Origin of the sequence: Exiguobacterium sp. s80, assembly GCF_018618725.1 — a bacterium.
GTDB classification, from domain to species: domain Bacteria; phylum Bacillota; class Bacilli; order Exiguobacteriales; family Exiguobacteriaceae; genus Exiguobacterium_A; species Exiguobacterium_A oxidotolerans.
In genome coordinates this window covers 115,344-173,014 of the sequence record NZ_JACSMP010000004.1, presented here as the reverse complement: position 1 = coordinate 173,014, position 57,671 = coordinate 115,344, and the positions used below count along the sequence as shown (strand labels likewise).

Sequence of the window (57,671 nt, the reverse complement as noted above, 5' to 3'; positions counted from 1 at the left end):
GAAGACCGCTGAGAAGAACAGTGTTGTTCCCATGATGACTGTATAGTCATTTAGCGTGATTGATGATACGAACAACTCACCAAGACCCGGTACAGCAAAGATTCTTTCAATGACGAGTGTTCCTGTGATTAAGGCAGCAGTCATCGGTCCAAGAATCGTAATTGCTGGAATCAAGGCATTACGCACCATGTGTTTCCACGTGATCGATTGTCCATCTAGTCCTTTTGCCTTAGCAAGCGTGACATAATCCTGTCCTGTTACCTCGAGCATCTCCGTTCGAACAAAACGAGCGATGGAGGCAGTAACTCCTAAGGACAAGGAAATTGTAGGCAAAATCGTATGTGCTGGGCTTTCCCAGAAGGCGACCGGCAAAATGCCCCATTTCACTCCTACGTAGTATTGAAGAAGCGAAGCAAATACGAACGACGGTATTGAAATACCGAGTACTGATGCAAACATCGCACCGTAATCAATCGCTGTGTTATGACGTAGTGCCGCAACGACACCAAGTAAAAGACCTGCAAAGACACCGAGTATAAGTGCTTGTGCTCCTAATTGAGCTGACGGTCCGATCCGTTCCATGATTAAATCTGTAACAGGACGGCTATCATATTTAAATGATACTCCTAAGTCACCTTGGAACAAGTTAACCATGTACGCTGCGTAGCGTTGTGGAAGTGGATCATTCAAGTTGTACTTATCCCGAAGGATATTCAATTGCTCAGGAGAAAGCTTTTCCTGGTTTTGGAACGGTGAACCTGGTAACAGATCCATCAAGAAGAACGTGAATGAAGCGATGAGTAAAAACGTCAGTACGCCGTAAGTAAGGCGTTGAGCTAAATAACGGCCCATAGATGGCACCCCCTATAAAGATTTTTCTGTTTTTTTCGAAAACATCAATAAAACCAGTATGACGTAAAATTGTCGGAACATTCAAGAATTTTGTTGTAAAATTTTAAATTCTTTTTTGTCCCAACCTGATATGATGCCCCCCCATGATCACTGTTTTTTCACAGTTAACCAATATTTCAGAATTTTTCGTTTGATTCCATTATACTTTGCTAACAAAGTAATTAGAACATCTTTTTTACAAATAGTTCACATTTCGTTTAGAAATGATTACACATTCAGAAAAAGTAGTATAAAACAGGAGCGTTCCCTGAACCTAATTCGGGACGCTCCAGTTTTTTTACTTCATATCAACATATTTGTATTGGAAATCCGCACCAAACAATTGGCGTTTGAAGTTTTCAACTGTCGGACGGCTCAAGTAAGCTGCACCTGCTTGATACAATGGCGCAATTGCTTGATCTTTCTCGATCAATTGGGCTTCCGCTTGCTTGAACAAGTCGAGACGTTTCGTAACATCTGCTTCTTTATTGGCAGCATTCAACAACTTATCATATGCTGATGAGTCGTAATTAACATCGTTTTGACTATTTGTTGATTCAAAGATCGACAAATTCGACATTGGATCTTGGTAATCAGGACCCCAAAGTGAATACGACATTTGGTAGTCACCTTTAGACTCTAAATCGAGTTTGTTCTTGAATGGCTGTTGTTTGATTGAAACTGTCACGTTCGGCAAGTTTCTTTCAATTTGACCTTTCATGTACTCACTTGTCTTTTTAGAGTCTTCGCTGTCGAACGATAATAGTTCAATCGTTGTTTTCTTATCGCCATTTGCTTTTTTCCAAAGATCAGCTGCTTCGTTCCCATCACGATCGAACCAGTTAATGTCACTCGTATAGTCTTTTCCAGCTTCATCTTTAATGAAGTCTTTTGGAATGAAGCTTGTTGTTGGAATCGAACCATTCGCAAGTAACGTTTCCGTGATGCCTTTAGGATCAATTGCGCGAGCGATCGCTTTGCGGGCATTGACATCTTTCATCGTCGCATCTTCGTTATTGAACTTCAAATAAGCGATCGTAGAACGTAATGCCGTATTGAATTCAGGTTTCGATTCATAAACAGCAACTTGTTCAGATGTTAAGCCAGCATAATCGATGTCATTCGATTCATACAGGTTAGTGACCGTTGACGAATCTTTAACGACACGAATCGTTACTTCGTCAAGACTGACGGCATCTTTATCCCAGTAGTTTTCATTCTTAGTCAAGACACGTTTTGAATCTGTTTTCCAAGATGTCCAAACGAATGGTCCGTTGTATAACAATTTATCCGGTTGAAGTGAAAAGTCTTTTTCGTTCTTTTTATAAAAATCTTCACTAATCGGTGTATATGTTCCAAATGACGTCAGTGACAAGAAGTACGGCGATGGACGCTCAAGTGTTACTTCAAGCGTTTTATCATCAAGTGCTTTGACTCCTAATTCATCAACTGGTTTTTTCCCTTGTGAGACAGCTGCACCATTTTTGACAGTATCAAAGATATAGGCATATCCTGAACCTGTTTCTGGATCAACTGCACGTTTCCAAGCAAATTCAAAATCTTGTGCTTTGACTGGAGAACCATCAGACCATTTCGATTCACGAAGTGTAAACGTGTACGTGAGGTTATCACTCGAGATATCTGTTTTTTCGGCTAGTGCAGGAATCGCCTTACCTTCTTTGTCTAACCGGTAGAGTCCTTCCATCGTGTTCCCAATCATATCAAATGCGACTGAATCCGTTGCTTTAGCCGGGTCGACCGTCGTAATATCGGACGTACTCGTTAAGCGCAAGTTTTTCTTGTCTGAAGAACCTGAATCTTTATCTCCGCTCGTCGAACATCCTGCAAGGACTACACTCCCTGCTAGCATGACTGATAACGCGAGACCGACAGTTTTTTTCTTCATCGGTGAGTCATCTCCTTTTCAATTTTCAAGTTGCCATAAACAGTTATGACATCAATAACGTTGGATCGAATCCACATGCATTCCCCAAAATGCATTGACCTGGTTTCGAAAATTCAAACGAAGTGATAAGTTGATTTTATGTGAGAATAACAATAACGTCAAGTGAATAGTCACACTATTTGCTGTTTTAAGATATATAACCGTAATAAATTCGTAACTTTCGGGAGCATTGCGTATAATGAATTCATAATCCATATTAAGGGGGACTACTATGCGTTTTCACTTGTTTCGTCCGATTTTAATCGCTTTAATTTTATCGATTATTTACACCATTTGGGCGAGTTTCACGGATTCAACCCATTCTTTTTTTTATCACTTTTCGGGTGGGTTATTTATCTCAGGATTCATCTTAATGGCAATCGGATTATTTTCTAACATGTCTGCAAATGGATTTTTTAGAGGACTGACTGCCGGGTTCAAAAAACAACGTGAGGCAAGATTACGAGAAATCGATGGTGAGTATCACGAGGACGAGGATGAAGAGCACGAAGTGTATGAAGAAAAGCGGAAACGTTCTTTAAACCGGACAGGGCCATACTTGTCTAGCGGCTTATTGTGCATTGTTTTCTCATTGCTTTTATCATTCGTTTAAACGAATTTTTCGTGACGCTAGACAATGGTCTATGGTAAAATCTTGTTAAGTTACATGTATAATAACACGGTGAAGAAGAGTAGTACATCGAGTCGTCACTTTAAGAGAGTCCATGGTTGGTGTGAATGGATAGTGGATGCAGATGGAATGGACTTCGGAGTGGCTGACTTGAACAGTGAAGTAGAGTCAGACGGGATTGCCCGTTACAGCAGTTTAGAGCGGCTATTATCATAGCAACTTGGGTGGCAACGCGATGACTCGTCCCTTGATTATTCAAGGGACGAGTCATCTTTTTTTATTCTATTTTCGGAGGGAAACGATTATGAAAACGATTTTTTCAGGTATTAAACCAACCGGTACAGTCACGCTAGGAAACTACATTGGGGCGATGAAGCATTTTGTCAACTTACAAGATGAGCATGATGCCTATTATTGTATCGTCGATCTCCATTCGATCACAGTCGAGATTGACCGTGTCGAGTTGATGAACAATACACGTGCCCTCGCTGCACTGTATATTGCAAGTGGTCTCGACCCAGAAAAAGCGACGATTTTCGTCCAATCAGAAGTCAAAGCACACGCGCAGCTCGGATGGATGTTAACGTGCCTAGCAGGTATGGGTGAACTTGAACGCATGACGCAATATAAAGATAAATCACAAGGAAAAGAGCGGATTGGCGCAGGTCTCTTCGTCTATCCGACGTTAATGGCCTCTGACATCCTTTTATATGATGCGGAACTCGTCCCTGTCGGTGAAGATCAAAAACAACACATCGAGTTGACACGCGACTTAGCACAACGATTCAATAGCCGGTACTATGAGACCTTTAAAATGCCTGAGCCAGTCATCGCAGAAACAGGTGCTCGTATCATGAGTTTGACGACACCAGAGAAAAAAATGTCTAAAACAGATACGAATCCAAAAGGCTACATCACGATGCTCGATGAACCAGCTAGTATCCGTAAAAAAATTAAGTCGGCCGTGACGGATTCGGAAGGAATTGTTAAGTTCGATCGGGAAAACAAACCGGGTGTCTCAAACTTACTCGAAATCTATTCACTACTCGCTAATATCTCCATCGCCGAGCTCGAAGCGAAATACGAAGGTTCAAATTATGGCGTGTTCAAAGCAGATGTTGCTGAAGCAATCATTGCCGAGCTCGAGCCGATTCAAAAGCGCTATTATGAGTTAATCGATTCAGAAGAACTCGATGTCATTTTAGATCAAGGCCGTGAAAAAGCTGACCTCGTCGCTTCTCGTAAACTTGCTAAAGTAGAAAAAGCCATGGGGCTCCAACGCAAACGTGCTAAAGTCAAAAAATAATCAATTCTTTCATTAAAAAAGGTCCCGTGCTCTTTGTGTAAAGAGTATGGGACCTTTTGTCAAAAAAAGAGAGCATCTCTACACTAGAGACGCTCTCTTGACATTTTATTTACCTTCGATCGAAGCCCATTTGTAAGAGAAGTCTGCGCCGAAGTTATGCTCGACAACACCTTTTACGTATGGTTTAACGAGGAACGCACGTCCACGTTGATAAACAGGTGAGATTCCCGCAGAATCAAGAAGGATTTTCTCTGCTTCTTGAAGCTCAGACCAACGTTTTGCTGCATCCGTTTGTGTTTGTGCATCTTTGATGAGTTTGTCGTACTCTGGATCTGACCAGTCACCACGGTTATATGGTCCATCAGTCAAGAAGAGATCGAGGAACGTCATTGGATCTTGATAGTCAGGACCCCAGCCTGCGAATGAGAATTCGAAGTCGCCTTTGTTTTCAAGATCAAGTTTGTTTTTGAACGGTTGTTGCTTGATTGTGACTTTCATACCTGGAAGGTTCTTTTCAAGCTCGCCTTTCAAGAACTCACCGATTTTCTTCGCATCATCACTATCATAGTTAAGAAGCTCAAGTTCGACTGAATCTTTGCCGATTTCTTTTAAGCCCTCTTCCCAAAGTTTTTTCGCTTCATCCGCATTGAACTCGTTGAATGTTGGATACTTTTCACGGAAGTCTTTTCCGTCAGCATCTTTCGCGAAGTCTTTTGGTACAAGATAGTTTGCTGGAAGTGATCCGTTTGCAAGGATGACATCCGTGATTCCTTTTTTGTTATATCCCATGTCGATCGCACGGCGAATTTTTTCATTTTCGAGTGCTTCAACTTTCGTATTCAAGTAAAGGTAGAAGATTGTTGATTCACCTTTAGTTTCAAATTCTTTATTATCTTGATACTGAGCTACGAATTCAGATGAAAGACCTGTACGGTCGATCGTCCCTTTTTCGTAAAGGTTAACAGCAGTCGAAATTTCTTTTACGACCTTAACATTGATCGTGTCTAATTTGACGCTATCTTTATCCCAGTAGTTATCGTTTTTAACCATTTTCCAGCCTTGTTCACGTGTCCATTCTGTTAACTTGAATGGTCCATTGTAAAGTGATTTGTCAGCTGTCGTACCGAAGCCCTTACCGATTTCTTTCGAAAGTTCTTCCGATTTCGGCATGAATGGACCGAATCCAGTCAATCCGAGGAAGTAATCTGCAGGTGATTTTAATTTTACTTCGAACGTTTTATCATCAACTGCTTTAACGCCTACCGCGTCACGCTCGCCTTTTTTCGTGTTGTATTCTTCAGCACCTTCGATGTTGTAGAATACGTACGCATATTGCGATGCGTTTTCTGGGTTAAGCACTTCTTTCCAAGCGTACTCGAAGTCTTTTGCAGTGATTGGTGTACCATCAGACCAGTTAGCATCACGTAGCTTGAACGTGTACGTCAATTTGTCGTCAGAAACCGTATGGCTTTCTGCAATACCTGGTGTTGGCTGTTGCTTGTCATCCAAACGGTAAAGACCTTCCATCGTGTTGTTCAAGACGTTGAAAGAAACAGCGTCCGTAGAAGTTGTTGGGTTAAGCGTCGGGATATCCGCGCTTTCGATCAGGTTAAGCGTCTGCTCACTTGATTTTTTGTCCGAACCGTTATCGCCCGATGAATCATTTGAATCAGTCGTCGAACAAGCAGCAAGGAATGCGCTTGATACGAGCGCTACCGAGGTAGCGAGTGCAAAACTTTTCTTTTTCATGATACGATGACCCCCCTAAAATTTCCAAAGCTAGTAATCTAAAGTTTTTGTCCGAAAAAAAGTAGTACTTTTTGGCCGAACAAAACTCTCCGTTACAAATAGTTTACAATGTTCTGATAATTTTGCAAAGCTTTTATCCGATTTTTCTAAATATTTTTTCAAAAAAATAAGAAGGACATGGGTGCATCCCATGTCCTTCCTTAATTGATTAATTCGATTTCTTTACTGTTCGAAGCAAATATTCAGGTCCATAAATTGGCACCGTCAAGCCGTTTATCCCTTCTTTTACCAACATATTTTCCGTTGTCTGATAAAGTGGAATAATGACCGCATCTTTTTCAATCAATTTTTTTTCAGCAGTTCGATAACCTACAGTTTTTTCTTTTATTGTCTTTACATTTCTTGTTTCTTTAATCAATTTGTCATATTCTTTTGAATTGTAATTTACTTTATTCAAAGGATTATCGGATACGAATTGATTTAAATATGCGAGAGGACCTGGGTAGTCAGGCATCCAGCCTGTCAGCGTCATGGAAAAATCACCAGATTGTTCAAGGCGTATTTTATCTTCGATATCTACATTTTTAGTAACAATATCGATTCCAGGCAGCTGCTTTTCAAGAATTTTTTCAATTGTTTTCCCTAGCTCCAATGCTTTTTGATCATCAAAATTCAACAATTCAACCTTCACTTTTTTCTTAGTTGCCTGTTTCCACTTTGTCGTTGTTTGCTCTTGAGGTGGAGAAATCCAGTCACTCGCCGTTACTACAAAACGATTCGTCGGTTTCCCTGATAATCCGAGCGGCAAGTTCAGTGTTTGTTGATTCATCAGTGTAGAAGAGATGGCTTGACGGGCATTTCGACTTTTAAATAATGGGTCGTTCATATTAAAGGCCAGATAAAAGACTCCGCTCCGACTTTTTTGATAAGTAGGCTCGTCCCCCATCAAAAGATTTGTATCAAATCCTTCAATTAATGGCAACATGTCTGCCTGATCATTTCGATATGCTGTCACCTGATCTGACATACTTTTAGCGGTGATACTTTTGACGGTATCGAGCTGAACCACAGTCGCTTGATGATAATGATCATTTTTTTCAAGCATGTAGGATGCCTTTTTCATCTCACGCATTTTAAATGGACCATTTTCATTCAAATCCGACCATTCGCTTACTTCAGGTTGTGGATAAAAGACAGACATGGCCAGTAATTGTGATAAATCCGAAACCGGCTGATTTAATTCAATGATTAGCGTTGATTTTCCTTCTGCTCTAACACCAAGTTTATTCGGTGGGAGTTCGCCATCATTGACTTGTCGTCCATTTTTAAAAACTTCAAATAAAAAACCATATGGTGAATTTGTCTCATTTGAAGCAACACGTTGAAAACTATCAACAAAATCTTGCGCTTCGACTGGCGTACCGTCAACGAACTTTGTTTCTTTTAGTTCAATCGTGTACGTCAAGCCGTTATCCGAAACAGTCATCGTTCGGGCGAGACCTTTTCGGACAGATGGACCGCCAGTAAACACAAATAGTCCTTCATATAATTGTGCAAGCAACGTTTGTGAACAATTATCTGTTGCCTGTGCAATATCCGGTACTCGTGGCATCGATGACTCAATGATTGTCATATGCTGTTGTTGCTTTTTTGTAGAGGCTTCCTCTGTTGTGTTTTGTTGAAACACAACGAATCCACTAATGATTACTCCGATTACTAAAAACATTAAAACAAACAGTTTAAATTGCTTAGACATATTTTTCCCCTTTTATTTTTAAAGTGACTCTATTATTCAAACAGAATTCAACCAAAAAAGCGACCTTACTGTCTTATTGACAGTAGGTCGCTCCAGGCTGTAGACAAAGTGTTATCAAGAGATAAAGCATTTTTTTCGTTGCTTTCCTCGGGCGTTGCGCAAGCTGTTGCTCCTTGGATCCTAGCGGCCAACGAGCAGGGTCTTGCCTGCCCCTGAAAGTGCGTTAAACACGCACTTCTTCCCGTAGGAGTCAACGAAATATGACACTTTTTAGGTAATACTATGACGGAAAACCGGGCATGCAGGCGGTTTAGAGCGCAATCCTTCAAGAATTATGCTTGCTGGTACCGCTTAAAGACGAGTGATGCATTGTGCCCACCAAAACCGAGCGAATTGCTTACTGCATACTCGACGTCCCATGCTCTGCTACCTTCACGAACGTAATCTAAATTACAGCCTTCGCTTGGTTGTTCGAGATGAATCGTCGGGTGAACCGTTTGTTCTTGCAACGACTTGATTGTTGCAATCGCCTCGACGCCACCTGCACCACCGAGTAAATGACCGATCATTGATTTCGTCGAGTTCACAGCGAGTTTCGCTGCATGTTCTCCGAAGACCGTATGAATGGCTTTCGTTTCCAGAACATCATTCATCGGCGTACTCGTACCATGCGCATTGATATATTGAACAGCAGTTGGCTCGATGTTCGCATCTTGAATCGCCATCGCCATCGCACGTGCGCCTCCATCACCATCCGGATCTGGAGCAGTAATATGATACGCATCTGCAGTCAGACCGTATCCACTGACCTCTGCGTAGATTTTTGCTCCACGAGCAATCGCGTGATCGTATTCTTCAAGGACGAGAATGCCTGCCCCTTCTCCCATGACAAATCCATCGCGTCCCTCATCGAATGGACGGCTCGCTGTATTCGGGTCATGATTTGTCGACATCGCTTTGTTCGCACAAAAACCGGCGAACGCTAAGTTCGTGATTGGTGCTTCCGCCCCACCGGCAATCATGACATCCGCATCACCACGTTCGATTACGCGTAACGCTTCACCGATTGCATTCGTACCTGAAGCACAGGCAGTGACAGAACAGTTATTTGGACCTTTCGCTCCTGTATAAATCGAAACTTGACCACTAGCCATATTCGGAATCATCATTGGAATGAAGAACGGGCTGACACGACGATGTCCGCGCTCAAAGTAGATTTTCGCTTGTTTTTCAATCGTCTCCACGCCACCAATCCCTGAACCAATCCATACGCCTGTACGTTCAGCATTCGACTTGACATCAAGTCCTGCATCTTTGACAGCTTCCATGCTTGCGACCAGTGAATAGTGAACAAATCGATCCATCTTGCGTGCTTCTTTTGCTTCGATGAATTCTGTAATATCAAACCCTTGTAACTCACCCGTCACTTTTGTTGGATACTCATCGATATCAAGTCGCTCCATCGGACGAATCCCGTTTTCACCTGCTTTTAATGCATTCCAAAATGTATCCACATCATTTCCAATCGGTGTTAGTGCACCCATACCAGTAACTACTACTCGTTTTCTCGTCATCTTATATGTTCTCCCCTTTAGTCCAAGTAATGTAAGAAGCTCCCCAAGTCAATCCGGCACCAAAGCCTGCGAGAACGAGTGTCGTTCCCGGCTGTAGTCGCCCTTGACGCCGCGCTTCTTCTAAAGCCAACGGAATCGAAGCCGCTGATGTATTTGCATGTTCATCAATCGTGACGATGACTTTCTTTTCATCGATGCCTAATCGTTCGCGTGCCGCGTCGATAATCCGTAAGTTTGCTTGGTGCGGAATCAATAAGTCAAGTGATTCCAACGATCCGTTCGCTTTTTGAATGACTTTATCGACAATCTCTGGTAATTTTCGAACGGCAAATTTAAACACTTCTCGTCCGTTCATTTCAATTGGCCCATCCAACTCTTTAAACAACAGATGCGCTCCTCGCCCATCCGTTCCGAGTTCAAACGCATTCAACCCTTGCTGTTCTGTTGGTCCGAGGACGACTGCACCCGCACCATCTCCAAATAAAATTGCTGTCGACCGGTCTGACCAGTCGACGATGCTCGACATTTTTTCTGCCCCAATGACAAGCGCATATTTAGAGTTCGTCGTCTCCATCATACTTGATGCTGTTTGAAGAGCGAAAATGAAGCCGCTGCAGGCAGCACTAACATCAAATGCCGTCGCGCCTAGCGCCCCTAACCGTTCCTGAACGATACAGGCTGTTGAAGGAAAGGCACGTCCCGTCGCTGTTCCGACGACAATCAATCCGATATCGTCTGCTGTTAGGTCCGCATCGATCAATGCTTGTTTAGCGGCCTCTGTCGCTAAATCCGTTACATCGACTTCGTCTGTTGCAATCCGTCTTGCACCGATTCCCGTTCGTGTCCGAATCCATTCATCGCTCGTATCAAGCGTTTTCGCTAAATCATCATTTGTAATTCGACGTTCTGGTAATGACGTCCCTAGTCCTACAATCCCGATATTCATGTGGTCGCTCCTTTAGTATTAGTATCTGGTACTAATATAAAGCGTTAATCCTTTTTTGTCAAAGAAAAAAGAAGGGTCCCTTCAATCAAGGCCCTCCTCCGTCCACCTTACGCTTCTGAATCTGCTAGCGTTCGTACAACTTCCATGACCATCTTCGCAGAGTTAATCGACGCAATTTCTAAAAATTCATCAAATGAGAGTGAAGCTTCCTCATCTGCACTATCCGAGATCGAACGTGTTACGACGAAAGGAACATCGAATTGATGACAGACTTGTGCGATCGGTGCTGCTTCCATTTCAACTGCTGCGACGTCCGGGAAGTTCTTTTTAATAAGTGTCGAGCGCTCTGTATCATGAATGAAGGAATCTCCTGTCACGATTAGACCGTGAACGACATTAATCGACTCCATCCGTTCGATGACGGCTTCAGCTGTCGCGACAAGTTTTTCGTCTGCCACGTAAGCAGCTGGCATACCCGGTACTTGTCCATATTCATATCCGAATGCTGTCACGTCGACATCATGATGACGGACTTCTGTCGAGACGACGACGTCACCGACAGTCAGCCCTGCCTTAAATCCACCAGCAGAACCCGTATTGATGACGGCACTGGGTTTAAAATGATCCAGTAACAATGTCGTTCCAATCGCAGCATTCACTTTCCCGATGCCTGATTTCAAGATGACGACTGGCACACTGTTCAACAAACCTTCATAAAAATGATAGTTAGCAATCATCGTGTCTTTTCGTTCAGAAAGTTCATTCCGAAGTAAGTTGACCTCTTCTTCCATTGCTCCAATGATAGCGATTGGCATACTCATTCCTCCATCATACAGAAAGCCGGATTGCTCCGGCTTCATCGTTTTATTTATTTAATCGATGTAATTTTTACAGCGAAATCTCCACCTGGAGCCTGTACCGATACTTTCTCACCTACACTATGTCCGAGTAAGCTTTTAGCGATTGGTGATTCGTTCGAGATTTTACCTGTGAACGGATCCGCTTCTGCACTTCCGACAATCGTGTACGTTTCTTCTTCATCATCTTCAAGAATCAAGAATGTGACCGTCGTTCCGATACTAACGACCGAAATATCCTTTTCTTCTTCAGAAATAATTGCTACGTTACGTAGCATTTCCTCAAGTTGTGCAATTCGTCCTTCGACCATCGCTTGTTCTTCTTTCGCTGAATCATATTCTGCGTTCTCAGACAAGTCTCCGAAAGATCGTGCAATCTTAATATTTTCAACTACTTCTTTACGGCGGACTGACTTCAGTTCGTTTAACTCGTTCTCAATTTTCGCTTTACCGTCAAGCGTCATATAATACTGTTTTTCTGCCATTTTTGTCACGCTCCTTTTTATTCCACTAGTATAGTATATTCACATCTTTTTTGGAATCAATATCCTCTTTCATCAAGTGCTGTTCGATAATCGAGTATGGCACGAATCTTCGTTACGAGGAGATCAATCGCGACATGATTCTCTCCACCTTCCGGAACGATGATATCTGCATAGCGTTTTGTCGGCTCACAAAACTGAAGATGCATCGGACGGACGACATTCGTATACTGCTCGACGACCGAGTCGATTGATCGACCACGTTCGTTGATATCACGTTGCATCCGTCGTAAAATCCGTACGTCCGCATCTGTATCGACAAACACTTTAATATCCATCAATTCCCGTAAACGCTCATCTTCAAGCGCTAAGATTCCTTCGACGATGATAACATCACGTGGATCGAGTTTGATCGTCTCCTCCGCTCGCGTATGCGCAACGTAATCATAAACAGGTTTTTCGACCGCAATGTTTTCACGTAACGATTTGATGTGGTTAATCAGCAAATCATTATCGAATGCAAACGGATGGTCATAATTTGTTTGATATCTTTCTTCCATCGAGAGTGTACTTTGATCTTTATAGTAAGCATCTTGCTCGATCATGACGATCGATTCGATCGGGAAAGCTGCGACGAGTGAGCGTGCGACTGTCGTCTTTCCTGATCCCGTACCTCCAGCAACGCCAATTACAACCGGTTTTTGCATTGATTTTGTTCCTCCATCATTCCGACTTGATTTTTCGACTTACGGAAACACCGTCTCCGAGAGGAAAAATCGTCGTATCGTATTGTTCTTGTTCCATCATCCAGACTGTGAATTCCTTGACGAGACGGACGAGTCGTCGTCTTCTTCGATCAAACGTTTTTGGATCTGTTTCTAAAACATCACCATGTAAAAACAGATTATCCGTGTATAAAATCCCGCCTATTGGCACAAGCCGCCCATAACCGTTGAAGAATTTTTTATACTGCCCTTTCGCCGCATCGATGAAGATTGCATCGAACTCTTGGTCAAGGGTTTCGGCTAATTCTACTGCATCTGCAAAAACGATGTCAATTCGGTCCGCGACATCTGACCGGGCGATGAATGCTTTTGCCTCTTCATACCGTTTTGCATTTCGTTCGACTGTCGTGATGCGTGCGTTCGGCAATGCACGTGCCATTCGAATCGCGCTATATCCAATTGCCGTCCCGAGTTCGAGTATCCGCTTTGGTTGTTGTAGCGTCAGCAAGGATAATAACACTTCTGACCCCGTCAATTCAATGATTGGGATGTGATGTTCCTTAGCATATGCTTCCATCTCTTCGAGTAGCGAATCACGTGGCTTAATCATTGCTTCAACATACGCTGTAAACTCATTCATTCGAACTACTCCTTCTCCGCATAAACAGGTTGACCTAGAACGAAAATACTCGTCCCAAACCAACCCGATGCTCATTGCTCTTTACTTGCTTCGTATTCAACCCATTCCGGTTTATACTTTACGACATTACGTTGATGTTCTTCATACGTCTCTTCGTAAAGAATCTGTCCTTTTGGATTTTTTTCACTCGGTGGCCGAGCAAAGAAATAAACATACTTTGTTTTATTCGGATTGAGTACGGCGAGTACGGAATCTTTACTGACTGTTGAAATCGGACCGATTGGAATCCCCTCATATTTATACGTATTGTATTTCGAGTTATTCTCAAGATCTTTCAATGTCGTTAATGCCGTGTTTTCCCCCGTACCATACCAGACTGTTGGATCCGACTGAAGTTTCATACCATCATCAAGACGATTTTTGAAAACGCCAGCGATTTCACGGCGGTCTTTCGCTGTTGCCGCTTCACGTTCAACCATCGATCCAAGACTGAGGACTTCATGGAATGTCATTCCTGATTCTTTAATCGCATCTGCATTTGCATCATAAATTTTTTCCATCTCGTCAAGCATCGTCTCAGCAATTTGATTGATGTTTTTCCCTTTATCAAATTCATACGTCGCCGGGAACAAGTAACCTTCAAGGGAGTAGAGTACTCCTTTTTGTTTCACTTCATCCGTTAACATCGGATACTTTTCAATCAAACTGTTGATGTACGTTTGATCCGTCAGTGCTTTACGAACAGCCTCTTGCTTAAAGCCCGTTGCTTTTGCAATCACGGCGATTTGCCGATCCATCGTAATCCCTTCAGGAATCGTCATCTTGACATCTGCTGCTTTCATGACTTTACCGGTTTTCAACTTATTGATGATTTCGTCCGGTGTCATCGCTTGCGTCAGCGTGTACGTTCCCGCTTGGAATGACGATTCATTCTTATAGCGAACGTAATAGCGAAAAATCGTTTCATTTGCAATCAATTCTTTGTCCTTTAGGATATTTGAAATCGTACTTGTTCCAGCACCTAACGGAATTTCGACTTTCACGGATTTTGTTGCGTCCGCGTTGACGGGTTCGAGTGAATTTTTTAAAAAGATATAGATTGCCGCACCTGCTACTAAGAAAATCGTGAATAACACTGAAAGGATGATGAGCGTAATCCGGCGTGATGTCCGGCGGCGCTTGTTTTCGATTTCAGCATTGTGCTTCCATTCGTTCTCCATCGGTTCCTCCTTTTTCTCTTAAAACAAGGTGACCTCGAAAGAGCATTGCTCCTTCGACATCACCTTATACACGAGTCGGTTATTCAAGCTCGTCTTCTAATGTATTGAAGACTTCTTCGATTTCATCCCACGTTTCCGTGTCATCTTCTTCGATCGGAACAAGATTGAAGTCATTGTCTCCGTCGCCATACTCGTCTAGTTCGTAAACGAAGATGTCGACTTCTTCCGCGTTGTCGTAGTCAGCACCGACTGGCTCGAGGAAGATATACGTTTTGTTTGAGCGTGGGCTCTCATAACGTAACCGCTCCATAAATTCGAAATCATTACCTTCACCATCTGGAATTACGTAACGTGTTGGTTCATTCTGTTGCATCATTCATCCGCTCCTTTAATGCAGTCTCGAGTTCATCCCAAGTCTGCTCATCATTTTCATCGATCAGGCTCAGTTCAAAATCATCGTCGCCTTCTCCATACTCATCAATCTCACAGATGATTAAATCATCTGCGCCATCTTCTGGATTCCCTATCATTTCGAGGAACAGATACGTTTTCCCTGTTCGCTCGCTGACATAACGGTACCATTCTTCGAAAAGATGTTCGCCACCGTCTTCATCCGGAAAGAGATACTGGCGCTTTTCTTCAGACATCTCATTTCCTCCTTTACCGGTTCGCCCGATCCAAATACGATTGTAGGATCATGACTGCCGCCATCTTATCGATGACTTGTTTTCGTTTTTTTCGACTGACATCTGCGTCGATCAACATACGCTCTGCCTGCATCGTCGTGAGACGCTCATCGACGAGAACTGTTGAAAGTCCTGTCGCTGATTCGATTTCACGCGCGAACGCTTCACTTGCTTCTGCTCGCGGACCAATCGAACCGTTCATGTTTTTCGGATGTCCGATGACGATGATTTCGACACCGTACTCTTTAATGATTGCCTCTAGTCGCTTGAAGGCGACAGGATAATCGGGTTCTGTCCATTTGACGGTCTCGACGCCTTGCGCCGTCCAGCCCATCAAATCACTCACCGCGACTCCAATCGTCTTCGAACCGACATCGAGTCCGATCGCACGCTTCATTTTTTGTCTCCACTCTCCGACAGATAGGATTTGACGAGTTCTTCAAGCAATTCATCTCGTTCAATCTTACGGATTAGATTACGTGCATCATTATGACGAGGAATGTAAGCAGGATCCCCAGATAGAAGGTATCCGACGATCTGATTAATTGGATGATATCCTTTCTCTTCCAAAGCGTGATAGACCGTCAACAACACTTCCCGTGTCGCTGCTTTACTATCGTCTTCCGGAAAATTAAATTTCATCGTTTGATCCATCTGACTCACGTTAATCACCTCTTTCATTTACACTACTTTTCTATTATGCCAGTGATTGCGCATAATGTGAAGCATACGCCAACGCTTCATTTAATTTCGAAGCATCTTTCCCGCCTGCTTGGGCCATATCGGGGCGACCACCGCCACCGCCGCCACAACGTGTCGCAACTTCTTTAATCAATTTCCCAGCATGATAACCTTGGTCGATTAAGTCTTTCGAGACGCTTGCGACGAGGTTCACTTTGTCGCCTTGCGCACTGCCGAGGACGATGATTGCTGACTCGAGTGAACCTTTCAATTCATCCATCATCCCACGTAATGCATCCATATCAGACACATCGACACGTTTCGAAAGGACTTGGACACCATTGATCAGTTCAACGTCATCTTTAAGTGATGCTGCTTCGATATTCGAAAGTTTTGCTTGGAGTGATTCGTTTGCGCGTTCTGTCTCACGTAATTGAACTTGTAACGCTTCAATTCGACTCGGAACTTCCGTCGTTTTCGTCTTCAGGACACGTGCTGCTTGTTCGAGCGTCTCAAGATGCGCATTCATGACACGATATGCACCAGCTCCTGTGACCGCTTCAATCCGACGTGTACCAGCACCGATACCTGATTCAGAAACAATTTTGAAAAGACCGATTTCCGCCGTGTTCTTGACGTGGATCCCGCCACATAATTCGATTGAATACGTTCCTGCCGATACGACGCGGACCGTTTCACCATATTTTTCACCGAACAGTGCCATTGCCCCTTTTGCTTTTGCATCGGCGATGTTCATTTCTTCGATATCGACAGCCAGCGATGCCCAGATTGCCTGATTGACATCCTGTTCAATCGTTTTCAGTTCATCTGCCGTGACTGCACCAAAGTGAGAGAAGTCAAAGCGGAGACGATCTGCTGACACGAGTGATCCTGCTTGATTGACGTGCGTGCCGAGTGTATCTTTTAGTGCTTTATGCAACAAGTGTGTTGCTGTATGGTTTTTCGTAATGGCTTTACGTGCTGCGCCTTCGACTTCTGCGATGACTGAAGCGTCCGCGAGTGCAATCCCCGTCCGAACGATGACCGTATGCAAGTTTTGACCGTTCGGTGCTTTTTGTACGTCTTTGACGTCTAAGACGAAATCTTTTCCTTCAATCGTTCCTGTATCCGCGACTTCACCACCGCTCTCAGCATAAAACGGCGTGATGTCTAAAATGACTTGTGCCTGTTCGCCTGCTGCGACTTCCGTGACATGTTCTCCATCATGAAGCAATGCGACGATCGTTGCATCCGTCTTCACATCCGTATAACCGACGAACCGGCTTGGTACCGTCAATGTCGCAAGAACTTCAGATTGCTGTTGCATCGATCCGCCATCTTCACGTGCCGCACGGGCCCGCTTACGTTGCTCATCCATCGCCCGTTTAAAGCCTTCTTCGTCAACTGCCATTTGATGATCTTCTGCATATTCGACTGTCAATTCGAGGGGGAAACCGTACGTGTCGTAAAGACGGAATGCATCTTCCCCACTAATCGTATGCTCTCCATTGTTTTTAGCCGTCTGAGCGACCGTATTTAAAATCGCGAGACCATCTTGTAATGTTTCATGGAAACGTTCTTCTTCATTCTTGATGACACGTTTGATGAAGTCCGCCTTCTCTGGAACTTGTGGGTAAAAGTCAACCATGACGCCACCGACCGTATCCACGAGCTCGTACATGAACGGACGTTCGATTCCAAGCATCTTCGCATAGCGGACTGCCCGGCGAAGTAAACGACGGAGGACATACCCGCGTCCTTCGTTCGATGGCAATGCGCCGTCGCCAATCGCAAACGAAACTGTTCGGATATGATCAGCGATGACTTTGAATGCTACATCCAGCTTCGCGTCATCACGGTATTTTTTACCACTCATTTCTTCCGTCTTATGGATGATCGGCATGAACAAGTCCGTATCGAAGTTCGTCGGCACGTTTTGTAAGACACTAGCCATCCGTTCGAGACCCATTCCTGTATCAATGTTTTTGCGTGGAAGTTCTGTGTAGTTCCCGTTTCCATCATGGTTATACTGACTGAAAACGATGTTCCAGATTTCAAGATAACGTTCATTTTCGCCACCCGGGTAGAGTTCTGAATCGTTCGGGTCGTCACCGAAGTCTGGACCACGATCAAAGAAAATTTCCGTGTTCGGACCAGATGGACCTTCACCGATTTCCCAGAAGTTATCTTCGAGCGGAATGATCCGTTCAGCCGGAACACCGAGCTCAAGCCAGATTTGGCGTGCCGCATCGTCTTCCGGATGGATCGTAACAGACAAGTACTCTGGATCTAGACCGTACCACTCGTCACTCGTTAAGAGTTCCCAGCCCCATTTGATCGCATCTTCACGGAAGTAATCACCGACTGAAAAGTTACCGAGCATTTCAAAAAACGTATGGTGACGTGCCGTTTTACCGACGTTTTCGATATCGTTCGTCCGGATCGATTTTTGTGCATTGACGATTCGTGGATTGTCTGGGATGACACGTCCATCAAAATATTTTTTTAATGTCGCGACACCTGAGTTAATCCAAAGCAATGTTGGATCTTCCACTGGTACGAGAGAAGCACTCGGTTCCACAGCGTGACCTTTCGATTGGAAAAAGTCGAGATACATCTGACGGATTTGTGCGCCAGTCAACGGTTTTAATGGTTTCATCGAAAATACCCCCAATTAATTAATAAGTTCATCCTGAACGCAAAAAAAACGATGCATCATCCCCTAGGAAAGGGACGAAAGCATCGCTCTCGTGGTACCACCCTCGTTCGCAACATCCTCTGTTACGGATGTTACCTCGAAAAATCCAATAACGGGGATTAACCGCAAGTGTTTTCACTCGACTCAAGAAGGAGCTTCAAATGATTCATCATGGAGATGGTTGCAGCAAATCCATCTCTCTCTTCGTCATGATTGCATCACTCTACTTATCTTCTATCAACGTTTTGCGTCCATTCATCTAACGTGATTATTACCTATCCAACGTATTCCGTCAAGTCTTTGTCGCACCACCCAGACGTTCAATCAACCGCGTCCGTCGACGAGGTTCTTCTTCTTGTGATGCCTTGTGAAAGGCGCGTGGATCTCCGAACAACAACAAACTTGTTTTCGCACGGGTCACGGCCGTATAAATTAAGTTTCTCGAATGCTTAAAGGCGCCCGTAAAGAAGACCGGCATCAGAACGATCGGAAACTCCGACCCTTGGGCTTTATGGATCGTGATCGCATAGGCATGTGTGAATTGGTCCCAGTCACTGCGATTGTATTCGACTTCCGTCTGGTCGAACCGCGCGATAATTTTATCGACTTTATCGACGTTTTCTTTCGCAAAAAAGATGTTGACGATTTCGCCGATATCACCATTGTAGACATTTTCTTCCGCATTGTTGACGAGCTGAAGAATCTTATCTCCACTCCGGTACAGCCGATTCCCTTGCTTCACTTCCCGTTTTTTCGGTGCTTCCGGATTGTAGACATTTTGCAGCGCGAGATTGAGTTCATCAATCCCGACTTGTCCGCGATATGTCGGGGCGAGGACTTGGACGTCGAACTTCGAGTAGCCTTTTGCTAACGCTTTTTCAGCGAAGGCGGCAATCCCGCGTAATGATTCCTGCGGAGCAAGTGAATAAAAACGGCGGTCCGATAACGGTGCCAATAAATCAGCTGATGTGACCCGATTTTTCAAATCATGAGCCAATCGTAAAATCGACGAATCCTCCGCTTGACGGTGTACGACATTGAGTCGTACGACCGGAATCCCGTCCGTATCCATTAAATCAGCCAAAACTTGTCCCGGACCGACCGACGGCAGTTGATCCCGGTCACCAACGAACAAGATTTTCATCCCGTTCGGCACGGCGCGAAGGAGACTCGACAAGAGGTAGATATCAATCATCGATGATTCATCGATGATCAACACTTTTCCGGTGATTGGTTGATCTTCATTCAATTGAAAATTTGAGCCGTCGTATTTCAACAGCCGATGAATTGTCATCGCCGGAACATCGGTCGCTTCCGACAATCGTTTTGCAGCACGCCCGGTCGGTGCGACGAGAACGTACGGATACACATCACCTGATTTGACTTGACTTTTTTCGAGCGGCCAATCATGGATTTCTTGTAAGGCATGTAAGATTCCTTTGATGACCGTCGTTTTACCGGTTCCCGGTCCACCGGTCAAGACCATCAATGGTGCTTTGACGGCCAGTTCAATCGCTTCTCGTTGTTGCGTCGCATATTCCATTCCGAAACGTTCTTCGAGCTGACCGATTGCCGTTAAGATCGTCGCGACATCGACTTCTTGCTCTGCTCCATTCGCCATGACGCGTGCCAGCTCTTTTGCCGCCCTGACTTCCGCATAATAAATCGTCGGCAGATACAGACAGCCTTCTTCGAGTTTTACTTTATCTTCTGTCAATAACAACTCGATTGCCTGTTCGAGTCGTTCTCCTGGGTCTTCGCCTAGCAGGCGGGGTGCCCGCTGCAACAATGAATCAATTGTCGCAAAAGCATGTCCTTCCCCTGCCTCTTGCTCAAGTATGTGCATGACGGACGCTGCAACGCGTTCCGGGTGAAGACCAATCAAGCCGAGATGGGAGGCAATTTGATCGGCCGTCTTAAAACCGATCCCGCTCACTTCGTACATCAAGGAATACGGGTTTTCACGAATCCGCGCCATCGCATCCCCTTCGTACGCCGCATAAATTTTAGCTGCAAGTTTCGGCGTGACGTCGAACGGTGCCAAAAACAACATCAATTGATCAACGCCATAGAGCGTTGCCAGTCGACTGAAGATGACGTCAGCTTGTTTTTGTTTAAGTCCAGGCACACGATCGAGGGCACGGCTATCTTTTAAGATGACATCAATCGCATCCTCGCCAAGTGCCTCGACGATATTTTTCGCTGTTTTCGGACCAATGCCGGTAAACGATCCATTCGTCAAAAAGCGGACAGCGGCATGCTTCGTCATCGGGACAGAACGGCGAATTAATTCTGCCTTTAATTGTTTACCAAACCGTGGATGGTCCACTAAACGGCCAAACGCCTGATACGTACCGCCAAGTTCAATCCCGACTCCCGTTCCCGTCACGACGAGTTCAGTTTCTTTCAATTCAAAGTTTTTTTCCTTAACAGCCACCAATACGATGGAATGCGCTTCTTCTTCGGAGGAGAAGAGCACACGTTTAACACGACCGACGACTTGATGAGGGTGCTCCATCACTCCACCTACTTTCTAAAAGACTACGATTTACTACGCTCTCATCATCATAGCACTCGTTTAATCGATTTAAAATCAGGGAAAGTGAACTTGAACTAAAAATTGAATTGGAGGAGAAGCATGTGGGACGATTACCAATTGCTGGTTTATGTGAATTAGTACTTGAAGTAGAGGATATGGAACGCGCTGTCAACTTTTGGCATGGGACGCTCGGAATACCGATTGTCGAGCAATGGGCTCCAGATGACGCGGAACCAAGTAAAGAACAAGCGACGCAAGACGGCGTTTGGGCGACATGGCTCTATATTGGCGGAAACACGCGACTTGGACTCTGGCTCAAACGAGATTTCACACTCGAGGAACGAACTGTGAAAAATCTACCGGTCACGAAGTGGGATTCGCTTTATGATGAAGGAGGGACTCACGTCCACTGCGCCTTTTACATTGAAAAAAACCGATTCGAGGACGCTCTGAACGTCTTACGGGAAGCAGATATTGCCGTTAAGATTCGAGAATGGGATGAACAAGAAACTTCGAATGATAAAGAATACTCCGCTTATTTTAAAGATACTGAACAAAATGTGATTGAGCTCTATACAAAAAATATGGACGAGGCGTACGAAGACTTTTCTGGTCCGCCGCAACGCGTCGTACGTGAAGTCGGAAACTAACGCAATCTTCAAAACGATCAGAGACGGAATGCGCTTTAAAGCGGTCGCATGACACAGGCAAGTATTAAACCCTCTTGAACGATAAGAAATTGCACAAAAATGGCCGATGGTCCCTTGAAAAGTGGGATCATCGGCCATTTGATTGTTGAAGGACGGAAACATCCGTCACACGGCTTGATGCTGGTCTGACTTATGAGTCAGACCCATTCATTGACCTTATTTCAACAAAGAATCCATTTTCGCTTTCGCATCTTGCGCAAGCGTATGATTCGGTTGATATTCAAGAACCGTCTCGAGCTCCGTATAACACGCTTCTTGCTGACCAAGAAATGCAAGGGCAATCGCATAGTTATAGCGTGCGTCCGTGTGCGTTTCTTCTAACAACAGGACTTGCTCGAAAATTTCTGCCGCTTCTTCGATCTGTTCGTTTTGTGCGAGCGCAAGGCCGTATTGGAAAGCAATTTCGACGTCCACCCCGTTCAATTCCGTCGCTTGTTTCAAGCGAGGAATTCCCCGGACAGGATCGCCGAGCTTTTGATACGTCAGACCAAGCATGAAGTGTAGATCGGCGTCATCAAGTCCATGGAGTAAGGCGAGCCGCAAGGCATCTTCTGCCTCGACCAGTTGCTCTGCCGCAAAGAACAATGCCCCTTTTGCATAGTGGGCACTGGCGAACGTCGGGTCAATTGTCAGCGCCTTTTCATAAAAGCGTAATGCCCGGTCTGCATCATCCATCGATTGAAGCAACGTTCCCAAGTTGACATATGCCGTCGGATCATTCGGGTTTTCTTCAATCGCATCGTTGAAGGCTTGCGCAGCCAGTTCGTAATTTCCCGCTTCTAAATGTCTGAATCCTACTTCGTTATAATTCATCGTGTTCTCTCCCTTATGCAAGATACGTAAGACGTTCGCCCGCTTTGTACGCTTCGTCAATCGTTGCGCCACCTAAGCAGACATCACCATCATAAAATACGACGGCTTGTCCTGGTGTAATTGCCCGTTGGCGTTCGTCAAAGGCAACATCAAGACGTCCATTTTCAAGCAAGCGGACAGTCACGCCTGAGTCTTCTTGACGGTAGCGGAACTTCGCCGTACACCGGAATGTATCGCCGACTTTAAGTGGTGCCGTCCAGCTGATGTCCGACGCATATAATCCTTCCGAGTAGAGCAGTTCATTATGGAAGCCTTGATCAACGAACAAGACGTTATCCGCAAGATTTTTTCCAACAACGAACCAAGGCTCTCCGTCTCCGCCAATCCCTAACCCATGACGCTGTCCCATCGTGTAATACATCAAACCATCGTGACGTCCCATGACTTTTCCGTCGAGTGTCCGCATTTCGCCTGGTTGTGCCGGGAGATATTGGCTGAGGAATTGTTTAAAGTTCCGTTCCCCGATAAAACAGATACCGGTCGAATCTTTTTTCTTCGCCGTCGCCAAGTTCGCTTCTTCCGCGATTTTCCGGACTTCTGACTTTTCCATGTGACCGATCGGGAACATCGCTTTCGCAATTTGGTCTTGTGACAGTTGGTTCAAGAAGTACGTTTGGTCTTTATTCGTATCGACCCCACGGAGTAACTTGTGTTCCCCGTCTTCATAGACCGCACGCGCGTAATGACCTGTCGCGACAAAATCCGCCCCGAGACGCATGGCGTGATCAAGAAACGCTTTGAACTTGATTTCCTTGTTACACATGACATCCGGATTCGGTGTCCGACCCAGTTTATATTCATTCAAGAAATACGTGAAGACTTTGTCCCAGTATTCTTTTTCGAAGTTGACTGCATAGTACGGAATGCCGATTTGATTGGCGACCGCGATCACATCTTCATAGTCTTCCGTCGCTGTACAAAAACCGTCTTCATCCGTATCATCCCAGTTTTTCATGAAGATTCCGATGACGTTGTACCCTTGTTCTTTCAGCAAGTGTGCTGTGACGGACGAGTCGACGCCGCCAGACATTCCGACGACGACTGTCGTCTCACTTGGCGCTTTTGCTCTTGTATTCATTGCTTTCACCTCTTATTTGTTCTGAAACGATTTTACGACATCTATCAATCCTTGTGCGAGTAGTTCGACTTGCCCGGCATCATTTCCACGGCCGAAACTAATTCGGACCGATTGCCGCGTCCGGTCATTTTCACCGTACATCGCGGACAACACGTGAGATGGTTCAATGGAACCTGCCGTACAGGCACTCCCGCTCGAGACGGCAATTCCGCGCATATCGAGCATGATTAAAAACGGTTCAATCTCGACACGCGGGAAATAGAGATTGACGATATGCGGCAGTCCTGGATGCCCATTTTGTTCATAGGAAATCGAACTAGCCTCGAGACGATTGAGTAACAGGCGACGCAAGTCTTCCGACTGGGCTTTCAGTATGTCACGTTCTGCTACGATCAATTGAACGGCTTTTGCGAAACCGACGATTCCAGCGACGTTTTCTGTTCCCGCGCGACGCTTCCGTTCTTGTTCGCCACCGTACGACTGCACTTCTAACTGGACGCCTGTTCGGACGTAGAGCATCCCGACACCTTTTGGTCCATTGATTTTATGACCTGATGCCGATAATAGGTCAATATGACATGCTTCGACGTCGAGACTCAGCTTGCCAAAGACTTGGACCGCATCCGTATGAAAGAGAATGTTTTGTTTGTTTAATAACTGGCCCATTTCTTTGATTGGTTGCAGTGTCCCGACTTCATTGTTTCCGAACATGACCGAAACAAGAATCGTATCCGGGCGAAGCGCTGCCGCGAGTGCGTCGACCGTGACGACGCCCGACTCCGGCACTTCTAAATACGTCACGTCAAACCCACGTTTTTCGAGTTCTTCGAACGCACGCAGGACGGCATGGTGTTCGAAGCGTGTCGTGATGACATGCTGTCCCTTGTCTTGATGTTTCATCGCGGCACCCAAAATCGCATAGTTATCCGACTCCGTTCCCCCCGCCGTGAAGATGATTTCATTTGGTTTGGCATTCAGTTCACTCGCGATTGTCCGACGTGCCGCGTCAATCGCCGCCCGGCCGGAACGACCGAACGCGTGGACGCTCGACGGATTCCCGAATTGCTCGAGCATATATGGAGTCATTGTTTGGAGTACATCAGGGTGCATCGGCGTTGTCGCCGCATGATCAAAATACATCATTTCGTCTCACCTTTCATATATAGAACATATATCCAGTATCATCGTCTTCCGCTAAATCTTTTAATGTCGTCGAATCCAGTACTTGATCGACTGCACTTTGGATTTTATCCCATAATTTTCGTTTCGTCACTTCATCAGAATTGTCCCCTTCGACAACTACGAGTGGTCCCTCAAGCAAACGAATGATATCGCCGGCCGTGATTTCTTCCGCTTTACGCCCTAACTTATAACCGCCGTAAGCGCCACGGACACTTTTGACCAGCCCACCATTTCGGAGCGGGGCAATCAATTGTTCCAAATAATGCTCCGACAGATTATACATTTGCGCAATTTTTTTTAAGGATAACGGCTTTTGTTCGCCTCCTTTAGCGAGTGCGATCATGATTGTCAGACCATACCGGCCTTTCGTCGAGATTTTCATCATGCGAAATAACATCCTTTCTAGTATAGTAGGAGCTGAATCCACGTGGAAAGAAGGAACGCTACCTATGGCTAATTTATTTGAATCAAAATATCCTGCTGGACCGCTCGCCAACCGGATGCGTCCTCAGTCACTGGACGAAATCGTTGGCCAACGGCATTTAATTGGAGAGACGACCCTCTTACGTCGCGCTATCCTTGCCGATCGGCTCGGGACAGTCATTTTTTATGGTCCACCGGGAACAGGGAAAACGACACTCGCACGCGTCATCTCGAGTTACACGAAGTCGGCTTTTGAACAGTTGAATGCCGTCACCGCAAAACTTGACCAATTACGCGACGTCTTAAAGGCGGCGGAGTCTCGTTTACAGTTTGATGATCAAAAAACAATTCTCTTTTTAGATGAAATCCATCGTTTTAATAAAATGCAGCAAGACGCGTTGCTCCCCGCTCTTGAAGCAGGTACGATCACTTTAATCGGGGCGACGACGGAAAATCCAAGCTTCGAAGTCAACGCCGCTTTACTCTCTCGGGCGACCGTCTTTCGGTTCGAACCACCGACCGCAGACGATTTACGTGTCGTGCTTAACCGAACGTTAGCCGATAAAGACCGCGGTCTCGGAAAATATCCGATTTCGATTACAGATGAAGCGATTGATCATTACGTTAAACTATCCGACGGCGACTATCGCGCCTTGCTAAATGCACTCGAGCTCGCCGTCTTGACGACTCCGGAAGTCGACGGTGAAATCACGATTGACCTCGCCGTCGCGGAAGAATCGATTCAGCAAAAAGCATTGAAATACGATAAAGACGGCGACCGCCATTATGATGTCATCTCGGCTTTCATTAAATCAATCCGTGGATCCGATCCGGACGCAGCATTATATTGGCTCGCCGTCATGATTGAAGCGGGCGAAAGTCCTCGCTTCATCGTCAGACGATTGTACGTCCATGCCGCAGAAGACATCGGGCTATCGGATCCACAAGCCCTGTTGATTGTCGACGCTTGTGCTCGCGCGTGTGAATACGTCGGTTTTCCGGAAGCACGGATTCCGCTCGCTGAAACCGTATTGTATTTGGCGACGGCACCTAAATCAAATACCGTCATCACAGCAATCGACAAGGCGCTCGCTCTCGTACGACGTTCGGACGGTGGACCGGTCCCACCGCATCTTCGTGACGCCCATCATCCCGGTGCAGAAGCACTCGGAAATGGTGTCGCTTATCAATACCCGCACCAGTTTCCTCATGCTTACGTGAAACAAAGCTATTGGCCGGAAAACTTAGCGCGCACAAAACCGGTCTTTTACGAGCCGAGTCCACGCGGTTTTGAGAAACAACTCCAAGCCCGACTCGAGTTTTGGAAAAAACAGCCGTAACCATTCAAGATGCGAAAAAGCGACCGAAGTGGTCGCTTTTTTTAACGGACGCGTTCAATCGTAACGCCTGCTTCGCGAACGATCTCATTGATGACGTGACTTGCTGCAATCAAACCACCGACTGACGGAACGAATGCGTTCGAACTTGGGGGCATCTTCGCTTTTCGAATAACCGCTTCGTCATTTCCGACGACTTGACGCACTTCTTCGATGATTTTGACAGGTGGTTCATCCGAGAAGACGACAGGAACCCCTTTATGGATCCCTTCCTTGCGTAAACGTGTCCGGATGACTTTCGCTAACGGATCATATGTCGTGTCTTTGATGTCAACGATCTTAATCCGTGTCGGATCCATTTTATTTGCCATCCCCATACTCGAGATGATTGGAATGTTTCGTCGTTTACACTCTTTAATTAAATGAATCTTGAACGAGACAGTATCTGATGCATCGATGACATAGTCCGGTTGTTGTTCAAAAAAGGATTCGTACGTTTCTTCATTGTAAAACATCTTCAGACGGACGATTTCAATGTCGGGATTAATCAACATCAAACGATCTGCCATCGCATCGACTTTCGGCTGTCCGACGGTCGGGAGCAAGGCATGGATTTGCCGGTTGACGTTCGTGATATCGATGTCATCTTTATCGACGAGAATCAATCGTCCGACACCACTCCGTGCCAGTGCTTCTGCTGAAAACGATCCGACGCCGCCAATTCCTAAGATAGCGACAGACTTTGATGCCAATGCTTCAAGTCCCGTCTTACCGATTGCTAATTCATTACGTGAAAATTGATGCAACATTTCTCTAACCTCACAATTCTCATACTGTTTTACTCGGAATTATATCATAAAAAAAAACGTCATGCGACGTGTCTTTTTTAAAACGTTTTTTAATTTTAATAAAAAGACGATGGGACCCGAAGTGCCGTGTCGATACCTTATTTTTGAACCTGCTGTGCAGGTGGGTGTCTTATCCGATTCCTATTCGTACGTCCTCCTGCTGTGTTACGAGGCATGTACTACTAGTTGGAACGTCAAACTCCCTATCAAAAAAGAGTGGCTCAAAGATAAAAGGCGGCTCTCGTACATCTCAGGAACCCCATCTGTTGCATTTAATATAGCATTCCCCTAACCGAATTGCAACTCAATCTGCTTCTAAAAAAATGATATTTTTTTAACGGCTCAGCGTGATGTCCATCGCTTCGTGAAGGCGCCTGTCGGATCATACATTTGCTGCTGAAAAGTAGGATTGAAGCGTGGAATTCGAGTCGCGTTTCCGACACCTGCGATATAAGCCCAGTTACCGTAATTTGAAGCGACGTCATAATCGATCAGTTGGCTTTCAAAGTATGACGCCCCGACGCGCCAGTCCTGCCCAAGCTCATGAATCAAATAACTCGCAGTAATTTGCCGCCCACGATTCGACATCCATCCTGTTTCTCGAAATTCATGCATAAAGGCATCTACGAACGGTTGCCCGGTTCGTCCTTCGATCCACATCGAAATGATTGACTCGTCCGTCGACCAGACTTTACTCCCTTCTCCTAATCCGTGTGCAAGAAATAATCGGTTCTTTGTCTCACGCATCGTGAAATGAAAAAAGTCGCGCCAAAGTAACTCGAAATACAACCAGTATGTCGATTCATTAGCACCATGGCGTCTTTCCGCGTTTTGAAGTTCTGCCATGACCCGGCGTGGGGATAAGGAACCGTTCGCTAACCAGGCCGATAATTTGGAGGAATCATCCCGACCGAAACCATTCCGTGTTTCCTTATACGTAAAAACGGGTCCTTCCAAATACGCTTTTAATCTTGCTTTCCCCGTCATCTCGCCTCCTTCAAAGGGAAACGCAGCATCTGAGTCATAAGCGGGTAACGTAATAGCAGCCGTAGGGTATTCAAGCGCGATTGGTTGTTCAAAATGACCCGACCGCTCGACTTTCTTTCGAAAGGCCGAAAAGACATGCGCCAATTTATCGCTACCGATTTGTTCACGGCGGTACAACGTCTGTGTTTCATAGATGCGTGCCGTGAATTGTGCAAGCACTGCCTGCTCATCAATTAACTCGTAATACCCTGTCATTCGATGAAAATAAACGACGTCTCCCGGCTTCATAAACCGTCCCAACTGTTCGCTGACGTCCCCGGTTAAAATCGTTAACTCGATTCCGAGTCGTCCTAACTCTTCCTGAAGCGTCTGTAATGTTTCACGCTCAAATTTCAGTTGCGCATGTCCCCGTTCAAATCGTCTCGTATTTAACGGTTGTTGAACAAAGACAGCTTTGACCGTTGAATGTGCCTGCCGTGCCTGTGCTAAGGCTTCGTGATCATCGACACGTAAATCAGCACGGTACCATACGATTCCACTCATCATCTCGTCTCCTCTCACACTCGTCTAGTTTCATCATCTCAAGGATTTCGTGACTCGCCTACTCTGCAATATGCCGAAAAGGTTTCAGCTTTTTGTTTTCGTGGAATATAGTTAATACAAAACGGTGTAAGGAGTGACAGGCAGATGGCTAAAAAAGGAAAATTAAGAACGTTAATCACGCTCGCGACGACAGTTGGACCAATCGTCTATAAGTTTTATAAACAACAACAATCTAAAAAAACGACGAATACCCCTAAATAAAACGTCAAGACGCGACGGACTTCATCGTCCCTCGCGTCTTTTTTGTTGTCATTTTTTACTGACACCAAGACTTCCCTCTTCATAAAACCGCCACGGATAGTGTGTCGCTTCACCGGCATTCGGAATCCCGACTCGTGTCGTCTCGATGATTTTTCCGGCTTGACCCGCAACGAGCCGGAAACGTTCTTGATACAAATCTTCTCCCGACTCAGCAGTCGTTAACCCGAAGGCCTGACAAAGCTTCGCCGGTCCGTTGACTAAGTTTTTGAGTTGGGCTTTTGTCAGTTCGTGATACGATCTATTAAATCGACGGTAGGCGATGATCTCATGACCTGAGATGATTTCCGCACCACGCAGTAAAACGGCATACCCTTGTCCGACGTCTCCACAGACGAAATTTAAGCAATGATGCATGCCATAGGTGAAGTAGACATAGAGATGCCCCGCTTCACCGAACATCGGTGCCGTCCGTTTCGTCGGGCGGCCACTGTAAGAATGTGCAGCTTGATCGTACGGTCCGAGATACGCTTCGACCTCGACGATTCGCATCGTGACGTCATCAACCGTCAGCACACTTCCAATCAAGTCTTTGCCGACCTCAAGCGGCGATCGTTCAAAAAAACTCCGTTCCATTGCTGTCCCCTCCTATTCTTCCAATCACTCTTACGGAAATCAGAATCTTGAATTAGTCAAAACCAATTCAACTAAAAGAAACAGACTCCCTTCCAAAAGAGGAAGAAAGTCTGTTGTGATGATTATTGTTTGACAGCCGTCCGGATTGACAACTCATTTAATTGTGCGTCCGAGACCGGGCTCGGTGCTGCAGTCAATAAGTCGCTCGCCGACGCCGTTTTCGGGAAAGCGATCGTATCGCGTAAGTTTGTCCGTCCCGCGAGTAACATGATCAAGCGGTCAAGTCCGAGTGCAATTCCAGCATGCGGTGGTGTGCCGTATTCAAATGCTTCCATCAAGAAACCGAACTGTTCGTTCGCCTCTTCTTCCGTGAAACCAAGTAATTTGAACATCCGCTCTTGGATATCGCGCTCATAAATCCGTTGCGATCCGCCACCTAACTCATATCCGTTCAAGACAAGGTCATAGGCGACGGCAAGGACGCTGCCCGGGTCCGTTTCGAGTTTATCAAGATCTTCGCGGCGTGGCATCGTGAATGGATGGTGGTTCGCATAGAAACGACCGTCTTCTTCTTCGAATGTCACGAGCGGGAAGTCCGTCACCCACAGGAAGTTAAAGACCGTTTCGTCAATCAAACCAAGTTCTTTCGCCAGTTTTTGACGCAGTGCGCCGAGGCTGTCGGCAACGATTGACGCTTTTGCTGCGACGAAGACGAGTAAGTCGCCTGTTTCTGCTTCCGTCGCAGCGATAAGACGGGCAGCCGCTACTTCATCAAAGAATTTGGCAATTGGTCCGTTTAAGCCGTCCGGAGTCACTTTGACCCAGGCGAGACCTTTCGCGCCGTAAATGGCCGTGAACTCTTGTAATTTATCGATGTCTTTCCGCGAGAAGTTGTCTGCAGCCCCTTTGACGTTCAATGCTTTGACTTCGCCACCGGCTTCAAGTGCCATGTCGAAGACTTTAAAGCCCGCCCCTTTGACGGCTTCCGCAACATCGATCAGTTCGAGACCGAAGCGTGTATCCGGCTTGTCCGAACCGAACCGGCTTATCGCTTCTGCGTATGGCATCCGTGGGAATGGTGTCACGATGTCTTTTCCGAGTGTCTCTTTCATGACACGTGTCATCATCGACTCCATCATCGCATACAAGTCTTCCACGTCCATGAAGCTCGTCTCGATATCGACTTGCGTGAACTCCGGCTGACGGTCTGCCCGTAAGTCTTCGTCACGGAAACAACGTGCGATTTGGAAGTAGCGTTCAAAACCAGATACCATCAGTAACTGTTTAAACAACTGTGGTGATTGTGGCAAAGCATAGAATTCACCTGGGTGGACACGGCTTGGTACGAGATAGTCACGCGCGCCTTCCGGTGTCGACTTCGTCAAAATCGGTGTTTCGACTTCGAGGAAGTCCTGTTCGTCGAGGAAGTTCCGCATGATGTTCGACGCTTTCGAACGGAGGCGGAATGTCTCTTGGAGCGACGGACGACGTAAATCAAGGTAGCGATACTTCAAACGAAGATCTTCTGACGTTTGCTCTGCTTCTTCACTGATTGGAAATGGCGTCATTTTTGAAGCGTTCAAAATGACGACTTCGTCCGCAACGACTTCAACGAGCCCCGTCGGCATGTTCGGGTTCGGATTTTCACGTTGGACGACTTTCCCTTTAATATCAAGCACGTACTCGGAACGAATCGATTCTGCTAAGCGGTGTGCCTGTTCGTTTTCCGGTTGGAAGACGACTTGGACGATTCCTGTCCGGTCGCGAAGATCGAGGAAAATCAAGCCCCCGAGGTCACGTCGTTTTTGAACCCATCCTTTTAGCTGGACGGATTGTCCGATGACATCTTCCGTCACGTGTCCATTCATATGTGTGCGTCCGATCATTGTGCTGCCTCCTTTAATTTTGCGACGATCGTATCTGCGACCGCCGACAAGGGAACATCTGTCTGTTCGCCTGTCTCCATGTTTTTTAACGCTGCGGCACCACGTTCAACTTCTTCATCACCGAGGATGACCGTATACCGCGCCTTCATCCGGTCTGCTGCCTTGAATTGCCCCTTAAATTTACGACCAAGATAATCACGATCTGCCGTGAGTCCTTCGAGACGCATCAATTGGAGAAGACGTGTCGCCGTTTTTTCGACTTCTTCGTTGCCTTGGGCGACGATGAAGACATCGATTGCCTCGTCGATTTCCGGCAGGACTTGTTCATTCTCAAGTGCCATCAAGAGACGCTCGATTCCGATTCCGAACCCAATCCCCGGTGTCGCAGGTCCACCGATTTGTTCGACGAGACCGTTATACCGTCCACCGCCGCAAAGCGTCGTAATCGCACCGAAACCTTCTGCCTCGGACATGATTTCAAACGACGTGTGATTGTAATAGTCAAGACCACGGACGAGTGTTGGATCGATGACATATTCAATCCCTAACGCATCGAGGTGTGACAAGACTTGATCGAAGTAATCTTTCGATGACGTGTTCAAGAAATCGAGAATCGATGGTGCCGTCGCCATACTCGGGTGGTTCCGGTCGACTTTACAGTCAAGGACACGCAACGGGTTCGCTTCTAAACGGTTTTGACAATCTTGACACAGCTCGTGTGCGACCGGCTTGAAGTGATTGACGAGTGCTTCGCGGTGTGCGGCACGACTTTCGCTATCACCAAGCGAGTTGATGACGAGTTTTAATTGTTTCAGACCGAATGACCGATAGATGCTCATTGCGAGACTGATGACTTCTGCATCGATTGCCGGTTCTTCACTGCCGAGTGCTTCGACGCCGTACTGGTGGAGCTGACGGAAACGTCCTGCTTGCGGACGTTCATAACGGAACATCGGTCCGATGTAGAACAATTTCGTCGGCTGGTTCGGTGCTCCGTACAGTTTGTTCGTCACGAATGAACGTACGACCGCTGCCGTCCCTTCCGGACGAAGCGTAAATTGATCTTTTCCGCGTTTTTCGAGCATGAACATTTCTTTTTGAACGATGTCGGTCGTTTCTCCGACACCCCGTTTGAAGAGTTCTGTTTCTTCAAAGATCGGTGTCCGAATTTCTTTATAGTTGTATCGTTTACTGATCTCACGTAATTGATTTTCGATATACTGCCAGCGCTCAACCGTCCCTGGAAGGATATCGAACGTACCGCGTGGTAATTTCATCTTAATTCCTCCTTATAAGTGAATACAAAAAAGTCCTCGTCCGCAAAGGGACGAGAACTTGAAGATCCCGTGGTACCACCCTGGTTGCTGAAAAAATTCAGCCACTCGGTGCAGTTAACGCCTGCTTACGATTTTCCCTACTGCAGTGTTCAGGAAAATACCTCGGAAGGGTCTTTCACCCAATTCATCTGATCACCCTTTCAGCCAAGGGGCGACTCTCTAAGCAGACGAGGTCTTGGACTACTCCTCTTCGTCATCGGTTCTATAATCGTTCTATTACCATTTATATTGCATCGTTCCCGAAGTCCTGTCAAGACTTTGGTCACTTTTCTAAAATTAACGTGACCGGTCCGTCATTGATGAGGGCAATATCCATCATCGCACCGAACTGTCCCGTTTCGACCGTTACACCGTTCGAGCGAAGCCGTGTATTAAAAGCTTCATAAAGTTCATTTGCAAGATCCGGCTTCGCGGCTTCGGTAAATGCCGGACGCCGCCCTTTTTTGACGTCTCCGTATAAGGTGAACTGGGAGACGGATAAAATCTTCCCATCGACATCATCGAGTGAACGATTCATCCGTTCTTCCTCATCCTCGAACACGCGTAGCCCGGCAATTTTATCTGCTAACCAATTGACTTGATCGAGCGTATCCTCATGCGTGACACCGACGAGCAATAAAAATCCCCGTTCGATTTGACCGATGATTGATTCGTCGACCGTCACGCTCGCTTCTTTGACGCGTTGTAAAACGACTCTCATCCTATCCGCTCCTTACGTCATCATGACGCGATGGACTGCATACACGTCTGAGATTTGTTTAATCCGGTCAACGACCTTTTGTAAGTGATTGACGTTATTGATCGCGATCGTCATCGAAATCTTCGCTTGTTTGCTGTCATCGCCTTTACCGCTGACGGCAACGATGTTCGTGTTTGTTGCTGAAACAGACTGCAATACTTCATTGAGTAGACCCGCACGGTCGTACCCCGAGATTTCGATTTCGACGTTATAACTCTTGACCGTTTTTCCTTCATGCTCCCACTCGACTTCGAGCAAGCGTTCCGGATTTTGTTCATTCAAAACATTCAGGCAATCCGAACGGTGAATCGACACCCCGCGTCCACGCGTAATATAACCGACGATGTCGTCCCCGGGAACCGGGCTACAACAGCGACTCATCCGGACGAGCATATTGTCGATGCCTTTGACACGCACACCTTCTGGATTTTGTTTTTTCGGACGGTCAAATGTTTTCATCTCACTGATGGCGTCATTCAACTCAAGATTTTTAGATTCTTTATCTTTGCGTAACTTTTCCGTCAATTTGTGAGCGACTTGGGCAGCCGTCAAGCCATGGTAACCGACTGCGGCGTACATGTCTTCTTCTTGACCGAAGTTGAACTTCCGCGTGACGTCTTCGAGTGTTTTATCCGTGATGACTTCCTTCGGTTCAAAACCAAGTTTTTTAACTTCTGCTTCAATCAATTCGCGCCCTTTAAGGACATTTTCTTCGCGCTGTTGCCGTTTGAACCATTGACGGATTTTATTTTTCGCTTGACTCGAGACACAGATTTTTAACCAGTCCTTACTTGGACCGTAACTATGCTTCGACGTAACGATTTCAATGATATCGCCCGTTTTCAATTTATAATCGATTGGAACCATCCGTCCGTTGACCTTCGCACCAATCGTCCGGTGTCCGATCTCCGTATGAATACGGTAAGCATAATCGATCGGGACAGAGCCCTTCGGTAGCTCGATGACGTCGCCCTTTGGTGTAAAGACGTACAACATATCACTAAAGAAATCGACTTTGACGGATTCCATGAACTCTTCCGCGTCCGCTGTATCTTTTTGTAACTCCAGGATCTCACGGAAATGAGCAATCTTGTCTTCGAAGCCCGATTTCGCCTCTTGCTCTTTTCCTTCCTTGTACGCCCAGTGTGCGGCGATTCCGTACTCGGCGATGAAGTGCATGTCCCGTGTCCGAATTTGAACTTCGAGCGGCTCCCCTTTCGGTCCGATGACGGTCGTATGCAGCGACTGGTACATGTTCGGTTTCGGCATCGCGATGTAATCTTTGAATCGACCCGGCATCGGTTTGTATTGCGTATGAATGATACCAAGGACCGCGTAACAATCTTTGATTGAATCCACGATGATTCGGACTGCCATTAAATCATAAATTTCACTGAACTCTTTTTTCGAGTTTTGCATTTTATTATAGATCGAGTAAATGTGTTTTGGACGACCGTCGACCTCAGCAGCAATCTGTACTTCATCCAACACTTCATTGACCTCTCCGATGACGGAATTAACGAGCGCTTCACGTTCCGTTCGTTTTTGTTTCATCATCGAGACAATCCGGTAATATTGCTGTGGATTGATGTATCGGAGGCTGATGTCTTCAAGCTCCCATTTAATCGTCGAAATCCCGAGACGGTGTGCAAGCGGCGCGAAAATTTCGAGTGTTTCTTCCGCTTTTTGAACTTGCTTTTCTTTAACCATGTGTTGCAAGGTCCGCATGTTATGCAGACGGTCAGCAAGCTTAATCAAGATGACACGAATGTCTTCTGCCATCGCAATGAACATCTTCCGGTGATTCTCTGCTAATTCTTCACGTTTGGATTTATATTTAATTTTCCCGAGTTTCGTCACACCATCAACGAGCATCGCGACGTCCGGTCCAAAGCGTTCCGTCAACTCTTCAAGCGTAATGTCTGTATCTTCTACGACGTCATGAAGAAGCGCTGCGACAATCGTCGTGGCATCGAGTCCGATGTCGACAAGAATCCCGGCAACTTGTACCGGGTGAATGATATAAGGTTCACCCGATCGACGAAATTGTCCATCATGCTCGTCTTTTGCGAATTGGTAGGCACGTTCAATATCGTTCACTTCTGCCTCTGTCATGTATTCCGCACATCGAGCGAGAAGGTCTTCTACGTTTACGATTTGTTTATTTGTCATCCCTTTTCCTCACCCAGTCCCCGGGATTGCTTCCGCCTAAATCCCTAATATATATCTTCTATTATCGTGAAATCTTTATAAGATGTCAAAATAAAAAGAAATACCCCCCCGACAAGTTCGTCGGGAGAGTATTCCTGTCATTAGTCTTCGTAGCGAATCAATGACAAAATATCGTAACCTGCTAATTTTTCACGTCCACCAAGTCCATCCAATTCAATCAAGAACCCGATTCCGGCAACCGTACCACCAAGTTGTTCAATCATTTTGATCGTTGCTTCAATCGTCCCGCCTGTCGCAAGCAAATCATCCAGGATGACAACACGTTGCCCTGGTTTGATTGCATCATGGTGCATCGTCAAGACATCTTTGCCGTACTCAAGACCATACTCGACACGGACTGTCTCACGAGGGAGCTTGCCTTCTTTACGAACGGGCACAAAACCGATTTCCATCGCGTATGCCGCAGGGCAACCGACGACGAATCCACGTGCTTCCGGTCCTGCGATAACGTCTGCCCCTTGCTTGCGTGCATACTCGACGAGTGCATCGACCGATTGTTTGTAAGCCGGACCATTTTCCATCAATGATGTGATGTCTTTAAAGCTGATTCCTTCTTTCGGCCAGTTCTCGACCTCTTTTATATGCTGTTTGAACTCCATGTCATTTCCTCCTGCTTCGCCGCTTCCACTAAAGTATCAAAACGCTCTTTCAACTGAGCGAGTGACGAATAAATGTATTGTTGCTCGAGACGTTGACGTTCTTCATGACGCTTGTACGTCGCGGCCTCCGTCAAATCTCGTTTTTCAGCGTCAGGGTTCACACCCGGTAGCCCGTCCTCCATTGTAACAAGAAAATCGAGTTCCGAAAACACTGAATGCATAAAGTTAATCGAACGTTTCGACCATTTTCTTGTTTTCGACAAACGTACGAGTCCGATCCGCAACTCTTCGCGTGGACATTTTGCGAAGTAATTAAAGTAATGCTTGAAGTCTTCACGCGACGGAATCGCCTCGAAGTAGTACCCTTCATCCTTAAACGCACAATAAATCCGCTCCGCCTGTTTCAAGTACGGTAAGAATGCTTCTTCCGTCTCCGGTAAGTCGAGGAACACAATATTTTCATGAATCGCCCCATTCAGCGGACGCTCGGCATATTTTTGTTTTGTTTCGTCCGAAAACGCAACGAGCGTCGTCTGTTCTTGGGGCAACTCAAAAATGTCCGTTAATGGTTTTTTCCCACCTCGGTAATCAAATAACTGATAATCGGCGACAGCCAAATCTTGAATCATCAATTGCGGCTTCCGAAAACCATTCCACTCATTGATGTTCAGACTCCCCATCAATGAGACTTCAGCGAGTAGTGAAATTTCGTCTACCGTGTCACCGAAACCGAAACCAATCCCGTCTAACTCTGACGTTCCATCCGATAAGAGCGCCTTCAAATGGGTCAAATCACGGCCGATCCGTTTCATGTCCCGAATTTTAGCGTCTTCGATGACGATCCGTGGTGCCGGATTCCCCATACCGAACGGAGCTAAGCGACCAATTTCCTCAATTAATCCGATTGAAACGTCAGAGACGCGTAGACGCAAGTCGATCTCAATCGTCGCGATGAAGGCTTCATCCGGTAGTTTGGCAGCCTGTGCATTCAAGCGTTCACGTAACGTGACGACGTCATCCGACGAGAGTGTCATGCCGGCAGCTGCCGGGTGTCCACCGAAATGCGGTAAGATGTCTTCACATAGCGTCAACTCGGCAAATAAATCGAAGGCTGCAATCGAGCGACCAGACCCTTTCGCCGTCCCCTTCTCCGCATCATGACAAAGCATGATGACCGGACGGTGATATTTCTCGACGAGTCGTGAGGCGACGATGCCGACGACACCCGGGTTCCAGTTGTCCGCGTCAACAACAAGCACACGGTCTTCTAGATATTTTTCTTCGACAAGTGCTGTCGCTTCTTCCGCGATTTGTTTGACGATGTCTTGCCGTTGTTTATTTTGTTGGTCGAGCTGGTTCGCAAGTACGACGGCTTCCTCGAGTGTCTCAGCAAGTAACATCTCAAGTGCCGGCATCGCGGAATCGAGTCGACCGGCCGCATTGATCCGGGGACCGAATGCGAACCCGACCGATTCTTCCGTCAGTTCGTCTTCCGTCAAACTACAGACTTGGCGTAGTGCCAAGATGCCGGGACGCTCACTTCCATTCAACGCTTCAATTCCTTTTGTCGCAAGCAACCGGTTCTCATCGACGAGCGGTACTAAGTCGGCAATCGTTCCGAGCACGGCGAGGTCAAGCAACTCCGTCGGGACACGTTCGAGCAGTGCGTGTGCGACTTTAAAGGCAACACCTGCCCCAGCGAGTTTTGAGAACGGATAGTTGCGATCGACACCCGGGTGAATCATCGCATAGGCGTCCGGGAGAACTTCTTTCGCCTCATGGTGATCGGTGATGATGAGGTCGACACCTAACTCTTTTAAGACGGCTGCTTCCTTGATACCTGAAATCCCGCAGTCGACCGTGATGATTAATCCGAATCCTTCTTCGACCGCCCAGCGGAAGGCCGCTTCATTCGGTCCGTATCCTTCCGTGAACCGGTTCGGGATATAACATTCTGCCATTGCCCCGATTTCAGTTAACGCATGCCACAAAATCGCAGCCGAACTGACACCATCGACATCATAATCCCCATAAATTAAGATCATTTCACCTTGATCGGCAGCTTCTTTAATCCGTGCGACGACTTTTTCCATATCCTGAAACAGGAATGGGTCATGGAACGGCATTTGTCCTGCTTCTAAAAAGGCCGTTGCCTGAGCCGGCGTCTCGAGACCACGCTGGACTAGCAGACGGGCTACGTTCGGTGAGACGGACGCTTGCGCGACCAGCTCGTCTATTTTTAGCGGATCGACTGCTTTGTCGAGCCATGTTTTTTTTGAATGATACATCCAATCCCTCCAATCAACTTCCCCATTATAAGACAAAACCCGCGTCAGGGATACCCAACGCGGATTGTCTTCATGAAGCTTGTTTTGGTTGTTTTAATGTGCGTTTTTTCATGACGAGCCAAAGTTGCGCAGCGATGAAGATCGATGAATACATCCCCATGAACAAACCGACAAGCAAGGCAAGACTGAAACCACGAATCGCTTCACTTCCGAAAATATAGAGGGCGGCAGCCGTCATGATGACGGTCACGACCGTATTGATTGAACGGATGATCGTTTGCTGAATCGATTCGTTGACGACGTCGCATAATTCATCAAACGAAACGGTTCTGCCGCCTTTTTCAGCACGCCCTAAATTTTCACGCACCCTGTCGAACGTCACGATCGTATCATTGACCGAGTACCCGATAATCGTCAGGACGGCGGCGATGAAGTACAGGTTGACTTCGATTTGGAAGAGTGAGAAGAACGCGATGATCATTAAGGCATCATGGAGCAAAGCAAGCACTGTCGCGATGCCATACGTCGGTTGGAAACGGAACGAGACATAGATGACAATTCCGATTGAAGCGAGCAAGACAGCGTACATCGCATTTCGGGCGATCTCACGACCCACTTGTGGGGAGACCGTTGAAATACTTGGTGCTTTATCATACTTCGCTTCAATCGTTTTGTTCATTTCCGCGACTTGTTCTTGACTGAACTCACCGACGAACGTGACGTTCGCGAGCGTACCGCCTTGCGCGAACTGAATCCCGTCGATTTCTTTTGCGTCGATCCCCGCTTCTTCAATGACGGACCGGACTTCACTTTCCTGGATTTGATTTTCCGAAGAAATTTCGACCCGTGTCCCTTCCGTGAAGTCAATCCCGAGATTCAAGCCTCGGAATGAAAGCAACAGAACCGACAGGAGAACTAAAGCGATTGTGATCGTGAAGTAGACTTTGCGATGTTTTACATAATCGAATTTCGTAGGATTAAAGTTCACGAATTTCACTCTCCTTTACGCCAAACCATGATTTTTTCTTATCAAACCAACGGCTACTGACAAGAAGTTGCATCAAGTAACGAGAGATGAAGACGTTCGTGATGAACGTGACGGCAATCGAAACCATCAACATGATCGCAAACCCTTTGACGGTACTCGTTCCGAAGTAATAGAGGACACCTGCTGAGATCAGCGTCGTTAAGTTCGCATCTAAAATCGTTCCGAATGAACGGCGATTCCCGGCTTTGAATGCCGACAAAACAGATTTCCCACTACGTAGCTCATCTTTAATCCGCTCTGCAGTGATGATGTTCGCATCGACCGCCATCCCGACTCCAAGGACGAGTGCCGCGATACCTGGTAAGGTCAAGACGGCATTGATTCCGTTGAAGAAGATCATGACGAGGTAAATATAGAACAACAACGTGATGATTGAGACGAAACCAGATACACGGTAGAACAGCAACATGAATAAGAAGACTGCCGCAACACCGATCATTGATGCAAATAATGTTTGATCAAGCGCATCTTTCCCGAATGCCGCCGACACTGATGTCGAGTAGATTTCATCAAGCTTAACCGGTAATGCCCCAGCATTTAAAATGGATGACAATTGTTTTCCGTACTCGGCGTCGATATCGCCACCCGAGATGATTGCTTTATCCGAGTTGATTGGCTGATTGACTGACGCATCAGATACAATTTTCGAATTTTCTTTTTGAATCTCTTTTTCGTACGTGTCACCTTTCGCATAATCAAGCCAAATAACGAGACGATTATCCGGCGCTTGTTTTTGCGAAATCTGTTGTGTCACTTCATAGAACTTCTCTTTTGATTTCAATGTTAATTCGACGAGTGGTTCGTTCGTATTCGGATCATATCCGACTTTCGCACCCTTCGCCTTTAAATCCGATCCGTCAAGCAACAGCTTATCGTCGATATCACGGAATGATAACTCGGCTGTCGAAGATAGAATCTGACGTGCTTCGCTTTGGTTTTTGACACCCGCGAGTTGTACACGAATCCGGTCTTTCCCTTCGATTCGGATGTCCGGCTCCGATACACCGAGAACGTTGACACGGTTTTCGATTGCCGTCAACGTCGCGCTCATCGCTGTATCATCGATGACATCCCCCTCTTTTAAGGGTTGAACTTCATACAACACTTCGAACCCGCCCTTTAAATCAAGACCGAGTTTCGTGTCTTTCAAGAGCCATGTCGACGTCGTGCCGATCAAGATGAGTAATGCGGCGACGATAATGAAGAACGTGGCTAGTTTTCCTTTCTTAACCATGCTACATTGTCCTTTCTCTAAACCCCAGTATATTTTCAGACAACTTTCGTATCCTATCCTAGCTTACATAAGAATTGGTAATCATAGCAATCGTTTTTCTCATATAAAGACAGAAAAGACGCTCCGAAATTCGGAAAGCGTCTTTTTCTTGCCTTATTCGACGGTTTCGTCGTCCATGACAGTCGTTGATTTTTTTGTAACTTCCGCGACTGCACTACGATTGAACGTCAATTGGGAATTCCCTGATTTTAATGTAACTGTCGTTTCATCAACCTTTTGTACGACTCCGTGGAGTCCACCGATTGTAACGACCGTGTCGCCGCGTGATAATTGCGTTTGCATTTCACGGACTTGCTTCTGGCGTTTGTTCTGTGGACGAATCAACAAGAAATAGAACACCACGAAGATCAAAATCATCGGGAGGAATGTGATTAGTTGTTGCATCTGACTCAGCTCCTTTTCATTCAAATCACGTTCATTATACCTTGAAACGATTGATTTGTCAGACGATAACTCAGAAATTCTTTGCGTTTGGTAAATTATAACCGTATTCTTCGAAGAACTCATCCTTGAAATCAAGTAAACGGTCCTCTCGAATCGCTTGGCGAACGCCCTCCATCAATTTGACGAGGAAGTGAAGGTTATGTGTCGAACAGAGATGTAAACCGAACGTTTCCTGGGCACGAATCAAGTGGTGGATGTAGGCACGTGAGTAATTTTTACATGCATAGCAATCACACTTTTCGTCGAGCGGACGGAAATCGCGTGCATATTTCGCATTACGGACGACAAGCCGGCCGCTTGATGTCATCAACGTTCCGTTACGCGCAATCCGCGTCGGTAAGACACAGTCGAACATATCGATACCGCGAATCGCCCCTTCAATCAAGGCATCCGGTGATCCGACACCCATCAAGTAACGTGGTTTATCTTCCGGCATGAGTGGCGTCGTGAATTCGAGCGCCCGGTACATGACGTCTTTTGGTTCTCCGACAGACAAACCACCGACGGCATAGCCTGGGAAGTCGAGTGATGCAAGGTCACGTGCGCTTTGACGACGTAAGTCTTCGTACTCGCCCCCTTGGATGATCCCGAACAAGGCTTGATCTTGCGGCCGTTCATGCGCCGTCAAGCAACGTTCTGCCCAGCGACTTGTCCGTTCGACCGATGCTTTCATGTATTCGTGTGACGCCGGGAACGGCGGACATTCGTCAAACGCCATCATGATGTCTGAACCGAGTGCGTTTTGAATCTCCATCGCTTTTTCCGGTGAGAGGAACAGCTTGTCCCCGTTCAAGTGATTCCGGAAGTGGACGCCTTCTTCCGTGATGTTCCGGAGGTCAGCGAGTGAGAAGACCTGGAAACCACCAGAATCCGTTAAAATCGCGCCATCCCAGTTCATGAACTTGTGTAGACCGCCTGCTTCTTTGATGACGTCGTGCCCCGGACGAACCCAGAGATGATAGGTGTTCGAGAGAATGATGTTTGCGTTCATGTCCTTGATTTGTTCCGGTGCCATCGTCTTGACCGTCGCTTGCGTTCCGACTGGCATGAAGACAGGTGTTTCGAAGCTACCGTGCGGCGTGTGGACGATTCCTAACCGCGCACCTGATTGTTTACATGTCTTAATGTGTTCGTATGTTACTGCGTGTTTTGTCATCGGTTTAATTCCTCTCTTGTTAAGAACATCGCGTCACCGAAACTAAAGAATCGGTATCCGTTTGCGACGGCTTCTTCGTATGCGTGTAAAATGTGTTCCCGGGTCGACAGTGCGGAGACAAGCATGATTAACGTCGACTTCGGCAAATGGAAATTCGTAATCAAACCATCGATCGCCTTCACTTCCTGCCCCGGGTAAATAAAGATGTCCGTCCACCCCGTCGCTTCGACGAAGTCACCATGATCACGGATAACTGTCTCAAGTGTCCGCGTCGACGTCGTTCCGACCGCGATGATCCGTCCGCCGCGCGCTCGTGTCTCACGTAAAATTGCTGCTGAACTTTCCGGCAGTTCATAATATTCACTATGCATCTTATGACTGTCGACGTCATCGACCGAAACCGGACGGAACGTACCGAGACCGACATGTAACGTGAGCGGTGCTAGTGTAACGCCTTTATCCGTCAATGCTTTCAGCAATTCCGGTGTGAAATGGAGTCCAGCAGTCGGTGCCGCAGCACTCCCGCGTTCGCGCGCATACACCGTCTGGTAACGATCTTGATCGTCGAGTTGCTCGTGAATATACGGTGGAAGCGGCATCGTCCCGAGCTCGTCGAGGACTTCATAAAAGATACCGTCATACGAGAACTTCAAAATTCGTCCGCCATCGTCGAGCGCTTCGACGCATTCAGCTTTAAGTAAGCCGTCACCAAACGTAATCACCGTTCCCGGCTTCACACGTTTCGCTGGTTTTGCGAGCGTCTCCCAGACATCATCACTCGTCTGCTTCAATAACAACAGCTCGATTTTTCCACCGGTTTCTTCTTTGACACCAAACAAACGGGCTGGTAAGACTTTTGTATCATTGATGACGAGCGTGTCGCCCGCATTGAAGTGCGAGACGATATCATGGAACCGTTCGTGACGTAACGCTCCCGTCTCACGATCAATCACCATCAGCTTCGAGCTCGTCCGATCGAGTAAGGGAACTTGGGCAATCTGTTCTTCCGGCAAATGAAAATCAAATAAGTTTACATCCATGAGTCAATTTCCTTCTTTCAATCCTAAATGTTGCCGCGCGAACGGTGTCAAGACACGACCGCGTGGGGTTCGTTGTAAAAATCCTTGTTGTAACAGGTACGGTTCGTAGACGTCTTCAATCGTCTGTGCGTCCTCCCCGATCGTTGCGGCAATCGTTTCGAGTCCGACGGGTCCGCCAGCAAACCGTTCAGCGAGTGAACGGAGTAACCGGTGATCGACATCATCCAGTCCGAGCGCATCGACATGGAGCCGGTCGAGTGCACTCGTCGCGAGTGTCGCATCGATTTCTGTTTGATGGGCGACCTGGGCAAAATCACGCACCCGGCGTAATAAGCGATTGGCGACCCGTGGCGTTCCACGCGAGCGGAGCGCGATGGCTTCCGCCGCCATCCGGTCTGCTTCAAATCCGAATAGACGTGACGTCCGGGTAACAATCGCTGAGAGCTCCGGCATCGTGTAATACTCAAGTTTCAGTGTCACACCGAAGCGGTCACGGAGCGGGGCAGACAACATCCCGGCCCGCGTAGTCGCACCGACGAGCGTAAACGGTGGCAAGTCAATCCGGACACTGCGGGCCAGTTCGCCTTGTCCGATCACGATATCAAGGCAATAATCTTCCATCGCCGGATACAGAATTTCTTCGATTGAACGACTGAGCCGATGAATTTCATCGATGAATAAGACATCTCCCGGTTCGAGTGACGAGAGGATTGCTGCTAAGTCACCCGGTCGCTCGATTGCCGGTCCTGCTGTCGTCTTGACACCGACGCCCATCTCATTGGCGATGATCGTCGCAAGTGTCGTCTTTCCGAGACCAGGAGGGCCATAAAGCAGAACGTGATCGAGCGTCTCTTGACGAATCTTCGCCGCTTCGATGAAGACACTTAAGTTTCCTTTTGCCTTCTCTTGACCGATGTACTGATCAAGTGTTTGCGGACGTAGACTCCACTCTTCTTGATCTTCTGCATGGGCTGATTCTGATAAAATCCGCTCTTCCATTTTGTCCTCACCTCACATTCAATAACAACTGAAGGGCCCGCTTGACATATTGATCCGTCGAGAGCACTTCGGCTTGAAGCGCCTTTTTGACTTTTTCGACTTCACGGTCACTGTACCCGAGAGCCGTCAAGGCTTCACATGCTTCGTTCAACTCGGCATTACTTTGAGCGAACAGCCCTTCGCTCGGTACATAATCCGGAGCGAGCTCGGCTAATTTCCCTTTTAAATCAAGTGTCATCTGTTTCGCCGTCTTTTTACCGACGCCCGGGAACTTGATGAGGTAACTTTCTTTTTCCTGTTCAATCGCTTCGACAAGCGCGTCAACATTTCCTGACGCGACGATTGCGAGTGCCCCTTTTGGACCAATTCCTGTCACACCAAGCAATTTCGTGAACAATGCACGTTCGCGTCGTGAACGGAATCCGAACAATACTTCTTGATCTTCTCTCACATAATGATACGTATATACGATAACCTGTTCGTCTCCGGTCCGATAAAAAAACGGGTTCGGTGCTACGATTTTGTAGCCAATCCCCCCGACTTCGATCGTCACGAATTCCGCACAGACATAAGCGACCTCGCCGCGTACGAATTCTATCAATTTAGAACGCTCCCATCCAATTACAAACTCTCGTGCTATTGTAGCATATAAGTCCGATTTGCTTCAAAATGTTCTTCCGACAAAAAACGCCTCACCGATGAGTTTAATCGGCAAGGCGCTGTCTGATTTATGATCGGTCGAGCATCCGCTCCAGTGCCAAGACGGCATATTCTGTCGTCTCGGCATCGACGCTGATGATGTTGACAGGCGTGCCACGCTCGACTTGTTCGAGTGACCAGGCAAGATGTGGTAAATCAATCCGGTTCATCGTCAAGCAGGGACACATGAATGGATTGAGGGATACAATATCTTGCTCCGGAAAATCCTTCTCCAACCGGTTGACGAGATTCATCTCTGTTCCGACCGCCCATTTCGTGCCGGCTGCCGCCTGCTTCACTTGATTGATGATATACGCTGTCGAACCGTTTAAATCTGCTGCTTCCACGACCTCAAACGAGCATTCCGGATGGACGAGAATCTGGCGTGCCGGATCCGTCAGCCGGAACTGTTCAATTTGACCGACCGTGAACTTTTCGTGGACCGAACAATGCCCTTTCCATAAAATGACACGGATGTCCGAGTCTTCTCCATCAAATACTAATTGATCGTTGATCGGATCCCAGACCGCCATCTGTTCGAGCGGAATTCCGAGCGCATGCGCTGTGTTTCGTCCTAAATGTTGATCCGGCAGGAAAAACAGAATATCCCGTTCCGCAAGCGCCCATTCGACCATCTTGACAGCATTCGATGAAGTCACCGTCGCTCCCCCATGGCGTCCGACGAACGCTTTGATTTCTGCTGTCGAGTTGACGTAGGTCAAAGGTAAAATCGAGTCACCGAGCCGATTGACGAGATAGGCATAGGCACGTTCCGTTTGATAGCCGTTCGCCATGTCCGCCATCGAACAGCCGGCACGCATATCGGGTAAGACGACCGTATGTTCAGCATCTGTTAACATATCGGCTGTTTCCGCCATGAAATGGACACCACAAAAAACGGTATACTCGGCCTCCGTCATCTGTTTCGCGATTTGCGCCAGTTGAAGCGAGTCCCCTGTTGCGTCAGCAAACTGGACGACTTCATCTTTTTGATAATGGTGCGCCGGCAAAAACAACCGACTGCCCATCCGGTGTTTGACCCCTTCAATGATTGCTGTTAATTCTGCCTCTGTTTTTTCTAAGTACTGTCCGGGAATCCCTTGATTCGCCAATAAATCAAAGCTCATCTTTTTTTCCTCCTTGAATTTTCATACTGATATCGAGTGCCGGTGCTGAATGTGTCAACGCCCCGATTGAAATGTAATCGGCGCCGACGTCGCAATATCTCGGCAATGTCTCAAGCGTCACGCCACCGGACAGTTCGACTGTTATCGCCAACGGAATCGCTTGACGGAACCGTTTGATTTCTGCAGGTGTTCGGTTGTCGAGCATGATGATGTCGACACCGGCTTTGACCGCTTCGTCGACTTCCGATTCTGTCTCGACTTCGACTTCGATCGGCGTCGTATGCCCGACGGCACGTTTTGCCCGTTTGACTGCCTCCGTGATCGACCCTGCTGCCGTGATGTGGTTATCTTTAATCATCACGGCGTCGTCTAGGCGCCCCCGGTGATTGAAGCCACCACCGACGCGAACAGCATGTTTTTCAAGCATCCGTAGACCTGGTGTCGTCTTGCGTGTATCCGCGATGCGAATTCGTCCGTCTGCCCGGTCAACAGCACTGCGTGTCAATGTCGCAATACCTGACGTCCGTTGAATCAAATTAAGCGCTACCCGTTCTCCGCTCAGAATTGAACGCAAGTCGCCCGTCCATTCCGCAAGAACTTGTCCCCGCTTGATTGCTTGTCCATCTTCAACCTGTTGAATGAATGTCACCTCTAGCAATCGTGCAAGCTCACGCAACACGGCGACGCCGCAAAAGATGCCATCCTCTTTCGCAAGGAATCGTCCCGTCCCTTGCTCGTGTCCAGTCAGACAAAGTTCACTCGTGATGTCTTGATGTCCGATATCCTCGATTAAAAATCCTTCAAGTTGTTGCTGCAGGTGCCATCTGTTCATTCGTTTGTCGCTCCTCTTTTAATCGACGTAATGCTCCTTCGAGGAGGAGACGTCCCGTCATGATGTGTAATCGATTTTGTTCCGCCTGCCGCCCCGTTTGCTGAACCGACTCGCTCATTAATTGCTCAAGGGTGGCTTGAAGACGGTCTTCTTTAAGTTCAACCGTTAAGACTTCACTCAACTTCTCCTGTAAAACATCATCCTCACATCCAAAGACCGGTCGGAATGCAGGTAGTGCCCTCCGAGGTGCGAGCTGCAACTGCCGTGCCACGGCTTTTCCCATCACAAAACATTCGAGCAACGAGTTCGAAGCGAGACGATTCGTGCCGTGTAATCCGATTGATGCCGTCTCGCCGACTGCATATAAACCAGCGACGGACGTTTGTCCTGCAAGATCCGTTTTAATCCCACCCATCAAAAAGTGGACACCGGTCGTCACCTCGACAAGCTTTGGATTTATGTTCAATTTTTCACATTTTTGGACGAATGTCGGGAAGCGTTCCGCTAATTGCACGACCGGTGTCGTGTTGAGGTAAACCGATTCCTGTTTTCGGACTGCCGTGATCATAGCCGCCACTTCGTCCCGTGCCGCTAAGTCCCCTTCCGGATGATTGTCCATCACACGGTGACCATCGCGCGTCATTAAGTATGCTCCCGCACCTCTCAACGCCTCTGTGATTAAGCCAACGGATTTTCCATGGTGGACTAAAATCGTTGGATGGTGTTGGACGTACCCTAAATCAGACAAGTTTGCCCCGACGGCAGCAGCAAGTGCTAATCCGTCTCCGGTGATCGTAGTATCATTCGTCGAAGTCGACAAAAGGCCGCCGATTCCTCCTGTCGCCAGGACGACGGCACGTGCTGAAATTTCAATCCGCTCTTCGCCGCGATATCCTGCTGCTCCGACGACACGTCCGCCAGACGTTAACAATTGTGTGATGACGGTCTGCTCAAGGACTGGATGCGTGATTTTTTCAGATAGTGTTTCCATCATCCGGCACCCAGTCTGGTCACCCCCGCTATGGAATATCCGCGGAAGACCGTGCGCTCCCTCGCGCCCAACCGCGTACTCACCATTCTCTTGACGGTCGAAGATGACACCCAGTGCTTCGAGTTCAGAAATCACTGTCCTTCCTTCGCGTGTTACGAACTCCACGGCTTCAGGGTTCACCCATCCTTTTGCAGCGCGGACTGTATCTGCGCGATGTGCCTCGTGATCATCCTCGAGCGCCGAAGAAGCAATCCCCCCTTGTGCCCGCATCGAGTTCGTCTCACTTCTAGTTCCTTTCGTGACGAGTAATGCGCGCAGATTGTCCGGTAAGTGGAGTGCGACCGTGATTGCTGCAAGCCCTGTCCCGACAATCAAGACATCGGTCACGAAATGTTTATGTAAAGACATTTGTTTTACACCTCTGTTTTTTTAGTTTACTATTATCTTGACAATAAGTTTGGCATATTTTTAGTCGAGTGACAAGACGAAAGGATCCGGTTCATTTATGATTTATTTAGATTACGCGGCAACGACTCCGATGTACCCTGGTGCAATTGAACAGTATCGATTGGCGGCTGAACAAGCTTACGGCAACAGTTCTTCACTTCATGACATAGGAAATCGAGCAGCACAAATTCTCGAACGTGCACGTACACAGCTCTTAGCTCTACTCGGTCAAACTGATGGAAATATCGTTTTCACCGGTAGTGGCTCGGAAGCGAATTACATTGCGATACAGCACCTCCTTCGTCAAAGTAAAAAGACAACTGTCTTGACACTTGCTTGCGAACACGATTCCGTTCTCCTTCCACTGGAGCGGCTCGCCTCAAATACGATTCTCTTACCACTGCTTCCAAATGGTTCATTTGACTGGACGTACTTCAAGACCGTCTGCACGGATGAAGTCGGTGTTGTCTCGATTCAACACGTCAATTCGGACACAGGCTTCATTTTTCCAGTTGAAGAAATCGCTCAATTTTGTCAGGCGAGAGGCATCTTATTTCACTGTGACGGTGTGCAAGGATTTCTCAAACACCCCCTCTCAATCGACTCGTTTGATGCCTATACGTGCAGCAGTCATAAAGTCTACGGACCAAAAGGACTTGGTGCCGTCTATTTACGCCGTCCGCTCTTTAGCCCTTACTACGCTGCCCACCACGAGCTTGGAATTCGCCCCGGAACGGTCGACATCCCGGGAATCGTCGCTTTCCTGACTGCTTGTGAGCACTATCAATCTGAAAATCCTCGCTTCCAAGCCGCAAGTCAGAAATTTCGTGGTATGCTACAAAAAAGACTTCCTCATGCGAGTTATCACATCGTCGAGTCACCCAATCAACTGGCTTCGATTTGTGCCATTCATACGAAACGGATGGATGGACAATTCGTTTTACTTGCCCTGAACCGGGCTGGAATTGCTGTTTCAGCCGGAAGCGCTTGCCGGGCAGGCGAAAATGGACCGAATTCTACGCTTCGTGCCATCCAGTATGATGAAACGGCAGCACACGGCCTGATTCGTCTTAGTTTTGGACTTCATACGACAAAAGAGGAAGTCGAGCGGTGTATCGATTTCTTATGTACACTTGATACATGATTTTTTTGAAGAAGGGCAGGAGTGGCAATGGGAAGAAGACAATCTGGAGAAGAACGTCGAAACTTACTCCTACAGATTATTGAGGATAGTGATCATCCGATCACCGGTACGGCACTTGCGAAACAGGCGGGTGTAAGCCGACAAGTCATCGTTCAGGATTTATCGTTATTAAAAGCTAAAGGTCATCCAGTCGTAGCTACGGCTCGCGGGTATTTACTCAACGAACTAGAAAACGATTCTTCACGAAAACGGCGAAAAATCGTCTGCCGTCATGGATACGATCAACTTAAAGAAGAATGTGACGCCATCGTCGACGAAGGCGTCACCGTTCTTGACGTCATCGTCGAACATCCGGTCTACGGTTTCATCACGGGCGAGTTGATGCTGAAAAGTCGGCGTGATGTCCGCGTTTTAATAGAACGCCTTGAAGAAACACAGGCGACCCCATTATCGAGTCTGACGGATGGTGTCCACATCCATACGTTAGAAGCTGACAGTGATGAGGCGCTTGAAGCAGCAATTGAAAAGTTAGATCATCTCGGCATCCTAGTTTCCGAGTTGGACGTCTAACCAAAATGCATGCACCTGACCGTCATGAACGAAAAAAGTATGTACAGAAAACGCCGATGGCTCCGCATAAAAGCGGGAACATCGGCGTTTCTTACGCACAGGGCAGAATCGTCTTTCATTACGTTTGATTTTTAAGCGATGATCGCATATGCCTCTTCGACTTTTAGACTGTAGACAAACTCTTATGAAACGTAAAAATGTGATATCGAGAAGCAACAGTTCGCGCTTCCCTGTCTCGCCCCGTCTTCAAAGCGGCAATCTTCCGCGCCGCTACAGCAAAGCTGCAGGGTCGCGGAACGCACTGCAGAGGCAGGCAAGACCCTGCTCGTTGGCCGTGAGGACCAAGGAGCAACGGCTTGCGCCTCGCCCGAGGAAAGCAACGAAAAAAGACACTTTTATTTTCAGATATCACTTTGTCTACACGCTGAAAGAAGGGATTGCACATCCATGATAGATGGCAATCCCTTCTTTTTTTTATCATCGGCTTTTAATCAACGTGTTGTATTCAGACCTCTTCCAAATCGATCAAGATCGTTCTTCGACCGTTTCAGCAACTTCAGACGCGAATGTTGCTAATATTTTTCGGACACGGCGGTTTTCAACATGAAGTACCGTGAACGTGACACGCTCATATGTCATCGTTGTGCCAACTTCAGGAATTTGACCGACACGTTCCATAATCCAGCCGCCCAGCGACTGGGCTTCTGTTTCCGGCATCGTCAACTCGAATTGGTCACAAAAATCTTCAATATCATACTCTGCGAGACATTCGAAACGGTTTACACCAATCTGTTTCGTATATTCAAGTGATTCATCATGCTCATCCCAAATTTCACCGACTAATTCTTCTAAAATATCTTCAAGCGTAATTAATCCGGCCGTTCCACCAAACTCGTCAAGTACGACAGCCATATGTGACTGTTTCACTTTCAGTTCAGGTAACAAATCCATCAAATGGGTTTGCGGAACGACGAAGGATACCGGTCGAATCCACTCACGGATGTCGACGGTTCCATTTTTGACGAACTCGCGTAAGAAATCACGTTCGGATAGAACACCGATGATATGGTCAATCGAGTCCTTATAAACCGGCAGACGGGAAAAACCGCCTTTTTGTACCTCACGTAAAATTTCTTCGAAGCTGTCATCGATATCAATCGCTTGAATATCTGTTCGTGGTGTCAACGCTTCTTCGACAGTAATGTTCTTAAAATCGACGGCACGGTGGACAAGCTCAGCCCCTGCTTCATCCATGACGCCTTCTTCTTCGCTAATGTCGACGAGTGCACGAAGTTCTTGTTCCGTTACGAGCGGTCCTTTCGGATCAGCACCAATCAGGACGAGTGCAACGTGGCGCAACTTTAAAAATAAGAAGACTCCCGGTTTGAAGAGACTCAGGCACATGCGCAGTGGACGACTAATCCAGAGGACGTACTTTTCAGCATGTTCCCGTGCGTAAGATTTCGGAATCAATTCACCGAATAACAAAATCAGTAAGAACGTTCCGAAAATGATGCCGATGCGTGGTAACGGCTCCGGTGACATCGTCATCGCAAGCCATCCCCCAATCATCGCAACACCGAGGTTCGAAATCGTATTGCCAATCAAAATTGCGGTCAGCGTTTCTTCATAGCGTTGGAACAAGCGCAGTGCTTGTGAGGCACGACGGTCGCCTTCTTCTGATTGATGCAAAATCCGTAAGCGGTTTGCGCTAGATAAAGCAGTTTCAGAAGAAGAGAAGAACGCTGAGATGACCAATAACACGAGCAGCCAGATAAACGGAATCGCGGGAAGTGGGTCCACGATGATTTCACACTCCATTTCCTAAATGAATGATTTACGTGATCTTTAGAACGAAGACTCGATGAATTCGAATTCGAAGTCACGGATCCGAACGACGTCCCCATCAATCGCACCTAACTTACGGAGCTCATCATCGACGCCCATTTGACGTAATGTCCGAGCGAATCGTTTAATCGACTCTTCCCGCATGAAGTTCGTCATCGTGAAGAGTTTCTCGATCCGTGGTCCTTGGATGACGAAGCAATCATCTTCATCTTTCGAAATCGTAAAGCCAGCTTCTGGTGCTTCGTAACCATAGACAACACGTGGTGTCGCTGCTTTTTCTTCAAGCTCTTCAAGACCAAATTCTGGTGTCGCATCGACGAGATCGGCGATCCGGAACAAGAGGTCACGCAATCCTTGACGCGTCGCTGCAGAAATTGCAAAGACTTCGAGGTCCGGGAAAGCTTCTTTGAACGCTTCGAGGTTCGCTTCTGCATCCGGCATATCCATCTTGTTTGCGACGACGACTTGCGGACGATCCGTCAGACGTAAGTTGTAGTCTGCCAGTTCTTTGTTGATGATGTTGTAATCCTCAACCGGGTCGCGCCCTTCCATTCCACTCATGTCGATGACGTGGACGATGACTTTCGTCCGCTCGACGTGACGGAGGAATTGGTGACCGAGTCCGACACCTTCACTTGCTCCTTCGATGAGTCCCGGTAAGTCGGCCATGATGAAGCTACGGCTGTCTTCCGTTTCAACGACACCGATGTTCGGTGTGATTGTCGTGAAGTGATATGCTCCAATTTTCGGACGTGCTGCTGAGACGATTGATAACATCGTTGATTTCCCGACACTCGGGAATCCGACAAGTCCAACATCAGCGAGCATCTTGAGTTCAAGTTTCAAGTACTTCTCTTCGCCCGGCTCCCCGTTTTCCGCATGTTCCGGAGCTGGGTTCGCAGGTGTCGCGAAACGCGAGTTTCCGCGTCCACCACGTCCACCTTTAGCGACGACGGCTTGTTGCCCGTGATGAACGAGATCGGCAATGACTGCATCCGTATCATCATCGTAGACGACCGTGCCTGGTGGTACTTTAACGACGAGGTGCTCCGACTTACGTCCGTGCATCCCCTTCGACATTCCATTTTCACCTTGAACGGCTTTAAAATGGCGTTTGTAACGGAAGTCCATTAACGTACGAAGTCCTTCATCCACTTCAAGAACGACGTGAGCACCGTGCCCACCATCTCCTCCGGCTGGACCACCGTCTGGAACATATTTTTCACGACGGAACGCAACTTGCCCGCGTCCACCATCTCCTGCTTTTACATAAATATTTACCTGATCGACGAACATGTCAGATCCCTCCTATTACTTCTCTTCCCCTACAGGAAGACTTTCAATTTCGATCACACACTCATTGGCTGTCTGTGACTCGATTTCCATCGGCGTCACTAGATTCTTAAGGCGCGACATATCTAGTAGATCCCGATAGACCTCGATGGTCACGCCCTCATGGAAGGTCACGGATACTTCTCCATCTCCCACTTCAATCATATCAATCGCAGCCTCGATGATTTTCGCTAGCCGTACGTCATCAATCTGCTTCGGTTTCTCGATCACATCATATTCGACAGTCAAGCCTGTCCAATCCGCTCGTTGAAGTGTGAGCGCTGTTTTCGGTAGTTCAATCAACGTCAGGCGTCCTTCTCGTGACGCTTGCTCGCGATAGACTGAACAAATCGATTCAACCGCCGCCTCGTCACCCATCGCGCTATACGAACGAACGAGTTGTAATCGATTCAACCATTCGTGACGAAGTGTCTTTAAAAGATCAAGTACCTGCTCATCCTTCATCGGTCGTTCCCTCCTAAAAAAACAGACCCTAACCCCCGAAAGTGGCTAGAGTCTGCTTCATCGATCACTTATGCTGGGTAAACGCTGACTTGTTTTTTGTCGCGTCCAAGACGTTCGAAACGAACGACACCAGTTGCAGTTGCGAAAAGTGTATCATCGCCACCACGTCCGACGTTCATACCTGGGTGAATCTTCGTACCGCGTTGGCGGTAGAGGATTGAACCAGCAGAAACAGTTTGACCGTCTGCACGTTTCGCCCCAAGGCGTTTCGATTGCGAGTCACGACCGTTCTTTGTCGAACCTACCCCTTTTTTCGATGCGAAGAACTGAAGATTAAGTTTCAACATGTGGAATCCACCTCCTATATTTGTTCAAGTTGGATATACTCACCGTAACTTTCAGCGATGGTTCCGAGTTGGACCAATGTCGCTTCCAGTAACAATTGGGTGCGTTCACTGACATCCGGTGCTAAGTCAGCGTACGGCTCTACATAAAAGTAGCCACCCTCTTGTTGTTCTGCCATTTCAAGGAGCAGGACCTGCCCGAGTAGTGACTCGATTGCATTGTATGCTCCGAAAATCACGCTTGAAGTGCCGGCACAGACTAAATCTAGACCAGGCTCAGCAAACTCGGCATGTCCTGTCACTTCGATGGAACGGATCAAATCCGCTTCATCTCGTCGAATCTTAACACGTATCATGGCTTACGCTTCGATTTTCTCGATGCGGACCTTCGTGTAAGGTTGACGGTGACCTTGCTTACGACGGTAGTTCTTTTTAGCTTTCATTTTGAAGACTGTGATCTTTTTCGCGCGAGCGTGTTTGATGACCGTTGCTACGACCTTCGCACCTTCTACGAGTGGAGCGCCGACTTTAACATCGTCACCACCAAGGATCAAGACTTCGCCGAATTCTACTGTGCTGTCGACGTCTGCGTTTAATTTCTCAACGTAGATCTCTTGGCCAGCTTCGACTTTAACTTGTTTACCACCAGTTTTAATAATTGCGTACATTACGTGCACCTCCTCTTAGGAACTCAGACTCGCCATCACGGGCAGCGGATGCTTTAAAACCCGGTCTGTGCGGTTGTAGTCATTTGGTGCTTCCAAACGAACTAACGTTATTCAGAATACCAAATGAAGTTGACTATTGTCAATAACGTTCTTATTGTTTTTGCTGACGACCGATAAATTCTTCACATTCCTGCTTCGTTCCCGTAAATAAGATACCGGTTTCGCCTTCGACAATCAACAGCTCGACCGGTGCATCTTGTAGCAACAACGGACTTAATCCGCCAGTCGGCACGCGGACGACTGCTGCTTCCGCATAGGTCGCAATTTCAATCAACTTCGGTTCGAGTTGTCGGTGAATCGCAATCCGTGACGGCTTCCCTTGTACGATGGAACGCTCGAGTAACGATTTTCCATGCCGTTGCCGCGTCAATTCGCAAAGGCCCATCTTCGTAAAGCCGTAGACTTCGATTTGCTTCGTTTCTTGGGCGGCGCGTTCCTTTAGCAATTGCGTCACACGCGTCTGCCCTTTACTTGAGCCCCGCAGGAAATCGACGGCAATCATGCCACTGATGTTGCGCAGGCGTAATTGCCGCATGATTTCACCGGCTGCCGCTTCATTGATTTGGTCAAACGTCCGTTTTTGCTCTTTGACGGAAATCATCTTTCCACTATTGACGTCAATCACTGTCATCGTCTCGACTTCTTCAATCAATAAATAGGCGCCTCCATCGAGCCAAACGACTTTTTCGAGCGCTTTCTCGATGACGCGGTCGACATGCCCCATCTCCGGGAGCCGTCCTTTCAATACAGGACGATCGACGCGTAATCCGAGTTGCTCCAATCGTTCTTTCTCCATTCGATTCGATACACAGGCTTCTTCGACGAACGGGAGCCGTTTCGCTTCCTGGACAATCAATGATTCATCCTGTTCTAAGTTATCCTGCTTTAGCATTTGTTCATGACGGGCACGTAACTGGAACAGTTCTTTCTCAAGTACACCGGCTTCTGCTTGCGATGCTTCCGTCCGGTATAAGATGCCTTCCATCTCACTTGTCTGAATCAGCTCCGCTAATTGTTGCTGCGTGACGAGATCGAGTTTCCGGCTGAAGCGGACACGCCGACCATACGGGAAATAGACGAGATAGCGTCCGCCATAGGTGATGTTTTGCGTCACTTTATGCTGTTTCGGTGCCGTGCCTTCCTTGACGACCTGAACGAGAACGGTCTGACCGACTTGGACAGCCTGACCGATTGTCAGGACATCCGGGTAACGGCGTAACGTTTCTAATGTTTCGTTGATCGGTAAGTAAAGCGGTGTTCCATCGGTCGCAATCAAAAAGGCAGCCTCAAGCGTCGGATGCAGCCGATCGACTTTCGCGTAGAGCAGCGTACCGACACGAATCTCATCTCGCATCCGCTCATGGTACTCGACGACCCGTCCGCCTTCAACTAACGCAACACGCTCAAGCGACGGGGTTTGTTCACTAATCCATTTCATACGAATTCCTCCAAAAAAAATAGACCAGAAGCAACATAGCTCTTCTCGTCTATTTTCCCTAACTTATTTCATACCAAGCATTTTTTTCAATTTCACGAAGAACCCTTTTTGCGGTTGTTCGTTTAAGTCGAGTAATGGAACTGACTCTCCTAGAATCCGCCGCGTGATGTTCCGGTAACCGAGTCCGGCCCGATTATCCGGATTCATCGTCACAGGGACGCCACGGTGCGAGGCCGCGATGACTTCTTCGTCGTCGACGATCAAGCCGAGCAGGTCGATCGACAAGATACGCATGATTTCATCGATGTCGAGCATGTCGCCTGATGCCATCATGTGTGAACGGACACGGTTGATGACGAGACGCGGGACGATTTCACGCTCCGATCGTTCGAGCATGCCGATGATTCGGTCTGCATCCTGAACAGCGGCTTTTTCCGGTGTCG

Annotated in this window: 52 protein-coding genes, 1 other RNA gene, 1 pseudogene and 3 other annotated features (2 of these 57 cut by a window edge); of the genes and pseudogenes, 6 read left to right on the top strand and 48 right to left on the bottom strand. The window is 47.1% G+C overall.

All coding sequences use genetic code 11. The features are described 5' to 3' along the window. Together opp3b and KNP94_RS09975 are read right to left on the bottom strand one after the other, a co-directional pair. Positions 1 to 852: the 5' portion of an oligopeptide ABC transporter permease gene (opp3b, locus tag KNP94_RS09980; RefSeq protein WP_088837497.1), read on the bottom strand. Its footprint begins 75 nt before the window's first position; only the first 852 of its 927 coding nucleotides appear in the window; the start codon lies at positions 850 to 852; its stop codon lies off the left edge, out of view. A 337-nt stretch (positions 853 to 1,189) separates the two neighbouring features. Continuing rightward, complete coding sequence (locus tag KNP94_RS09975; protein ID WP_088837498.1) at positions 1,190 to 2,797, bottom strand: peptide ABC transporter substrate-binding protein; 1,608 nt, start codon at positions 2,795 to 2,797, stop codon at positions 1,190 to 1,192. Positions 2,798 to 3,068: 271 nt separating this feature from the next. Between KNP94_RS09975 and KNP94_RS09970 the strand changes: the two genes are divergently transcribed. Together KNP94_RS09970 and trpS are read left to right on the top strand one after the other, a co-directional pair. Next, positions 3,069 to 3,449, top strand: coding sequence for a DUF3899 domain-containing protein (locus KNP94_RS09970; protein ID WP_088837499.1), 381 nt, complete (start codon positions 3,069 to 3,071; stop codon positions 3,447 to 3,449). 60 nt (positions 3,450 to 3,509) lie between these two features. Further along, positions 3,510 to 3,718, top strand: a binding site (T-box leader). Between the two features lie 50 nt (positions 3,719 to 3,768). Further along, positions 3,769 to 4,773, top strand: a complete 1,005-nt coding sequence (trpS, locus tag KNP94_RS09965; RefSeq protein ID WP_239456910.1) for a tryptophan--tRNA ligase — start codon at positions 3,769 to 3,771, stop codon at positions 4,771 to 4,773. A gap of 105 nt (positions 4,774 to 4,878) precedes the next feature. Here the strand turns inward: trpS and KNP94_RS09960 are convergent, their stop codons facing one another. The 15 genes from KNP94_RS09960 to recD2 form a co-directional block, all read right to left on the bottom strand. Then, positions 4,879 to 6,522, bottom strand: a complete 1,644-nt coding sequence (locus KNP94_RS09960) for a peptide ABC transporter substrate-binding protein (protein ID WP_088837501.1) — start codon at positions 6,520 to 6,522, stop codon at positions 4,879 to 4,881. 208 nt (positions 6,523 to 6,730) lie between these two features. Then, positions 6,731 to 8,278, bottom strand: a complete 1,548-nt coding sequence (locus tag KNP94_RS09955) for a peptide ABC transporter substrate-binding protein (protein WP_215115617.1) — start codon at positions 8,276 to 8,278, stop codon at positions 6,731 to 6,733. 332 nt (positions 8,279 to 8,610) lie between these two features. Further along, the gene (gene fabF / locus KNP94_RS09950) at positions 8,611 to 9,852 is read right to left on the bottom strand and encodes a beta-ketoacyl-ACP synthase II (protein WP_088837503.1); all 1,242 of its coding nucleotides are present in this window, start codon (positions 9,850 to 9,852) and stop codon (positions 8,611 to 8,613) included. Position 9,853: 1 nt separating this feature from the next. Further along, complete coding sequence (locus KNP94_RS09945) at positions 9,854 to 10,798, bottom strand: beta-ketoacyl-ACP synthase III (protein ID WP_088837504.1); 945 nt, start codon at positions 10,796 to 10,798, stop codon at positions 9,854 to 9,856. Between the two features lie 107 nt (positions 10,799 to 10,905). Continuing rightward, positions 10,906 to 11,613, bottom strand: a complete 708-nt coding sequence (mtnN, locus tag KNP94_RS09940; protein ID WP_029331009.1) for a 5'-methylthioadenosine/S-adenosylhomocysteine nucleosidase — start codon at positions 11,611 to 11,613, stop codon at positions 10,906 to 10,908. A gap of 53 nt (positions 11,614 to 11,666) precedes the next feature. Then, positions 11,667 to 12,140, bottom strand: coding sequence for a transcription elongation factor GreA (greA, locus tag KNP94_RS09935; protein WP_088837506.1), 474 nt, complete (start codon positions 12,138 to 12,140; stop codon positions 11,667 to 11,669). 56 nt (positions 12,141 to 12,196) lie between these two features. Further along, positions 12,197 to 12,844, bottom strand: a complete 648-nt coding sequence (gene udk / locus KNP94_RS09930; protein WP_088837507.1) for a uridine kinase — start codon at positions 12,842 to 12,844, stop codon at positions 12,197 to 12,199. A gap of 16 nt (positions 12,845 to 12,860) precedes the next feature. Beyond that, the gene (locus tag KNP94_RS09925) at positions 12,861 to 13,502 is read right to left on the bottom strand and encodes an O-methyltransferase (protein WP_029331012.1); all 642 of its coding nucleotides are present in this window, start codon (positions 13,500 to 13,502) and stop codon (positions 12,861 to 12,863) included. Positions 13,503 to 13,573: 71 nt separating this feature from the next. Then, positions 13,574 to 14,722 carry an endolytic transglycosylase MltG gene (mltG, locus tag KNP94_RS09920; RefSeq protein ID WP_088837508.1) on the bottom strand — a complete coding sequence of 383 codons (1,149 nt, stop codon included), beginning with the start codon at positions 14,720 to 14,722 and terminating at the stop codon, positions 13,574 to 13,576. 79 nt (positions 14,723 to 14,801) lie between these two features. Further along, on the bottom strand, positions 14,802 to 15,095 hold the full coding sequence (locus tag KNP94_RS09915) for a DUF1292 domain-containing protein (protein ID WP_029331014.1): 294 nt from the start codon (positions 15,093 to 15,095) through the stop codon (positions 14,802 to 14,804). Next, on the bottom strand, positions 15,082 to 15,369 hold the full coding sequence (locus KNP94_RS09910; protein ID WP_029331015.1) for a DUF1292 domain-containing protein: 288 nt from the start codon (positions 15,367 to 15,369) through the stop codon (positions 15,082 to 15,084). Before KNP94_RS09910 ends, KNP94_RS09915 begins: the two co-directional genes overlap by 14 nt. A gap of 13 nt (positions 15,370 to 15,382) precedes the next feature. After that, positions 15,383 to 15,805 (bottom strand): Holliday junction resolvase RuvX, encoded by a 423-nt coding sequence (gene ruvX / locus KNP94_RS09905; protein ID WP_029331016.1) that lies wholly within the window; start codon positions 15,803 to 15,805, stop codon positions 15,383 to 15,385. Further along, positions 15,802 to 16,071, bottom strand: a complete 270-nt coding sequence (locus tag KNP94_RS09900) for an IreB family regulatory phosphoprotein (RefSeq protein ID WP_029331017.1) — start codon at positions 16,069 to 16,071, stop codon at positions 15,802 to 15,804. The genes ruvX and KNP94_RS09900 overlap by 4 nt, the downstream gene beginning before the upstream one ends. 34 nt (positions 16,072 to 16,105) lie before the next feature. Next, a complete protein-coding gene (gene alaS, locus KNP94_RS09895) occupies positions 16,106 to 18,748 on the bottom strand; it encodes an alanine--tRNA ligase (protein WP_214766464.1) in 2,643 nt (880 codons plus the stop codon). A 331-nt stretch (positions 18,749 to 19,079) separates the two neighbouring features. After that, complete coding sequence (gene recD2 / locus KNP94_RS09890; protein ID WP_088837510.1) at positions 19,080 to 21,305, bottom strand: SF1B family DNA helicase RecD2; 2,226 nt, start codon at positions 21,303 to 21,305, stop codon at positions 19,080 to 19,082. Between the two features lie 122 nt (positions 21,306 to 21,427). Here recD2 and KNP94_RS09885 point away from each other — a divergent pair, with 122 nt between their 5' ends. Beyond that, positions 21,428 to 21,976, top strand: a complete 549-nt coding sequence (locus KNP94_RS09885) for a VOC family protein (RefSeq protein ID WP_088837511.1) — start codon at positions 21,428 to 21,430, stop codon at positions 21,974 to 21,976. A 216-nt stretch (positions 21,977 to 22,192) separates the two neighbouring features. Here the strand turns inward: KNP94_RS09885 and KNP94_RS09880 are convergent, their stop codons facing one another. From KNP94_RS09880 to cymR, 4 genes are read right to left on the bottom strand one after another with little or no spacing between them, the layout of a single operon-like run. Continuing rightward, positions 22,193 to 22,909: a tetratricopeptide repeat protein gene (locus KNP94_RS09880; protein ID WP_235195163.1), complete on the bottom strand. Its 717-nt coding sequence runs from the start codon at positions 22,907 to 22,909 to the stop codon at positions 22,193 to 22,195. Beyond that, positions 22,863 to 23,987 (bottom strand): tRNA 2-thiouridine(34) synthase MnmA, encoded by a 1,125-nt coding sequence (gene mnmA / locus KNP94_RS09875; protein WP_029331022.1) that lies wholly within the window; start codon positions 23,985 to 23,987, stop codon positions 22,863 to 22,865. The genes KNP94_RS09880 and mnmA overlap by 47 nt, the downstream gene beginning before the upstream one ends. Before the next feature lie 12 nt (positions 23,988 to 23,999). Beyond that, positions 24,000 to 25,130, bottom strand: coding sequence for a cysteine desulfurase family protein (locus KNP94_RS09870; RefSeq protein ID WP_214802172.1), 1,131 nt, complete (start codon positions 25,128 to 25,130; stop codon positions 24,000 to 24,002). Between the two features lie 13 nt (positions 25,131 to 25,143). Beyond that, entirely contained in the window at positions 25,144 to 25,551 is a 408-nt protein-coding gene (gene cymR / locus KNP94_RS09865; protein ID WP_088838504.1) for a cysteine metabolism transcriptional regulator CymR, read from the bottom strand. Positions 25,552 to 25,618: 67 nt separating this feature from the next. On the opposite strand from cymR, the gene KNP94_RS09860 reads away from it, so the two are divergent. Next, on the top strand, positions 25,619 to 26,932 hold the full coding sequence (locus KNP94_RS09860; protein ID WP_214766470.1) for a replication-associated recombination protein A: 1,314 nt from the start codon (positions 25,619 to 25,621) through the stop codon (positions 26,930 to 26,932). A gap of 41 nt (positions 26,933 to 26,973) precedes the next feature. Here KNP94_RS09860 and KNP94_RS09855 read toward each other — a convergent pair whose 3' ends face one another. The 19 genes and pseudogenes from KNP94_RS09855 to KNP94_RS09760 all read right to left on the bottom strand — a co-directional run bounded on the left by KNP94_RS09855 (position 26,974) and on the right by KNP94_RS09760 (position 49,320). Continuing rightward, the gene (locus KNP94_RS09855) at positions 26,974 to 27,738 is read right to left on the bottom strand and encodes a tRNA threonylcarbamoyladenosine dehydratase (RefSeq protein WP_088837514.1); all 765 of its coding nucleotides are present in this window, start codon (positions 27,736 to 27,738) and stop codon (positions 26,974 to 26,976) included. 109 nt (positions 27,739 to 27,847) lie between these two features. Further along, a non-coding RNA gene (gene ssrS, locus KNP94_RS09850) (6S RNA) lies at positions 27,848 to 28,037 on the bottom strand. Positions 28,038 to 28,119: 82 nt separating this feature from the next. Beyond that, positions 28,120 to 29,307 carry a DASH family cryptochrome gene (locus tag KNP94_RS09845; protein ID WP_214766472.1) on the bottom strand — a complete coding sequence of 396 codons (1,188 nt, stop codon included), beginning with the start codon at positions 29,305 to 29,307 and terminating at the stop codon, positions 28,120 to 28,122. Positions 29,308 to 29,616: 309 nt separating this feature from the next. Continuing rightward, a complete protein-coding gene (locus tag KNP94_RS09840; protein ID WP_215115616.1) occupies positions 29,617 to 30,201 on the bottom strand; it encodes a DNA-3-methyladenine glycosylase in 585 nt (194 codons plus the stop codon). Between the two features lie 122 nt (positions 30,202 to 30,323). Further along, positions 30,324 to 32,087 (bottom strand): aspartate--tRNA ligase, encoded by a 1,764-nt coding sequence (aspS, locus tag KNP94_RS09835; RefSeq protein WP_214802169.1) that lies wholly within the window; start codon positions 32,085 to 32,087, stop codon positions 30,324 to 30,326. Then, the gene (gene hisS / locus KNP94_RS09830) at positions 32,084 to 33,364 is read right to left on the bottom strand and encodes a histidine--tRNA ligase (protein WP_251132001.1); all 1,281 of its coding nucleotides are present in this window, start codon (positions 33,362 to 33,364) and stop codon (positions 32,084 to 32,086) included. Before hisS ends, aspS begins: the two co-directional genes overlap by 4 nt. A 43-nt stretch (positions 33,365 to 33,407) precedes the next feature. After that, positions 33,408 to 33,630 (bottom strand) — a binding site (T-box leader). 56 nt (positions 33,631 to 33,686) lie between these two features. Further along, positions 33,687 to 34,124: a D-aminoacyl-tRNA deacylase gene (gene dtd, locus KNP94_RS09825; RefSeq protein ID WP_214766476.1), complete on the bottom strand. Its 438-nt coding sequence runs from the start codon at positions 34,122 to 34,124 to the stop codon at positions 33,687 to 33,689. Positions 34,125 to 34,136: 12 nt separating this feature from the next. Beyond that, a complete protein-coding gene (locus tag KNP94_RS09820) occupies positions 34,137 to 36,335 on the bottom strand; it encodes a RelA/SpoT family protein (RefSeq protein WP_214807267.1) in 2,199 nt (732 codons plus the stop codon). Between the two features lie 140 nt (positions 36,336 to 36,475). Further along, positions 36,476 to 36,994, bottom strand: a complete 519-nt coding sequence (locus tag KNP94_RS09815; RefSeq protein ID WP_215115615.1) for an adenine phosphoribosyltransferase — start codon at positions 36,992 to 36,994, stop codon at positions 36,476 to 36,478. Further along, a complete protein-coding gene (recJ, locus tag KNP94_RS09810) occupies positions 36,973 to 39,282 on the bottom strand; it encodes a single-stranded-DNA-specific exonuclease RecJ (RefSeq protein ID WP_215115614.1) in 2,310 nt (769 codons plus the stop codon). Before recJ ends, KNP94_RS09815 begins: the two co-directional genes overlap by 22 nt. Before the next feature lie 70 nt (positions 39,283 to 39,352). Beyond that, positions 39,353 to 41,564, bottom strand: a pseudogene (secD, locus tag KNP94_RS15930) (protein translocase subunit SecD). Positions 41,565 to 41,717: 153 nt separating this feature from the next. Beyond that, on the bottom strand, positions 41,718 to 42,008 hold the full coding sequence (gene yajC / locus KNP94_RS09795; RefSeq protein WP_029331035.1) for a preprotein translocase subunit YajC: 291 nt from the start codon (positions 42,006 to 42,008) through the stop codon (positions 41,718 to 41,720). 70 nt (positions 42,009 to 42,078) lie between these two features. After that, complete coding sequence (gene tgt / locus KNP94_RS09790; protein ID WP_088837522.1) at positions 42,079 to 43,224, bottom strand: tRNA guanosine(34) transglycosylase Tgt; 1,146 nt, start codon at positions 43,222 to 43,224, stop codon at positions 42,079 to 42,081. Then, complete coding sequence (queA, locus tag KNP94_RS09785; protein ID WP_088837523.1) at positions 43,221 to 44,264, bottom strand: tRNA preQ1(34) S-adenosylmethionine ribosyltransferase-isomerase QueA; 1,044 nt, start codon at positions 44,262 to 44,264, stop codon at positions 43,221 to 43,223. The genes tgt and queA overlap by 4 nt, the downstream gene beginning before the upstream one ends. Positions 44,265 to 44,267: 3 nt before the next feature. Continuing rightward, complete coding sequence (gene ruvB, locus KNP94_RS09780) at positions 44,268 to 45,263, bottom strand: Holliday junction branch migration DNA helicase RuvB (RefSeq protein ID WP_088837524.1); 996 nt, start codon at positions 45,261 to 45,263, stop codon at positions 44,268 to 44,270. Positions 45,264 to 45,270: 7 nt separating this feature from the next. Then, complete coding sequence (gene ruvA / locus KNP94_RS09775) at positions 45,271 to 45,864, bottom strand: Holliday junction branch migration protein RuvA (RefSeq protein WP_029331039.1); 594 nt, start codon at positions 45,862 to 45,864, stop codon at positions 45,271 to 45,273. A gap of 127 nt (positions 45,865 to 45,991) precedes the next feature. After that, positions 45,992 to 47,089: a quinolinate synthase NadA gene (gene nadA, locus KNP94_RS09770; RefSeq protein WP_215115613.1), complete on the bottom strand. Its 1,098-nt coding sequence runs from the start codon at positions 47,087 to 47,089 to the stop codon at positions 45,992 to 45,994. Continuing rightward, positions 47,079 to 47,921 carry a carboxylating nicotinate-nucleotide diphosphorylase gene (nadC, locus tag KNP94_RS09765; RefSeq protein ID WP_214802163.1) on the bottom strand — a complete coding sequence of 281 codons (843 nt, stop codon included), beginning with the start codon at positions 47,919 to 47,921 and terminating at the stop codon, positions 47,079 to 47,081. Before nadC ends, nadA begins: the two co-directional genes overlap by 11 nt. Continuing rightward, on the bottom strand, positions 47,890 to 49,320 hold the full coding sequence (locus tag KNP94_RS09760; protein WP_214804390.1) for an L-aspartate oxidase: 1,431 nt from the start codon (positions 49,318 to 49,320) through the stop codon (positions 47,890 to 47,892). The genes nadC and KNP94_RS09760 overlap by 32 nt, the downstream gene beginning before the upstream one ends. Before the next feature lie 97 nt (positions 49,321 to 49,417). On the opposite strand from KNP94_RS09760, the gene KNP94_RS09755 reads away from it, so the two are divergent. Both KNP94_RS09755 and KNP94_RS09750 read left to right on the top strand, forming a co-directional pair. Beyond that, on the top strand, positions 49,418 to 50,503 hold the full coding sequence (locus KNP94_RS09755) for a cysteine desulfurase family protein (RefSeq protein WP_215115612.1): 1,086 nt from the start codon (positions 49,418 to 49,420) through the stop codon (positions 50,501 to 50,503). A gap of 27 nt (positions 50,504 to 50,530) precedes the next feature. Further along, positions 50,531 to 51,073, top strand: a complete 543-nt coding sequence (locus tag KNP94_RS09750) for a transcription repressor NadR (protein WP_088837529.1) — start codon at positions 50,531 to 50,533, stop codon at positions 51,071 to 51,073. Positions 51,074 to 51,598: 525 nt separating this feature from the next. Here the strand turns inward: KNP94_RS09750 and KNP94_RS09745 are convergent. From KNP94_RS09745 to minD, 8 genes are all read right to left on the bottom strand, one after another. Further along, a complete protein-coding gene (locus KNP94_RS09745) occupies positions 51,599 to 52,876 on the bottom strand; it encodes a hemolysin family protein (RefSeq protein WP_215115611.1) in 1,278 nt (425 codons plus the stop codon). A 45-nt stretch (positions 52,877 to 52,921) separates the two neighbouring features. Next, a complete protein-coding gene (gene obgE / locus KNP94_RS09740) occupies positions 52,922 to 54,217 on the bottom strand; it encodes a GTPase ObgE (RefSeq protein WP_029331046.1) in 1,296 nt (431 codons plus the stop codon). Between the two features lie 15 nt (positions 54,218 to 54,232). Further along, positions 54,233 to 54,718 carry a Spo0B domain-containing protein gene (locus tag KNP94_RS09735; RefSeq protein WP_029331047.1) on the bottom strand — a complete coding sequence of 162 codons (486 nt, stop codon included), beginning with the start codon at positions 54,716 to 54,718 and terminating at the stop codon, positions 54,233 to 54,235. Between the two features lie 68 nt (positions 54,719 to 54,786). Continuing rightward, the gene (gene rpmA, locus KNP94_RS09730) at positions 54,787 to 55,065 is read right to left on the bottom strand and encodes a 50S ribosomal protein L27 (RefSeq protein WP_012370976.1); all 279 of its coding nucleotides are present in this window, start codon (positions 55,063 to 55,065) and stop codon (positions 54,787 to 54,789) included. 14 nt (positions 55,066 to 55,079) lie between these two features. Continuing rightward, positions 55,080 to 55,418 (bottom strand): ribosomal-processing cysteine protease Prp, encoded by a 339-nt coding sequence (locus tag KNP94_RS09725; RefSeq protein ID WP_029331048.1) that lies wholly within the window; start codon positions 55,416 to 55,418, stop codon positions 55,080 to 55,082. A 3-nt stretch (positions 55,419 to 55,421) separates the two neighbouring features. Next, entirely contained in the window at positions 55,422 to 55,730 is a 309-nt protein-coding gene (rplU, locus tag KNP94_RS09720; RefSeq protein ID WP_012370978.1) for a 50S ribosomal protein L21, read from the bottom strand. A 15-nt stretch (positions 55,731 to 55,745) separates the two neighbouring features. After that, positions 55,746 to 55,815, bottom strand: a sequence feature (ribosomal protein L21 leader region). A gap of 66 nt (positions 55,816 to 55,881) precedes the next feature. Beyond that, positions 55,882 to 57,228, bottom strand: coding sequence for a ribonuclease E/G (locus KNP94_RS09715; RefSeq protein WP_215115610.1), 1,347 nt, complete (start codon positions 57,226 to 57,228; stop codon positions 55,882 to 55,884). Between the two features lie 63 nt (positions 57,229 to 57,291). Further along, positions 57,292 to 57,671: the 3' portion of a septum site-determining protein MinD gene (minD, locus tag KNP94_RS09710; RefSeq protein ID WP_051667297.1), read on the bottom strand. Its footprint extends 469 nt past the window's final position; 380 of the gene's 849 nt are visible here — the last part of the coding sequence; the start codon falls outside the window, past its right edge; its stop codon occupies positions 57,292 to 57,294.

Coding starts and splice junctions, on each gene's coding strand:
- KNP94_RS09975 (WP_088837498.1), bottom strand. CDS start 2,797: ATGAAGAAAAAAACTGTCGGTCTCGCGTTATCAGTCATGCTAGCAGGG.
- KNP94_RS09970 (WP_088837499.1), top strand. CDS start 3,069: ATGCGTTTTCACTTGTTTCGTCCGATTTTAATCGCTTTAATTTTATCG.
- KNP94_RS09960 (WP_088837501.1), bottom strand. CDS start 6,522: ATGAAAAAGAAAAGTTTTGCACTCGCTACCTCGGTAGCGCTCGTATCA.
- KNP94_RS09955 (WP_215115617.1), bottom strand. CDS start 8,278: ATGTCTAAGCAATTTAAACTGTTTGTTTTAATGTTTTTAGTAATCGGA.
- fabF (WP_088837503.1), bottom strand. CDS start 9,852: ATGACGAGAAAACGAGTAGTAGTTACTGGTATGGGTGCACTAACACCG.
- KNP94_RS09945 (WP_088837504.1), bottom strand. CDS start 10,798: ATGAATATCGGGATTGTAGGACTAGGGACGTCATTACCAGAACGTCGA.
- mtnN (WP_029331009.1), bottom strand. CDS start 11,613: ATGCCAATCGCTATCATTGGAGCAATGGAAGAAGAGGTCAACTTACTT.
- greA (WP_088837506.1), bottom strand. CDS start 12,140: ATGGCAGAAAAACAGTATTATATGACGCTTGACGGTAAAGCGAAAATT.
- udk (WP_088837507.1), bottom strand. CDS start 12,844: ATGCAAAAACCGGTTGTAATTGGCGTTGCTGGAGGTACGGGATCAGGA.
- KNP94_RS09925 (WP_029331012.1), bottom strand. CDS start 13,502: ATGAATGAGTTTACAGCGTATGTTGAAGCAATGATTAAGCCACGTGAT.
- mltG (WP_088837508.1), bottom strand. CDS start 14,722: ATGGAGAACGAATGGAAGCACAATGCTGAAATCGAAAACAAGCGCCGC.
- KNP94_RS09915 (WP_029331014.1), bottom strand. CDS start 15,095: ATGCAACAGAATGAACCAACACGTTACGTAATTCCAGATGGTGAAGGT.
- KNP94_RS09910 (WP_029331015.1), bottom strand. CDS start 15,369: ATGTCTGAAGAAAAGCGCCAGTATCTCTTTCCGGATGAAGACGGTGGC.
- ruvX (WP_029331016.1), bottom strand. CDS start 15,805: ATGAAGCGTGCGATCGGACTCGATGTCGGTTCGAAGACGATTGGAGTC.
- alaS (WP_214766464.1), bottom strand. CDS start 18,748: ATGAAACCATTAAAACCGTTGACTGGCGCACAAATCCGTCAGATGTAT.
- recD2 (WP_088837510.1), bottom strand. CDS start 21,305: ATGGAGCACCCTCATCAAGTCGTCGGTCGTGTTAAACGTGTGCTCTTC.
- mnmA (WP_029331022.1), bottom strand. CDS start 23,987: ATGAATACAAGAGCAAAAGCGCCAAGTGAGACGACAGTCGTCGTCGGA.
- KNP94_RS09870 (WP_214802172.1), bottom strand. CDS start 25,130: ATGATGTATTTTGATCATGCGGCGACAACGCCGATGCACCCTGATGTA.
- cymR (WP_088838504.1), bottom strand. CDS start 25,551: ATGAAAATCTCGACGAAAGGCCGGTATGGTCTGACAATCATGATCGCA.
- KNP94_RS09860 (WP_214766470.1), top strand. CDS start 25,619: ATGGCTAATTTATTTGAATCAAAATATCCTGCTGGACCGCTCGCCAAC.
- KNP94_RS09855 (WP_088837514.1), bottom strand. CDS start 27,738: ATGTTGCATCAATTTTCACGTAATGAATTAGCAATCGGTAAGACGGGA.
- KNP94_RS09845 (WP_214766472.1), bottom strand. CDS start 29,307: ATGAGTGGAATCGTATGGTACCGTGCTGATTTACGTGTCGATGATCAC.
- KNP94_RS09840 (WP_215115616.1), bottom strand. CDS start 30,201: ATGGAACGGAGTTTTTTTGAACGATCGCCGCTTGAGGTCGGCAAAGAC.
- aspS (WP_214802169.1), bottom strand. CDS start 32,087: ATGATCGGACGCACACATATGAATGGACACGTGACGGAAGATGTCATC.
- hisS (WP_251132001.1), bottom strand. CDS start 33,364: ATGAAATTACCACGCGGTACGTTCGATATCCTTCCAGGGACGGTTGAG.
- dtd (WP_214766476.1), bottom strand. CDS start 34,124: ATGAGAGTCGTTTTACAACGCGTCAAAGAAGCGAGCGTGACGGTCGAC.
- KNP94_RS09820 (WP_214807267.1), bottom strand. CDS start 36,335: ATGACAAATAAACAAATCGTAAACGTAGAAGACCTTCTCGCTCGATGT.
- KNP94_RS09815 (WP_215115615.1), bottom strand. CDS start 36,994: ATGGAGTTCAAACAGCATATAAAAGAGGTCGAGAACTGGCCGAAAGAA.
- recJ (WP_215115614.1), bottom strand. CDS start 39,282: ATGTATCATTCAAAAAAAACATGGCTCGACAAAGCAGTCGATCCGCTA.
- yajC (WP_029331035.1), bottom strand. CDS start 42,008: ATGCAACAACTAATCACATTCCTCCCGATGATTTTGATCTTCGTGGTG.
- tgt (WP_088837522.1), bottom strand. CDS start 43,224: ATGACAAAACACGCAGTAACATACGAACACATTAAGACATGTAAACAA.
- queA (WP_088837523.1), bottom strand. CDS start 44,264: ATGGATGTAAACTTATTTGATTTTCATTTGCCGGAAGAACAGATTGCC.
- ruvB (WP_088837524.1), bottom strand. CDS start 45,263: ATGGAAGAGCGGATTTTATCAGAATCAGCCCATGCAGAAGATCAAGAA.
- nadA (WP_215115613.1), bottom strand. CDS start 47,089: ATGAGCTTTGATTTATTGGCGAATCAAGGGATTCCCGGACAGTACTTA.
- nadC (WP_214802163.1), bottom strand. CDS start 47,921: ATGAACAGATGGCACCTGCAGCAACAACTTGAAGGATTTTTAATCGAG.
- KNP94_RS09760 (WP_214804390.1), bottom strand. CDS start 49,320: ATGTCTTTACATAAACATTTCGTGACCGATGTCTTGATTGTCGGGACA.
- KNP94_RS09755 (WP_215115612.1), top strand. CDS start 49,418: ATGATTTATTTAGATTACGCGGCAACGACTCCGATGTACCCTGGTGCA.
- KNP94_RS09750 (WP_088837529.1), top strand. CDS start 50,531: ATGGGAAGAAGACAATCTGGAGAAGAACGTCGAAACTTACTCCTACAG.
- obgE (WP_029331046.1), bottom strand. CDS start 54,217: ATGTTCGTCGATCAGGTAAATATTTATGTAAAAGCAGGAGATGGTGGA.
- KNP94_RS09735 (WP_029331047.1), bottom strand. CDS start 54,718: ATGAAGGATGAGCAGGTACTTGATCTTTTAAAGACACTTCGTCACGAA.
- rpmA (WP_012370976.1), bottom strand. CDS start 55,065: ATGTTGAAACTTAATCTTCAGTTCTTCGCATCGAAAAAAGGGGTAGGT.
- KNP94_RS09725 (WP_029331048.1), bottom strand. CDS start 55,418: ATGATACGTGTTAAGATTCGACGAGATGAAGCGGATTTGATCCGTTCC.
- rplU (WP_012370978.1), bottom strand. CDS start 55,730: ATGTACGCAATTATTAAAACTGGTGGTAAACAAGTTAAAGTCGAAGCT.
- KNP94_RS09715 (WP_215115610.1), bottom strand. CDS start 57,228: ATGAAATGGATTAGTGAACAAACCCCGTCGCTTGAGCGTGTTGCGTTA.